General features: G+C 61.1%; 55 protein-coding genes (1 of these 55 only partly in view). 27 read left to right on the top strand and 28 right to left on the bottom strand.

The genetic code is table 11. The features are described 5' to 3' along the window. The 10 genes from AU175_RS20350 to AU175_RS20305 all read right to left on the bottom strand — a co-directional run. A protein-coding gene (locus AU175_RS20350; protein WP_082979308.1) for a hypothetical protein crosses the window boundary here: on the bottom strand, window positions 1-48 show its start. Its footprint begins 282 nt before the window's first position; only the first 48 of its 330 coding nucleotides appear in the window; it begins with the start codon at window positions 46-48; its stop codon lies beyond the left edge, outside the window. Between the two features lie 104 nt (window positions 49-152). Continuing rightward, entirely contained in the window at window positions 153-410 is a 258-nt protein-coding gene (locus tag AU175_RS20345; RefSeq protein WP_066293903.1) for a hypothetical protein, read from the bottom strand. A 176-nt stretch (window positions 411-586) separates the two neighbouring features. Continuing rightward, window positions 587-931: a hypothetical protein gene (locus tag AU175_RS20340; protein WP_066293901.1), complete on the bottom strand. Its 345-nt coding sequence runs from the start codon at window positions 929-931 to the stop codon at window positions 587-589. Between the two features lie 6 nt (window positions 932-937). After that, entirely contained in the window at window positions 938-1,711 is a 774-nt protein-coding gene (locus AU175_RS20335; RefSeq protein ID WP_082979307.1) for an ANTAR domain-containing protein, read from the bottom strand. A gap of 181 nt (window positions 1,712-1,892) precedes the next feature. Then, window positions 1,893-2,294 carry a VOC family protein gene (locus AU175_RS20330; RefSeq protein ID WP_066294570.1) on the bottom strand — a complete coding sequence of 134 codons (402 nt, stop codon included), beginning with the start codon at window positions 2,292-2,294 and terminating at the stop codon, window positions 1,893-1,895. Between the two features lie 10 nt (window positions 2,295-2,304). Further along, on the bottom strand, window positions 2,305-2,790 hold the full coding sequence (locus AU175_RS20325) for a helix-turn-helix transcriptional regulator (protein WP_066293898.1): 486 nt from the start codon (window positions 2,788-2,790) through the stop codon (window positions 2,305-2,307). A 9-nt stretch (window positions 2,791-2,799) separates the two neighbouring features. Then, on the bottom strand, window positions 2,800-3,534 hold the full coding sequence (locus AU175_RS20320) for a GAF and ANTAR domain-containing protein (protein WP_066293896.1): 735 nt from the start codon (window positions 3,532-3,534) through the stop codon (window positions 2,800-2,802). A 52-nt stretch (window positions 3,535-3,586) separates the two neighbouring features. After that, window positions 3,587-4,954, bottom strand: a complete 1,368-nt coding sequence (locus tag AU175_RS20315) for a TrkH family potassium uptake protein (protein ID WP_066294567.1) — start codon at window positions 4,952-4,954, stop codon at window positions 3,587-3,589. A gap of 325 nt (window positions 4,955-5,279) precedes the next feature. Beyond that, a complete protein-coding gene (locus tag AU175_RS20310; RefSeq protein WP_066293894.1) occupies window positions 5,280-5,543 on the bottom strand; it encodes a GlsB/YeaQ/YmgE family stress response membrane protein in 264 nt (87 codons plus the stop codon). A gap of 193 nt (window positions 5,544-5,736) precedes the next feature. Beyond that, window positions 5,737-5,991, bottom strand: coding sequence for a hypothetical protein (locus AU175_RS20305; RefSeq protein WP_082979306.1), 255 nt, complete (start codon window positions 5,989-5,991; stop codon window positions 5,737-5,739). A gap of 161 nt (window positions 5,992-6,152) precedes the next feature. Here AU175_RS20305 and AU175_RS20300 point away from each other — a divergent pair, with 161 nt between their 5' ends. After that, window positions 6,153-6,914 (top strand): hypothetical protein, encoded by a 762-nt coding sequence (locus tag AU175_RS20300; RefSeq protein ID WP_231938670.1) that lies wholly within the window; start codon window positions 6,153-6,155, stop codon window positions 6,912-6,914. A 60-nt stretch (window positions 6,915-6,974) separates the two neighbouring features. On the opposite strand, the gene AU175_RS20295 is transcribed toward AU175_RS20300, so the two are convergent. Beyond that, window positions 6,975-7,568: a hypothetical protein gene (locus tag AU175_RS20295; RefSeq protein ID WP_066293891.1), complete on the bottom strand. Its 594-nt coding sequence runs from the start codon at window positions 7,566-7,568 to the stop codon at window positions 6,975-6,977. A gap of 13 nt (window positions 7,569-7,581) precedes the next feature. Beyond that, window positions 7,582-8,730, bottom strand: a complete 1,149-nt coding sequence (locus AU175_RS20290) for a zinc-dependent alcohol dehydrogenase (protein ID WP_066293889.1) — start codon at window positions 8,728-8,730, stop codon at window positions 7,582-7,584. A gap of 217 nt (window positions 8,731-8,947) precedes the next feature. Between AU175_RS20290 and AU175_RS20285 the strand changes: the two genes are divergently transcribed. Then, window positions 8,948-9,454 carry a DUF2243 domain-containing protein gene (locus tag AU175_RS20285; RefSeq protein WP_231938669.1) on the top strand — a complete coding sequence of 169 codons (507 nt, stop codon included), beginning with the start codon at window positions 8,948-8,950 and terminating at the stop codon, window positions 9,452-9,454. A gap of 132 nt (window positions 9,455-9,586) precedes the next feature. Further along, window positions 9,587-10,321, top strand: a complete 735-nt coding sequence (locus AU175_RS20280; RefSeq protein ID WP_066293877.1) for a GAF and ANTAR domain-containing protein — start codon at window positions 9,587-9,589, stop codon at window positions 10,319-10,321. A 26-nt stretch (window positions 10,322-10,347) separates the two neighbouring features. Here AU175_RS20280 and AU175_RS20275 read toward each other — a convergent pair whose 3' ends face one another. Together AU175_RS20275 and AU175_RS20270 are read right to left on the bottom strand one after the other, a co-directional pair. Continuing rightward, a complete protein-coding gene (locus AU175_RS20275; protein WP_066293871.1) occupies window positions 10,348-10,785 on the bottom strand; it encodes a VOC family protein in 438 nt (145 codons plus the stop codon). Window positions 10,786-10,898: 113 nt separating this feature from the next. After that, window positions 10,899-12,443: an HNH endonuclease signature motif containing protein gene (locus AU175_RS20270; RefSeq protein WP_066293869.1), complete on the bottom strand. Its 1,545-nt coding sequence runs from the start codon at window positions 12,441-12,443 to the stop codon at window positions 10,899-10,901. Between the two features lie 534 nt (window positions 12,444-12,977). On the opposite strand from AU175_RS20270, the gene AU175_RS20265 reads away from it, so the two are divergent. Further along, window positions 12,978-13,742 carry a hypothetical protein gene (locus tag AU175_RS20265; RefSeq protein ID WP_066293865.1) on the top strand — a complete coding sequence of 255 codons (765 nt, stop codon included), beginning with the start codon at window positions 12,978-12,980 and terminating at the stop codon, window positions 13,740-13,742. A 725-nt stretch (window positions 13,743-14,467) separates the two neighbouring features. On the opposite strand, the gene AU175_RS20260 is transcribed toward AU175_RS20265, so the two are convergent. From AU175_RS20260 to AU175_RS20250, 3 genes are all read right to left on the bottom strand, one after another. Then, window positions 14,468-15,574, bottom strand: a complete 1,107-nt coding sequence (locus AU175_RS20260) for a glycoside hydrolase family 26 protein (RefSeq protein WP_231938668.1) — start codon at window positions 15,572-15,574, stop codon at window positions 14,468-14,470. A gap of 35 nt (window positions 15,575-15,609) precedes the next feature. Then, window positions 15,610-15,849 (bottom strand): hypothetical protein, encoded by a 240-nt coding sequence (locus AU175_RS20255; RefSeq protein ID WP_066293859.1) that lies wholly within the window; start codon window positions 15,847-15,849, stop codon window positions 15,610-15,612. Between the two features lie 91 nt (window positions 15,850-15,940). Beyond that, the gene (locus tag AU175_RS20250; RefSeq protein ID WP_066293847.1) at window positions 15,941-17,377 is read right to left on the bottom strand and encodes a glycosyltransferase family 2 protein; all 1,437 of its coding nucleotides are present in this window, start codon (window positions 17,375-17,377) and stop codon (window positions 15,941-15,943) included. Between the two features lie 432 nt (window positions 17,378-17,809). On the opposite strand from AU175_RS20250, the gene paaA reads away from it, so the two are divergent. From paaA to galU, 7 genes are all read left to right on the top strand, one after another. After that, window positions 17,810-18,847, top strand: a complete 1,038-nt coding sequence (gene paaA / locus AU175_RS20245; RefSeq protein ID WP_066293844.1) for a 1,2-phenylacetyl-CoA epoxidase subunit PaaA — start codon at window positions 17,810-17,812, stop codon at window positions 18,845-18,847. After that, window positions 18,844-19,284 (top strand): 1,2-phenylacetyl-CoA epoxidase subunit PaaB, encoded by a 441-nt coding sequence (gene paaB / locus AU175_RS20240; protein ID WP_066293842.1) that lies wholly within the window; start codon window positions 18,844-18,846, stop codon window positions 19,282-19,284. The genes paaA and paaB overlap by 4 nt, the downstream gene beginning before the upstream one ends. After that, on the top strand, window positions 19,281-20,255 hold the full coding sequence (gene paaC, locus AU175_RS20235; RefSeq protein ID WP_066293837.1) for a 1,2-phenylacetyl-CoA epoxidase subunit PaaC: 975 nt from the start codon (window positions 19,281-19,283) through the stop codon (window positions 20,253-20,255). Before paaB ends, paaC begins: the two co-directional genes overlap by 4 nt. Before the next feature lie 11 nt (window positions 20,256-20,266). Then, a complete protein-coding gene (gene paaD, locus AU175_RS20230) occupies window positions 20,267-20,803 on the top strand; it encodes a 1,2-phenylacetyl-CoA epoxidase subunit PaaD (RefSeq protein ID WP_066294563.1) in 537 nt (178 codons plus the stop codon). Window positions 20,804-20,813: 10 nt separating this feature from the next. Next, the gene (gene paaE / locus AU175_RS20225; protein ID WP_066293835.1) at window positions 20,814-22,055 is read left to right on the top strand and encodes a 1,2-phenylacetyl-CoA epoxidase subunit PaaE; all 1,242 of its coding nucleotides are present in this window, start codon (window positions 20,814-20,816) and stop codon (window positions 22,053-22,055) included. Window positions 22,056-22,156: 101 nt separating this feature from the next. After that, complete coding sequence (locus AU175_RS20220; RefSeq protein WP_066293832.1) at window positions 22,157-22,936, top strand: enoyl-CoA hydratase/isomerase family protein; 780 nt, start codon at window positions 22,157-22,159, stop codon at window positions 22,934-22,936. Window positions 22,937-22,975: 39 nt separating this feature from the next. Continuing rightward, window positions 22,976-23,866 (top strand): UTP--glucose-1-phosphate uridylyltransferase GalU, encoded by an 891-nt coding sequence (gene galU / locus AU175_RS20215; RefSeq protein WP_066293830.1) that lies wholly within the window; start codon window positions 22,976-22,978, stop codon window positions 23,864-23,866. Here the strand turns inward: galU and AU175_RS20210 are convergent. From AU175_RS20210 to AU175_RS20190, 5 genes are all read right to left on the bottom strand, one after another. Beyond that, window positions 23,863-24,231 carry a VanZ family protein gene (locus tag AU175_RS20210; protein ID WP_231938667.1) on the bottom strand — a complete coding sequence of 123 codons (369 nt, stop codon included), beginning with the start codon at window positions 24,229-24,231 and terminating at the stop codon, window positions 23,863-23,865. The genes galU and AU175_RS20210 overlap by 4 nt on opposite strands. 380 nt (window positions 24,232-24,611) lie before the next feature. Further along, entirely contained in the window at window positions 24,612-25,202 is a 591-nt protein-coding gene (locus AU175_RS20205; protein ID WP_066293826.1) for an LPXTG cell wall anchor domain-containing protein, read from the bottom strand. Between the two features lie 181 nt (window positions 25,203-25,383). Continuing rightward, on the bottom strand, window positions 25,384-27,081 hold the full coding sequence (locus AU175_RS20200) for a DUF4012 domain-containing protein (RefSeq protein WP_231938666.1): 1,698 nt from the start codon (window positions 27,079-27,081) through the stop codon (window positions 25,384-25,386). A 173-nt stretch (window positions 27,082-27,254) separates the two neighbouring features. Further along, the gene (locus AU175_RS20195; protein WP_066293824.1) at window positions 27,255-28,568 is read right to left on the bottom strand and encodes a UDP-glucose dehydrogenase family protein; all 1,314 of its coding nucleotides are present in this window, start codon (window positions 28,566-28,568) and stop codon (window positions 27,255-27,257) included. 67 nt (window positions 28,569-28,635) lie between these two features. Next, window positions 28,636-30,105 (bottom strand): sugar transferase, encoded by a 1,470-nt coding sequence (locus AU175_RS20190; RefSeq protein WP_066294558.1) that lies wholly within the window; start codon window positions 30,103-30,105, stop codon window positions 28,636-28,638. Between the two features lie 718 nt (window positions 30,106-30,823). Here AU175_RS20190 and AU175_RS21515 point away from each other — a divergent pair. The 6 genes from AU175_RS21515 to AU175_RS20170 all read left to right on the top strand — a co-directional run bounded on the left by AU175_RS21515 (window position 30,824) and on the right by AU175_RS20170 (window position 37,518). Beyond that, window positions 30,824-31,669 (top strand): glycosyltransferase, encoded by an 846-nt coding sequence (locus AU175_RS21515; RefSeq protein ID WP_082979304.1) that lies wholly within the window; start codon window positions 30,824-30,826, stop codon window positions 31,667-31,669. Next, window positions 31,666-32,760 (top strand): glycosyltransferase, encoded by a 1,095-nt coding sequence (locus tag AU175_RS20185; protein ID WP_156642502.1) that lies wholly within the window; start codon window positions 31,666-31,668, stop codon window positions 32,758-32,760. Before AU175_RS21515 ends, AU175_RS20185 begins: the two co-directional genes overlap by 4 nt. Next, on the top strand, window positions 32,757-33,254 hold the full coding sequence (locus AU175_RS22835; protein ID WP_442855357.1) for a serine O-acetyltransferase: 498 nt from the start codon (window positions 32,757-32,759) through the stop codon (window positions 33,252-33,254). The genes AU175_RS20185 and AU175_RS22835 overlap by 4 nt, the downstream gene beginning before the upstream one ends. Continuing rightward, window positions 33,247-34,356 carry a hypothetical protein gene (locus tag AU175_RS21895; RefSeq protein ID WP_156642500.1) on the top strand — a complete coding sequence of 370 codons (1,110 nt, stop codon included), beginning with the start codon at window positions 33,247-33,249 and terminating at the stop codon, window positions 34,354-34,356. Before AU175_RS22835 ends, AU175_RS21895 begins: the two co-directional genes overlap by 8 nt. After that, window positions 34,338-35,621: a hypothetical protein gene (locus AU175_RS20175; RefSeq protein ID WP_231938665.1), complete on the top strand. Its 1,284-nt coding sequence runs from the start codon at window positions 34,338-34,340 to the stop codon at window positions 35,619-35,621. The genes AU175_RS21895 and AU175_RS20175 overlap by 19 nt, the downstream gene beginning before the upstream one ends. 610 nt (window positions 35,622-36,231) lie before the next feature. After that, window positions 36,232-37,518 (top strand): ISL3 family transposase, encoded by a 1,287-nt coding sequence (locus AU175_RS20170; RefSeq protein ID WP_066293816.1) that lies wholly within the window; start codon window positions 36,232-36,234, stop codon window positions 37,516-37,518. A 7-nt stretch (window positions 37,519-37,525) separates the two neighbouring features. On the opposite strand, the gene AU175_RS20165 is transcribed toward AU175_RS20170, so the two are convergent. The 3 genes from AU175_RS20165 to AU175_RS20155 all read right to left on the bottom strand — a co-directional run bounded on the left by AU175_RS20165 (window position 37,526) and on the right by AU175_RS20155 (window position 40,585). Then, window positions 37,526-37,741 (bottom strand): hypothetical protein, encoded by a 216-nt coding sequence (locus tag AU175_RS20165; protein ID WP_066293811.1) that lies wholly within the window; start codon window positions 37,739-37,741, stop codon window positions 37,526-37,528. A gap of 298 nt (window positions 37,742-38,039) precedes the next feature. After that, on the bottom strand, window positions 38,040-38,984 hold the full coding sequence (locus AU175_RS21505; RefSeq protein WP_082979302.1) for an NAD-dependent epimerase/dehydratase family protein: 945 nt from the start codon (window positions 38,982-38,984) through the stop codon (window positions 38,040-38,042). A 59-nt stretch (window positions 38,985-39,043) separates the two neighbouring features. Next, window positions 39,044-40,585 carry a polysaccharide biosynthesis tyrosine autokinase gene (locus AU175_RS20155; protein ID WP_066293805.1) on the bottom strand — a complete coding sequence of 514 codons (1,542 nt, stop codon included), beginning with the start codon at window positions 40,583-40,585 and terminating at the stop codon, window positions 39,044-39,046. 692 nt (window positions 40,586-41,277) lie between these two features. Between AU175_RS20155 and AU175_RS20150 the strand changes: the two genes are divergently transcribed. Then, window positions 41,278-43,467, top strand: a complete 2,190-nt coding sequence (locus AU175_RS20150; protein WP_066293802.1) for an acyltransferase family protein — start codon at window positions 41,278-41,280, stop codon at window positions 43,465-43,467. A 364-nt stretch (window positions 43,468-43,831) separates the two neighbouring features. On the opposite strand, the gene AU175_RS20145 is transcribed toward AU175_RS20150, so the two are convergent. Continuing rightward, complete coding sequence (locus AU175_RS20145) at window positions 43,832-45,208, bottom strand: hypothetical protein (protein WP_156642496.1); 1,377 nt, start codon at window positions 45,206-45,208, stop codon at window positions 43,832-43,834. Between the two features lie 624 nt (window positions 45,209-45,832). On the opposite strand from AU175_RS20145, the gene AU175_RS22075 reads away from it, so the two are divergent. Both AU175_RS22075 and AU175_RS20140 read left to right on the top strand, forming a co-directional pair. Continuing rightward, complete coding sequence (locus AU175_RS22075) at window positions 45,833-46,102, top strand: hypothetical protein (protein WP_197497183.1); 270 nt, start codon at window positions 45,833-45,835, stop codon at window positions 46,100-46,102. 125 nt (window positions 46,103-46,227) lie between these two features. Then, window positions 46,228-46,653 (top strand): hypothetical protein, encoded by a 426-nt coding sequence (locus tag AU175_RS20140; protein WP_156642494.1) that lies wholly within the window; start codon window positions 46,228-46,230, stop codon window positions 46,651-46,653. A gap of 365 nt (window positions 46,654-47,018) precedes the next feature. On the opposite strand, the gene AU175_RS20135 is transcribed toward AU175_RS20140, so the two are convergent. After that, the gene (locus tag AU175_RS20135; protein ID WP_066294552.1) at window positions 47,019-47,483 is read right to left on the bottom strand and encodes an Lrp/AsnC family transcriptional regulator; all 465 of its coding nucleotides are present in this window, start codon (window positions 47,481-47,483) and stop codon (window positions 47,019-47,021) included. 159 nt (window positions 47,484-47,642) lie between these two features. Here AU175_RS20135 and pdhA point away from each other — a divergent pair, with 159 nt between their 5' ends. The 7 genes from pdhA to AU175_RS20095 all read left to right on the top strand — a co-directional run bounded on the left by pdhA (window position 47,643) and on the right by AU175_RS20095 (window position 56,851). Further along, on the top strand, window positions 47,643-48,875 hold the full coding sequence (gene pdhA / locus AU175_RS20130) for a pyruvate dehydrogenase (acetyl-transferring) E1 component subunit alpha (protein ID WP_066293792.1): 1,233 nt from the start codon (window positions 47,643-47,645) through the stop codon (window positions 48,873-48,875). After that, window positions 48,872-49,984 carry an alpha-ketoacid dehydrogenase subunit beta gene (locus AU175_RS20125; RefSeq protein WP_066293790.1) on the top strand — a complete coding sequence of 371 codons (1,113 nt, stop codon included), beginning with the start codon at window positions 48,872-48,874 and terminating at the stop codon, window positions 49,982-49,984. The genes pdhA and AU175_RS20125 overlap by 4 nt, the downstream gene beginning before the upstream one ends. Window positions 49,985-49,986: 2 nt before the next feature. Next, window positions 49,987-51,519: a dihydrolipoamide acetyltransferase family protein gene (locus tag AU175_RS20120; RefSeq protein ID WP_066293788.1), complete on the top strand. Its 1,533-nt coding sequence runs from the start codon at window positions 49,987-49,989 to the stop codon at window positions 51,517-51,519. 476 nt (window positions 51,520-51,995) lie between these two features. Then, the gene (locus AU175_RS20115; protein WP_066293787.1) at window positions 51,996-52,835 is read left to right on the top strand and encodes an SGNH/GDSL hydrolase family protein; all 840 of its coding nucleotides are present in this window, start codon (window positions 51,996-51,998) and stop codon (window positions 52,833-52,835) included. Between the two features lie 474 nt (window positions 52,836-53,309). Further along, window positions 53,310-54,494: a M23 family metallopeptidase gene (locus AU175_RS22580; RefSeq protein ID WP_156642486.1), complete on the top strand. Its 1,185-nt coding sequence runs from the start codon at window positions 53,310-53,312 to the stop codon at window positions 54,492-54,494. Window positions 54,495-54,643: 149 nt separating this feature from the next. Next, a complete protein-coding gene (locus tag AU175_RS20105; protein ID WP_066293781.1) occupies window positions 54,644-55,459 on the top strand; it encodes an MBL fold metallo-hydrolase in 816 nt (271 codons plus the stop codon). A gap of 606 nt (window positions 55,460-56,065) precedes the next feature. After that, complete coding sequence (locus AU175_RS20095; protein WP_066293776.1) at window positions 56,066-56,851, top strand: response regulator transcription factor; 786 nt, start codon at window positions 56,066-56,068, stop codon at window positions 56,849-56,851. Between the two features lie 25 nt (window positions 56,852-56,876). Here AU175_RS20095 and AU175_RS20090 read toward each other — a convergent pair whose 3' ends face one another. Further along, window positions 56,877-57,344, bottom strand: coding sequence for an Hpt domain-containing protein (locus AU175_RS20090; RefSeq protein WP_231938663.1), 468 nt, complete (start codon window positions 57,342-57,344; stop codon window positions 56,877-56,879). Window positions 57,345-57,671 lie beyond the last annotated feature (327 nt).

The raw sequence follows: 57,671 nt of genomic DNA, 5'->3' as shown, positions 1-57,671 counted from the left end.
CTCCACATAGACGTTCGACGGCGGATTCACTGCCGTGATTGAGTGCACTTTCAGGCTCCTGTCTGTCGCGCATCCGGAGCAGAGCAGCGGAGAATCTTCAGCTCGCTCCCGGGGCGCGTGGTTGCCAGGGCCGTGTGGATCGATAGACACCTTCAGGCTGCGGCAGGGTAGCTGGACAGGATGTAATCCGCGGCCGCCGGGCCCACCATCCGCCGTCGGCTGTCATGAACATCGACGCCCAAGCGGTGCATGGCGGCCCTGAATGTCATGTCCGGCTTGGGTTCGAGTCGGTGAAGGATGCACCAACTGACGTACAGGCCGTACAGGCAATCTGCGGACAGCGGACAGTCGGTATCAAACTCAGCAACGGTGGCTTGGTCAAGGAACTGGTTGAAGTGCGAGGTAGCCATGATCGGCTCACTTTCGCTGGGTGCATTACAGCCGCCGTGTGACTACAGCGGTACCTTCAGACGGCGTTGCACGGGGCCGAAAGGGGGAGACATCACCTGGAACGTGATGTCTGCCACTAAGAATCTACGCACTGCAGCCCGACATGTCCAGCGAAGGGCAGCTCAGTGCCGGCCTGTCACCGTTTCTTCAGCCAGCTTCTGATCAATGACAGTTCGACGGCGGCGTCGAGGAGGTAGATCTTGCTGATTCGGCCCTTGCCCGCATAGACCAGGTCGATGGCAGCCAACGTGGCCGCCGTTCCAATTCCCAGGCGCCTCGCAACGGCCATACCCGCCGCGTTGCCGGGGGAGCGGAGCTGCTCCATGCCGATGGTGACCAGCAGGCCGGACACAGTTCGGACCAGCCATTTGTCCTTCTTGGGTCCGCTCACGGCCTCGAAGCTGCGCATATGGATCAGTGGCCAGAGGGCACTGATGACGTAGAAGCTGCCTTGAAGTCTTGATACGTCTTGAGAGTTCACGGGGTTTCAGTCCTCAAAGTGTGTTTCCGGAGCGCCGCCGTATCCTTCCAGGATGGCTTCTGCGATGAGTCGGAGCTTGATGTTCCGGTGGCTGGACGCCTTGGCCAGGATGGCGAAGGCGTCGTCGTAGGAACATCTGTTTTGTCCCATGATCACTCCGCAGGCAATGTCGATGGTGGTGCGGCTGGACAGTGCGGAGCGCAGCTGGTCCGTGAATTCAGACGCCCGCCGCAGCTGTGTTGCCAGGCGCAGGCTCCTCGATGCAAGATCCCGGAAGCCAATGGCCGGGGCCATGAGCTCGTCGGTAAAAACATTGGCTTCAGCGGCGAGGAAGGTCAGGGCGCCTGCGTAGCCATGCTCTACCCTCAGTGGAAGACTGACGGCACTGCCGTAGCCGGCCGCCTGCAGCCGCCGGCGGTACTCAGGCCACCGCGGGTCCCGGGATTCGGGTTTCAGGAGAATGGCCACGCTGCTGTCCAGCGATGCCGACGCCGGGCCGTGCGAATGCTCCTGGTCCCACTTTGTGAGCGACACGGCTTCCTCCAGCGTGCCGGCCGTGACCGGGTTCCGTTTCGGCGCCCGAAGGGTCACCACGCAGTCGATGTCGGCTCCTGCAGCACTGGTCAGTGCTGTTGCGCCGGCCTCGGCGAGCGTCTGGAGCGCGGCGGTCTCTGTTGGTGCCACGAGGTCAAAAAGCAGGTCGGGGCCGTCGCCGAGCCAGTCGGTCAGAACGGCGAGTTCCTCTGAACGGTACTCGGTGTGTGCTTGTCCATGGGTCACGTGATTGCCCCCGTCAGGTGAGAAGGGCCGTCGCTACTGCAGCCATTTTCGAGCCTACGGGCAGGCTGGCCGGAGCACACGAGTAGTTAGTACTCATATTTGATTTACTCCGGCACGCGCCAGAGGCGCGCGGCAATGACCCGGAGTGGGTCACTGCCGTACGCCTCCGGGTGCGGGCGTGTCAGCCCTGGTTGATGCGGATCATGTTGCCGGAGGGGTCGCGGAAGGCGCAGTCGCGCGGGCCCCAGGGCTGGTCGATGGGTTCCTGGAGGACCTCGGCGCCGGACGCGCGGAGGGTTTCAAACGTGGCGTCGAGATCGTCCGTGCTGAACACGAGCATGGGCATCACGCCCTTGGTGAGCAGCTCCTGGATGGCGTCGCCGTCGGCTTGCGAGCGGCCGGCGTGGGGAGGGGAGAGCACAATCTCAAGGTCGGGCTGGGCGGCACTGCCAAGGGTGACCCAGCGCTGGCCGTCCGAGCCGACGTCGTTCCTGACTTCCAGGCCAAGGCCGTCGCGGTAGAAGGCGAGGGACTCATCGAGATCGTTGACGGTAACGTGTGCGTACTTCAATGAAATGTTCATGTTTTCCACGCTATGGCAGCTGGGGCGCGGACGCTTCTTCAATCCTGCTCAGTGTGCCCCCGGGCTGTTCCCGAGCGGTTTCGCGTGCTGCTTTCGGGCCCTTGCGGTCCGGCCGCGTGTGCTGTTTGGCGATGCAGTTGGGCATGGCCTTTACGGCGTCGTGTTCCCGGGACCGGTACTCGCTGGGCGTCATGCCTACGACCTCGGTGAACCGCGAGCTGAAGGAACCCAGCGAGGTACAGCCCACTTCCATGCATGCATCCGTCACACTCGCCCCGGAACGAAGCAAAGCCATTGCGCGTTCGATCCGCCGTGTCATGAGGTAGTTGTAGGGCGTCTCGCCGTAGGCCGCCTTGAACTGGCGGGAGAAGTGCGCGGCGGACATGAGGGCACCGGCAGCCATGGTGGGCACGTCGAGCGGCCGGGCGTAATCGCGGTCGATCCGGTCACGGGCCCGGCGCAGGTGGGCCAGGTTGGCCAGTTCCTGCGGTGTCATGCCGCCAGTTTACGCATCGAAGTGTGTGCTGGGCGCGCCGCCGGAGATCTTGACCACCATTTCCTCGGCGACGTCGCGGAGCTTCTGGTTCCGGTGGCTGGAAACGTTGGTCAGGATGGCCATGGCTTCCTCCTGGGTGCAGCGGTTCTGGCCCATGATGATCCCGCACGCCAGATTGATGGCAGTCCGTTTTTGCATGGCCGCGCTCAGGTCGTCCGCCGTGCCTTGGGCGGTGCCCACCTTCACGGCCAGGCGGACTGCGCTCCCGGCAAGTTCTGCAAAGCTGTCGGCTTCCTTGATGATGGCGTCGGAGAACACATTGGTGGAGGAAGCGAAGAAGTTCAGTGCCGCGGCGGAGTCATCGCCCAGCTGCAGCGGGATTCCCAGGCCGCTGAGGATCCCCTCGTCGTACAGCCGCTTCTGGTATTCGGGCCAGCGCGCATCCGTGCGGACATCGCTGAGCAGGGTAATTACACCCGTTCTGAGGGCCGTGATGCAGGGTCCCTCACCCACCTGCTGCTCGATCTTGTCCAGATGGATGGCCCTGGGGCTGCTGCCGCCCACGGTGGCGGTCCGCTTGGTGCGCTTCAGGGTTACCCCGCACTCCACTGTTTCATTCGCGCTCCGGCTGATGAAGTCCGCGGCGATGACAGCGAGGCCTCCCAGGAACTCGGCGACGGAGTCCGTGCCCACAATCAGGTCCTGGAGGTCGAGGATGAGGTCACGCTCCGGGGTACTGGACATCTCCACAACCTATTCCCATCGGGGGGCGCCCGCAACTGGAGATGGCGGGGAGCTAACCGAGGATAGGCCGTTCTTCCGGAAGGCGGTACAGCCGCGGACGGGAAGAGAGAGCCAGCGCGGACGCCACCGTCACGGTGCCGATCCTGCCCATGAACATCAGCGCAATGAGCACCAATTCGGCCGACGGCGGGAGGCCGGGGGTGATGCCGGTGCTCAGCCCCACCGTGGCGAACGCCGAGATGGATTCGAACACCACCCTCTCAAGGCTGTAGTCCGTCAAGATCAGCAGCAAGAGGGTGCCGCCCACCACCGCGGCCACACCCAGCAGCGCCACGGACAGGGCCTGTCGCTGGGACGAGGCGCTGATGGAGCGGTGGGCGATGGTCACCTCGTCCCGGCCGCGGACCTCGTTCCAGATGGAGAACGCGAGCACCAGGAACGTGGTGATTTTGATGCCGCCCGCTGTGCCGGCGCTGCCGCCGCCGATGAACATCAGGATGTTGGTGACCATCAGGGTCTCCGGTGAAGCCGCGCCGTAGTCGATGCTGTTGAACCCGGCCGTCCGGGGGAACACGCCGCCCGCCAGTGAGCCCAGGAGTTTGCCGGTGAAGGACATCCCGCCCAGGGTCTCGTTCCGGTTCCATTCAAACGCCGCGAAGAGCGCGGTGCCAAGGACCAGGAGCAGCAGCGTGCCGTAGACGGTCAGGCGCAGGTGGACGCTCCATTGCTTGATCTTCAGGTCTCCCCGAAGCAGCTGGATGATCACTGGGAAGCCAAGCCCTCCTCCGATGACCGCCAGGCAGATGGGGACGATGATCCAGGGGTCCCCGGCGAAACCGATGAGGCTGTCGCTGTACAGGGCAAAGCCCGCGTTGTTGAAGGCCGACACCGCGTGGAAGGCGCCGTGCCAGAGTGCGGTGGCGGGGTTCTGGTCGTAGGCGAGCCAGAAACGCCCGGTCAGGAGCACGGCCGTAATGGCTTCAAAACCGAGCATCAGCTTCGCCACCCGCACCAGCACGCTCCGGACGTCGCCCAGGTTCAGGGTGTGCGTCTCGGTCTGGGCCACCAGTTGGCCGCGCAGGCCTATGCTCTTGCGGAGCAGCAGCGCCAGGAGCGTGGCCAGGGTCATGATGCCGAAGCCGCCCACCTGGATCAGCCCCATGATCACGGCCTGCCCGAACAGCGTCCAGTGCGTTGCCGTGTCCACCGTGACCAGCCCGGTGACGCACACGGCCGAGACGGACGTGAACAATGCGTTCATAAAGACTTCCGGGTCCTCAGCGGTCCGGGCCAGCGGCAGCATCAGCAGAGCGGTGCCCACCGCTATGACGGCCAGGAAAGCCAGCGGGACCGACCGCACGGGGTGAAGAAGGGCCCGGCGGACGGCGTTGTCGTTCCCCGGTTCGGGGTGCCGTGGCAGCTGGGGTGGCTTGCCGTTGCCGAAGCCCAACGGCCGGGAACGTGGCAGGCGGCTGGTTGCGGTCAACGGGGTACTTTCTGTACCGCCGGCAGGCGGGGAACGGGCTGGATGACCCCCGGAGCGTAGCACCGGGTCAGGGGCCTCCGGCCGGGATCCCGCGGGATCTTAACGCGTTCTTAACGCCTGCCAGCGGCAGCCCCGGACCACGGAAAAGGACCGGCCCTGGCAGGGCCGGTCCTTGATATTCCGGCGGGGGCAACGCCGCTGTGAGGCACGACGGCGGCACCGCCGTCGTGCGCGTTTGTTCAGTCAGCCAGCCCGGGAGTCAGCGCACGGACTTGCGGCGGCGGCCGGAGATTCCTTCCGCCACGCCCACCAGCAGTACCGATGCGATCACGGCCACGATGAAGCCGAAGAAGTTGAGCTCGAAGATGTCGCCGGTGCCCAGCAGCGACGCAATCACGCCGCCGATCACGGAGCCGGCGAGGCCCAGCAGGAGGGTGGCCAGCAGGGAGAGGTCCTGTTTGCCCGGCTTGATCAGGCGGGCAAGGGCGCCGATAACCAGTCCGGCAACGATAAATCCGATCACGGTGGGGCTCCTTTTTATGGACAACGGGCGGCCGGTGCAGCCAGGCCCGCCGCGGACGGGCCGCGGTGCCACTATTCTATGCACGCCCGCTTACGATGCCGGCTCCCCGAGACCCTGCCGCCGCGTCTGTATCCCTCCCCGGCCGCCGACTAAGCCGCCCCGAAGCACTCGTCTAAACGGCCCCATCCCTACTTCACGCGGACAACGGCTTCTCGCCGTGGGTTCCGTTCGGGTTGCGCTCCACCTTGATGATCTCCAGCACCTCCGGATCCAGCAGCCGCCGCGTGCCGGTCCTCGCGTCCAGGATCCAGAATAGATCCAGTTTAGGTACGACGTCGGTCACCCGGCCCCGGTGGAAAAGCTTGCCGTTGTGCCACGCCTCGATGTGGTCGCCGGCCTGCAGCCGGTCAGTGCTGAGCCGTTCAGGCTTGATCCCCTGAGTTCCCATGTGAGCCGCCTCCAACTCGTTGTATCCCCGTAGGGCCAAGCTTGCCGTGGCGAGGTTGCTGGCGTGTTTCAGCGGGGTGATTTTCCTGTGTCGGTACCCGGCTGCTCGCGACGCGCGGGCTCAGCATCAGCGCCGCCGCTGAAACCTTTGAAAGCCCCACCGTGTTTGCCCGGCATTCCGCGGCCAGCGTCTGGGGCATTCCCACCATTGGCGTGCGCCATGCTGTCCACGCGCTGACCATGAAGAACGACGGCGGCCGGTCCTGTGTCGGCGTTGTCCGCCACTTTGCAGATCCCGCGGGGTTGACTGTTGTACGGCGGGAGGGCCTGCTCGTTACGGACCGTATCCGTACAGTCCTTGATCTTGCCGCCTTCACGCCGTTCGCGGAGGCCGCAGCGCCGCTGGACCATGTATTGAAACCGGACCGGACCCTGCGACTGCCTGCCGTGGCCAAGGAGGAGCTCCTTGCGGGCATCGAATCGCTCTACAGTTGGGCGGCGCAAAGGCGGATCAGCGCCGCCGTTGACTTCGCGGATCCCCTGTCCGGTTCGGCGGGGGAGTCCTACAGCCGCTCGCTGATGCGGATCGCCGGTTTCGAAGCGCCGATCCTGCAGCAAGCCATCCACGACAGGGACGGTCTGGCGGGCTACGCCGACTTCTACTGGAAGCTGGCCAGGGTGGTTGGCGAATTCGATGGCGCCGAGAAATACGTCAAGCCGGAGTTCCTCAAGGGCAAGACGGCATCGCAGGCGGTACTGGAGGAAAGGAAGCGCGAGAACCGGATCCGGGCCGCTGGGTTCAACGTGGTGAGGTGGGACTGGGCGGATCTGGAGCCCGGGAGGCTGGAACGAATGCTGGCAGCGGCGGGCGTGCCCCGCCGTCGTGCGCGTTCTGCTGTTCTCGACGCGCAAAAGAACCTTTGACGCGCAAGTTACCTGACGCGCGTGGAATACCGCCCGCGTCAGGTAATTTGCGCGTCGAATTCATCCGCGACCCCGGGCACGACGCCGCAGCCCCCGTACGGCGGCCACGGCACCAAGGCCGGCGAGCACCCAGGGGCCGCCCACCAGGAGGGGATCGATCCACTGGTGGCTGACGTCGGCCCGCTTCTGGCCGAACCGGGAGCGCAGGCCGTTGCCGGAAAACTCGCTCATCACCCCGGTTTCCGTCACGGGGTTGTCCGGCCGCAGGGTGGCCAGCGAGCGCAGGTGGTGCTCCCACGCGTCCACCCGGTCAGCGGCGATCAGCAACAGCCAGTGCGCGGCCCGCGCCTCACTGTACTTCCGGTAGGCGTACTTCCGGATGGCCCCCGAGGTTCCCTTGAGCGGGGTGGACGTGCCGAAGACGGGGGTCAGGAACGCGTGCTCAATGGACCGCTCCCGGATCCACTCCTCGGGCTGGCGCTCGGGGAAGTCCCAGCGCGCGCCCGTGGGAATTCCCGGCCGCTCCTGCGGGAAGGAGGGGCGGTCCTTCGGGTCCAGGTCCACGCCCCATCCGGGGATGCGGGCCATCAGGGCAGCCGCGGATTCCGGAGGAAGGGGCTTGCCGGCGACGTAGGGTGTTGGGGTCTCAGACATGATGATCTTCCCTTCAGGCCGTGGTGGAAACGATCAGTGGCTTGATGCAGTCATCAAGCTTCGCGGAGAAGATGTGGTATCCCTCGGCGATGTGCTCCAGCGGGATGCGGTGGGTGACGACGTCGCTGGGTTTCAGGTACCCGTTCCGGATGTGCTCGAGCAACCGCGGCCATTGCCGTTTGACCGGGCACTGGTTCATCCGCAGCGTCAGGCCCTTGTTCACGGCGTCGCCGAACTTCACGGCGCTGAAGATCGGCCCGTACGCGCCCACCACGGAGACGGTTCCGCCTTTGCGCACCGAATCAATCGCCCAGTTCAGCGCCACCGGCGAGCCGCCCTGCAGCTTCAGTTTGGCCGCGGTCACGTGCTGGAGGAAGTTTCCGTCCGCCTCGGCCCCCACCGCGTCAATCACGACGTCGGCGCCCAGGTAGTCGGTGGCCTTCTTCAGGTGCACCACAATGTCGTCGTACTCAACAAAGTTGTACGTCTCGGCATGCGCAAAGCTCCTGGCCTTCTCGAGGCGGTATTCCAGGTGGTCAATCACGATCACGCGCCCGGCGCCCATCAGCCAGGCGGACTTGGCGGCGAACAGGCCCACCGGTCCGGCGCCGAACACCACCACCGTGTCACCCTCAACGATGTCGCCAAGCTGGGCACCGAAATAGCCGGTGGGGAGCGCATCGGTGAGCAGGACGGCGTCCTCTTCATCCAACCAGTCCGGAATCCTGGCGGGCCCCACGTCGGCGAACGGGACGCGCACAAACTCAGCCTGGCCGCCGTCGTAACCCCCGCACGTGTGGGAGTAGCCGTAGATCGCGCCCACCGCCGTCGCGTTCGGGTTGACGTTGTGGCAGTTGGAGAAGAGGCCGCGGGAGCAGAAGTAGCAGGAGCCGCAGTACACGTTGAAGGGGACCATCACCCGGTCTCCGGGGATAAGGTCCTGCACGGAGGGGCCCACCTGGTGCACTACTCCGACGAACTCGTGCCCGAACGTCGTGCCCACCCGCGTGTCCGGCATCATGCCGTGGTAAAGGTGCAGGTCAGAGCCGCAGATTGCTCCGGTGGTGACGCGCACAATGGCGTCGTTGGGGTGCTCGATCTTGGGAATGTCTTTTTCTTCGACCCGGATTTTGTACGGGCCGCGGTAAACCATTGCTCGCATGAGTGCCGCCTTGGTTGTTGGCTGCGGTGCGGTTCCGTCACGTGGAGGAACCACCCCGCTGCTTGAGGCGCACCGCGTGCCCTACGCTCCCACCTCGGGCAGGGAAGGTCAAGGGCTCAAACGCAGTGGCCTTTCCGTCCGGCCGAGGTGGTTAGGGCGCACGACGGCGGGTAGGGACTAGGTGAGAGGTGCACCGGAAGAAGGGGGGAAGGGAATAGTGTCACGGGAACCCCGTGGGTCACCGGCCGAGGCTGCCGTCAACCGACCCGCCAGGGCGCCCGCCTTCCTGTTCGGCATGGGGGTGGGCGGCTTTGTGGACGGCATCGTCCTGCACCAGCTGCTGCAGTGGCACCACATGCTCAGCCACACGGAAAGCGGCAACACCAAGACAGTGGCCGGCCTGGAGCTGAATACCCTTGCGGATGGCCTGTTCCACAGCGCCATGTGGGTCCTGGTGGTGGCTGCGGCCGCCCTCACCGTCCGGGCGCGCCAGCAGGGGCGGCTGTCCCCGCACTGGGGTTTCCACAGTGGCCTGGCCCTCAGTGGCTGGGGCGTCTTCAACATTATCGAGGGCCTGGTCAACCACCAGCTGCTGGGAATCCATCACGTGCGGGACGATCTCGGCGGCCCGCTTGCGTGGGATTTGGGGTTCCTGGTGCTCAGTCTGATGCTCGTCGGTGCCGGGTGGATGCTGTACCGGCGAGGCAGGCAGCCTGCTCCGTGAGGCGGTTTCCAACTGGCCGAAAAGCGGGCCTCTGCCCTCTTTGAACAGGGCAGACACGTGGCCTTTGGCAGGCACAAAGCCGGCCTTTGGCACCAGTTGAGAACTGCCTGCTGCTGCCTTAGATTGACAATCATGGACACGCCGGAAGAGCAGGATGACTTCGAGCGGCTGCATGATCTGGTGGCCGGGATGGATGACATCAAGGGTCTCCTGGACGGCATGACAGAGCTCGCGGCAACTGCGCTGAGCAAGGCAGCCGGGGCCAGGATTGAATGCGCGGTAGCTCTTCACCGGCGCAAGCGCCCCGCTACGATCGCCGGAAGCAGTTATCAGGCAACCCTGCTGGACGGCATTGAGCAACGCCTTGGCGACGGCCCTTGCCTCCAGGCGCTGACCACCGGTACGCCGGTGCTGCTGGGCGACGCGTCGAAGGATGCCCGGTGGCCCATGTTCCGGCGCGAGCTGGCGGACAAGGGCTTCTGCAGTGTCCTGGGTGTGCCGATGGATTTAGGCGGCGGAGCCTCGGCAGCCCTGAATTTCTTTGCTTCCGGCGCCGGGGTCTTCACGGAGGAGACTACCAAGGAAGCCGAACGGTTCGCGGACCTCGCCGGCAATGCGCTGCGCCTGGGTTTGCGGATCGCGGCCGCTGAACTGCGGGCCGACGACCTTTCCGCCGCGCTGGACCACAGGACTGCCATCGACATGGCCCGCGGCATCATCATGGCCCAGAACCGCTGTACCGGAGAGGAAGCGTTCGACATTCTGCGCCGGGTCTCCAGTACAAGGAACCAGAAACTGCACGACGTCGCCGCTGAAGTTGTCGCCGGGATTGCGGGAGCCCCTGAAAAAACCTACTTCGAGCCCTGACCCCTTTTCCGTGGCCGATCCGGGTGTCAGTCTTCCTTCAGTTTCTCGGCGAGCATCACGAGGATCCCGCTGGGACCGCGGAGGTACGTGAGTTTGTAGACGTCTTCGTAGGTGGCCACGCCGCGTAAAGGATGGCATCCGTGCTTTGCGGCTATCTCGAGGGCTTGGTCTATGTCGTCGACCGAGAAGGCGACGCGGTGCATGCCGATGTCGTTGGGGCGGTCTGGATTCGTCTCGATTGCTTCGGGATGGATGTATTCGAAGAGCTCAAGCCGACCTTGGCCGTCCGGGGTCTGGAGCATGGCGATCTTGGCGTGGTTGCCGTCCAGTCCGACGGCAGTCTCAGTCCACTCGCCGCTGACCGTGTCACGGCCGACGACCGTGAGCCCGAGGTCGGTGAAAAAGGCGATTGTTGCTTCGAGGTCACGAACCGCGATTCCGACGTTCTCAAGTTTGATGGCCATGCGTTGAAGCTACCAAGGCGGGCCGATGAGCTCCAGTGGCGGGCCGGGACTCGAACCTGTTGCGACGACGGTTGCAGAGCGCCCGGTCCCTTATTGGTTAGTGAGCGCAGGGATCAGGCACCATGCAGCATCCTCTCCAAGCCCTCCTCTCCCAGGGACAGCCCGACGCGGACAAAATCCGGCGGCACGCGGCAATGGCCATTGGGCTCCGGGGGCGGACGCCCACCTGATGTCACCTCCGGAGTCACCTCCGGGGTCAGGCCCGGTTTCAGGTGCGGTTCCAGGTGCGGTTCCAGTTCCCTGGGCCAGTGTGGTGGTTCCCAGTCCTGGTGTTCGCTCTTGTAATGCCTGCCGCTTGGCGATATCCAGCCGGGTGGTTCGTTCTTGGTGGCCGGAGTGGGTCTCCAGGTGCTGGTGTGCCTGAGGCGGTGGTGCGCCGGACATGGCTGTCCCAAATTCGAAACGCCGGTGGTTCCGCCCTTATGCCAGGCGAGGATATGGTCTGCTTCGTTGTCCAGGGACTGGTTGCTGCAGCCCGGGAAAGGGCACTTGCCGTCACGCATGCGCAGCCATGTCCGCATTGCTTTGGTCAGACGGTAGTTGGCGCGGCCGATCTCCAGCGCCGCCCCGTCCCGCGGGTCAACCAGGAGACGGTAGAACGAGTCCGCTCCGTTGGCCACAACGTCCCTGGCCATCGATGCGGGGATGGGGCCGTAACCGTCGAGCATGGCCGGTTCATCGGTGGCGCCGAGCAGGGAAAACACTGGCACAGTCACCAGGACCTCAGCCCGTGGGGTGGGGACTTTTCCCGGATTCCCCGCGTCGCCGTCGTCGTTAATACTGCGGCCGGTGCCGCCGCCGAGGAGTGCGGTGGCGTAGGCGTCAGCCCGCAGTTGGGACAGGTTGCGGGTTTCCTCAGGGCCCTGCAGACGCCGGGCGACGGCGGTGGTGCGGTTCCAGATCGCGCTGGCGGTGGCGGCGGGCAGGTAAGCGGCGAGCCAGGCCATGCCGTCCTTGTCCGGCGTGTATTCGACCCTCCGGTCCAGGACGCCCTTGGCGTGGCGCTTTTCGATGCTTTCCGTGTGGTGGCGTTCGCGCCAGATGCGGGCCTTGTGACGGAACCGGGACGCCGGCATTTCCCCTGCGGGGCAGCCACGGGCAGGGTTCGAGGCCTCCGGGTCCAGGAAGTGCGCTTCCAACGCAGCCGCCCCGGCCGGATCCAGGCAGGCCGTCTCATCCACCATGACCCGGGCGTGCTGCCAGGAGATGGTGCCGGCCTGCAGGGCGGAGAGGGTCAGCGGCAAGTTAGTGGTGAGTTCGTGGGCCTGGTACAGCAGCGCGCCCGCAGCGCGCGGGCCGATAGCCAGGACGCATGCGATCTCCGCTTTGACCGCCATCTCCTGCGGCTGCTGCGGCGCGTCAGGAGGGGCGAGCGATGCCTCCGTGTCCGCGAACTTCACGGCAGCCTTGGCTTTCAGCGCGGCCATCCGTGCCTCTGCCCCGGCAGTCCCGGCGAGGATGGTGAGGCAAGTATCCGCCGCGCCGCCCAACGGATCGGCCCCAGCCGACGAACAGTGGGCCTCATCCACTTCAGCTGCAAGCACAGCCAAGGCGGCATTGATGGTCTCAAATGCCTCCGCCGCTGCTGCGCTTCCCATGTATCAATCATCGTGAGAGGGTCTGACATTTTCCGCGCAGAGACCGGTCCAAGCAGATCCGGAGCACTGGATGACAGTTGGCGGCCGTGTGCGACGGCGGGACTGCCGTTAAGTGCCAACTCGGGAGTTAGTGCCAGGTCGGCGGCCTGGGCTGGGATCCAGTGTCAACGAGCGGTAACGCCGTAGTAACGACCAGCGTGAGCAAATATCCAAAGAGCCCGTCGCATTCCCTGTGAACAACGCCAGTCTTACAATTAGAACATGATGAAAGGTCGCGCGTTGCAAAAAGGAATGACTATAGGATTCAGGTGAAGGCCAGTGAATTCGCGCAACATCGCGGGACGTCGGCAAAGCCGAGAAATTAGTCGCGGATTCCGGACTTCTGCAGCAGGACGACCCTCTTCATTGTCGCGAAGACGTGAGATAAAAACTGCAAGCGGTGCCGATCTCAGTCAGTCGGTTTTACAGTGGTTCGCCATTATCGCACCCCTTACCACCGTTGCCACCGCTTTGGCGTTTTGGTTCGGATGGACTATGACTTCTACCCGTACGGCATATTTTGGTATTGACCAAAGTATCCTCGAGTATTCGACCGTAGATTATCTTCTGCGTAGCGCTGATGCGCTGATTGTTCCAGCGATAATCATTTTGCTAATCACGGTTGCATGTGTAGGAGTTCATGCGGTAACTGCCTTTATTATCCGGCGGGAGGTTGGGCTTGGGTATGTCCAGGTCGGTGCCGTACTTGTGCTTCTGGTCGGGGCATTCGTCACCTCACTGGGAGTCTGGACTATGTTCGCGAATCTTCCATTTGCGACTCCTTTCCTCTTCGAACCTTCAGCGCTCGGCGGTGGAGTCGCCGTCAGTGCCTACGCTTTCTGGGTGCTTCGACGGACGGCCTTAGGTGATCAAAGACTGAGGCGCTTGCCCATGTGGGAGAAGCTTGGCTACGTGTCCGTGGTTCTCCTTGTCGTTGTGGCCCTATTCTGGGCCTGCTCGTCCTACGCCGGGGCTCTTGGCACCGGCAGATCCAGGGATTACGCGCAGGATCTGAATAGGCGTCCATCCGTAACCGTATACAGCGTTCATTCGCTCGCCCTAGGAAGATCCGTTACGGAGGAGAGAATTTCGGCCCTCGATTCGAAGTACGGCTTCAAGTACACGGGGCTCAAATTTGTGACGCTGAGCTCCGGCAAGTACTTCCTGCTTCCCGCGGACTGGTCGCGGAGTGCTGGTGTCGCAATCGTTCTGGATGAGAGCGCCGAATACAGGGTTGAGTTCGAGCCAGGCAGGGGATAAACAGTGCAACAGAAAGTGATATCCATAGGGATCAGTTGCCTCGTCGCTATTGCCGCGCTCTGCGCATGCGGTGGGGAGTCCCCAACAGATAGCGGCAGTCTCGGTAACGCCGAGCCGGTGGCAGTTGATAACCGAGTAAAGATCGGCGGGAATAACTGGATATTCGAACCCGGAGAAAGCGAAGAAATTGTCAAGGTCGGCGCGATTGAATCTTTCGAAGTGGTCAATGAGACAGATGAAGACATTGCCCCCGAGGTTGGATTCGGCAACGTCTTATTCAGGGAAATACACAATGGGTGCTCGAATATTGTTCTCAAACCTGGTGAATCTTGCGTAGTCCGCGGTGAGTGGGTGCGAGGAGGCGCCCGGAAAGCCACTTTGGACGTAGCGGTTACCAGGCAGAATGTGCCGAATGCTGCCAAGGAAGGAATTTCAGTCCCGCTTGGGGCAGGCTCCGCTTCTGACGTACCCGCCGGGAGAACCATTTCGCCCACATCGGCTTCTGCCTCCACAGCCTCACCATCGCCGTCGGAAACTTCAACGACGGCCACGCCCACGCCCACGCCCACGAGTTCAACGACGGGGACGTCCACGGGTTCGAGTTCGCCTACTCAGACGCCGACTGTAGCTCCAACTCTGGGCGGCTCATCGCGGCGCTGACCGGGCGGTCTCCGAGGCAGTGGTGTCGACAGCAAGTCCAGCCGGAATTATCAGCAGTCTGCCTGTTACCCTCCCAGCGGCGCCATAACGAACCGGGAAGGGACCGCCGCTTGGAACGCCGCCAGGGTGGCCGGATCGGCGGTGGCCCTCCAGTCGATGACCTGGTTGGTCGGTTCCGTCTCCTCTTTGGCGTACTCGAACCATACGGCCAGTTTCATCAGGGGGAACCGCGTTGAGAGACCGGGGTCGAACAGCTGCTTCCACCAGGCAGATTTGATGTCCAGGGCTGCCGCGCCGTCTCTCCGGGCGGTGTTGTAGAACGCTGCGGTCTCGGAAATGGCGAATGGCTTGGAGTGCCCTGCAGCGTAGGCGGCGTAGAAGTCCGGGACGGCGGTTTCATCCACGAAGCCGTTTTTGTATGTTCCGGTAATTTTGGCGGCCAGCTTGCCCGGGGCGGGAATCTCGTTTTCCGCCCAGGGGTAGGCGTCGCCGAAGTGATAGAGCGTGAGTCCCACCCAGTCCACGGCGTCGTCCCCTGGCCAGTAGGGGCTGTAGGGGTCATCGTCCATGGACAGCCTGCCATCACCGTTAGTGTCCAGGGCAGCGAATGCCGCTGTTCCGGGCTTCGCCTCGTGAACCCCGCCAGAGTACGGGTAGCCTCCGCCTTCGTTCGGCGACCACAACATGGTTGATCCGGGGACAGCCTGGACGACTGCCGCCACCTCGCGGAACTTTTCGATATAAGGCGCAGGCTGCTGACCCCATGGATACCAGGATCCGTTCATTTCATGAGCGAAGCGCACCATGACGGGAACACCCTTTCGGCTCCACGCCGTCAGGTCCTGGGAGAAGTCCGCAAGCACTTCAGGCGTGATGGACGCGAGGCCGTTCCGGGGCTCCAGCGTCAACATCATGGCCGAACGAGCGGCAGCCAGCGCCAATATCTCCTCGCCCACTGCCTTTTCCTCCTCCGGGGTCAGCGGGAAGTTGACATAGCGTCCATGCAACGCGGGTGTCGCTCCCAGTCGGGATGCATAACCTTCCACGGAATCGTGCTGCCAGTCCAGCTGGACGCCAAAGTGGGCATGCCCGGGCTCGGGAACGGGCAATGCGACGCGAGGTTCGGTGATGGCGAAGGCCAGGGAAACGCTTGCGATCGCAAGCGCAACCATGCAAAGGACCATCTTCCGGGCTGCGCCTTCCCTGTTCATGGGGCTCCGAGTACCCTTTTCTCGGTCTTCAGGATGATGAACACCACGATCAGCGCCAATTCGGCGGTGATTGCGGTCGCGAAGATGACGTCCAGCAGGAGCTGATATAGCACTACGTGCAGGGCCGCCGCCAGGGGTACAGCGATGAAGACGGAGGCCATGACCGCTGCGGTGAACAGCAGGGCTATGCACAGCAGGCGGGTCCGGAGGCTGGCCCTGCCTCCCGCCGTCGGCATGGGAAGTTCCTCGCTGGCGACCCCTGCCGCGGTTGGAGCCGTTTGTGCCGGTCAGACCTCTCCGACGGAGACTGTTGTGCTTGGTTCCATGTCAATCACCGTTCCTGATGCTCGCGAGATCTGCCTGCTTAGTCTTGGGGGTCGGGATCCACTCCACGCCACGTTTTCCGGACATCCAGCCGGCAACGGCCACGAGTGCCGCGGAACTTTCGCAGATTCCTGAAATAGGGGCTACGGCTACCGCGCGGGCGATTTCCGATGTGCGGGACCATCTGTCCAGCCCGGCGTCGGCCACATTGTGCCAGGCACCAACGAACACCGAACCCAGCCACATCGAGCCGATCACGGCCAGCCAGAGGCTGGCTGCTCCGGGGATCAGCGGAGGTTCATCGAGGATCAGCGCCGCCAGGGCACGGCCCACAAAGATCGGGACCACCAGCAGTGAGAGTGTCCCGACGACGGCGCCGAGGGCGAAGGTGGCGATGCGGAACCGTGTACCCCACAACAGTCCTGTCCTGGTCCAAAGCGGAAGGGCACGGAAGCGCGGGCTCCGCGCCGCGGCGGTGATCCCCTGCAGAACGCCGAAGATCCAGCGGTACCGCTGTTTGAAGGCGCTGTGCACCGAAAAGGGAGGCTGTTCCAGCATGAGGCAGCCGTGCCAGTCGAAAATGCCGCGGCCATACTTGGTGAAAGCGTTCATTCCGAACACATAGTCCTCGGCAATGAACGGCCGGCCGTCCAGGGAGCCGATGTCCCAGCCCAGTTCGTTCTCCAGCGCTTCATCCACCACCAAGTTGGAGCCGTGGAGGTGGAGCGGAACGCCTGATTCCATCACGTGGCGGCACTCATAGCAGCCCATGGGGCGGTTTGCTTCCATCGACCGGCAGAGCACGGACGCGCGCAGGTATTCCAGGGGGTAGTAGATAGGGCCTTCGAGGACCTTCTTCTTCGTGGTGGAGAGGACCTTCACCAGCTTACGGAGCTCGTCCGGGACCATGACGCTCTCCTCGTCGTAGTGGACGATAAAGGTGCGGCCCGGTTTCCTGTTCCACAGACCCCGCCGGTTTTCCACGGCATAGTGCAGGCCCCGGGCCTTGAGGCCGGTTCCGGCAGGGGTTTCGTAGTTGACAGGGATCACCAGGGTGTGGACGGCGATCGGTGCGTCCTGGAAGACGCTCCGCACAGTCTCCGCCTGATCGGCGGATTCAGTCACAACTTCCACCGAGAGGAAGCAGCTGTAGAACGCCGGGTCCTCACGGCCAAGCTCGACGACGTTGCGAATCCCGCGCAGGATGACGCCGGTACTGCCGTCTGAGCCGCGCGTGGTGATCTGGATCTTGACGAACGGTACATCCAGCCCGCGCAGTTCGGTGGTGGTCACAGCCTCCCGCCGCCGGAAGCGTCCCGAGAAGAAGATGAAGCTCAACCAGTATCCGGCCATGCGGACGCCGATAACGGAGACCGCCATGAACAGGAACGGACCCAGCGTCATCAGCGCGGAATCAATCATGTCCGGCACAGCGATCACGGCACCGTGTCGGGGTTGGGGTGCATCCGGCCAGCCAACTCAGGCAGGGCGCACTGGAATATCGCTTCTTCACGCATTTTGAGACCTTTGCGATAGGCGGTGTTCAGTTGAACCACCAGTCCACAGGATGGGGGAGCGCGCGTCGCGAGTACCTGATACCCGTTAATTGCCGGTTGGCCGTTTTCGGTGTCTCCTGCTTGTACTCAGGATCGGGTGGGCCACCACTCGGTCTTGTCTCCTTGCGCCAGCCGCAGGCAGTGAGAGAGCGTCCGGGGAAAAGCTGCAGGACGTGAGAGAGCGTCCGGGGAAAAGCCGCAGGAGGTGAGAGAGCGTCCTGGTGGCTGCTTGACGCCCTCCGAGCCTTCCGCATATCCTGAACGAACGGTCGGTAAATAATTAGCCCCCAATGAAGGCCTTTGCATAGGAGCAACCATGGCAGCGCAGAATCTGCAGTCAGTGCCCGCTGAGCTATCCCGCGGGGAGAGCCAGGAACAGAGCCAGGAAGCAGCCCAGCGCGAGGCGGACGGCCAGGCCAACTTTGACCGCGTCATGGCCGAGGATTCGCGGATCGAGCCGAGGGACTGGATGCCGGACGCTTACCGCAAGACCCTCCTGCGCCAGATCTCCCAGCACGCGCACTCCGAGATCATCGGCATGCAGCCGGAAGCCAACTGGATTTCCCGCGCCCCCAGCCTGAAGCGCAAGGCCATCCTGATGGCCAAGGTCCAGGACGAGGCCGGCCACGGGCTCTACCTCTACTCGGCGGCGGAGACGCTTGGCCAAAACAGGGACAAGATGACGGCCGACCTCATCGCCGGCAAGGCCCGCTACTCCTCGATCTTCAACTACCCTGCCCTGACCTGGGCGGACATGGGTGCCATCGGCTGGCTGGTGGACGGCGCCGCCATCTGCAACCAGGTGCCGCTGTGCCGCGCCTCCTACGGACCCTACGGCCGCGCCATGGTCCGCATCTGCAAGGAGGAGTCCTTCCACCAGCGCCAGGGCTTCGAGATCCTGCTGGAACTCTCCCACGGCACTCCGGAGCAGAAGCAGATGGCGCAGGACGCCGTGAACCGCTGGTACGCCCCGGCGCTGATGATGTTCGGTCCGCCGGACGACGATTCGCCCAACTCCCGCCAGTCCATGGCCTGGAACATCAAGCGCTTCAGCAACGATGAACTCCGCAGCCGCTTCGTGGGAATGATGGTGGAACAGGTCCGCGTGCTGGGCCTCACCCTCCCGGACAGTGAGATCCGCTTCAACGAGGAGACCAGGAAGTGGGAGCACGGCCCGCTGGACTGGAACGAGTTCAAGGAAGTCCTCGCCGGCCGCGGTCCCTGCAACGCCCAGCGGCTTGAGCGCCGGAGGGAAGCGCACGACGACGGCGCCTGGGTCCGCGAGGCAGCGGCCGCCTATGCAGCAAAACGGCAGGCAAAACAGTCAATGACGACGAAGGAATACGCAGCATGAGCCCCCACGGCAACCCGGAAGTCCCGGCCAGCTCGGCCACCGAAATCAACCGCGAGGCGCCCAAGGCGAGCCCCGTCGTCGAGCCCGCAGACATCAAGTCCAGCCCGGTGGTCGGGCCTGGCGAGACCCGGGTTTCCACAAGCTCAAACACGCCCGGCAACGCCTGGGGCCTGTGGGAGGTCTTTGTCCGGTCCAGCCGCGGCCTGAGCCATGTCCACGCCGGGTCCCTGCACGCGCCGGACGCCGCCATGGCCCTGCGCAATGCCCGCGACCTTTACACCCGCCGGAACGAGGGCGTGTCCATCTGGGTGGTCCCGGCCGACGCCATTGCCGCCAGCGATCCGGACTCCAAGGGGTCGTTCTTCGAGTCCCCGCAGGGCAAGGACTACCGGCACGCCACGTATTACACCAAGAGCGAAGGGGTGAAGCACCTGTGAGCAGCCCCGAGACCAAAGCAACGGAAACCAAAGCAACGGAAACCAGCGCAGAAGCAGCAACCGGCCACGGCGACATCTCCACCGGCGTCCCCAATGCAGCCCCCACGGGAAGCGGCGACAGCAACGCCAGCGCCACCCGCATCACCCCGGGCAACGCCCTCCGCCCGGAGGACATCGCCCTTGAGGTCCGCACCGGCCTGGTCAAGCCCAGCGGGGACGTCGCGGAATACGCCCTAAGACTGGGCGACGACGCCCTGATCCTGGCGCAGCGCCTTGGCCACTGGATCTCCCGCGCCCCCGAGCTGGAGGAGGACGTGGCCTTGGGCAACATCGCCCTGGACCAGCTGGGCCACGCCCGGAGCTTCCTGACCTACGCCGGCGGCGCCCTCGCGAACGAGGACGGAACAGCCAAGTCCGAGGACGACCTCGCCTACTTCCGCCGCGAGCACGAGTTCCGCTCCGCCCACCTCTTCGAGCAGCCCAACGGCGACTTCGCGGTGACCATCGCCCGGCAGTTCGTGGTGAGCTACTACCAGTTCGAGCTCTACCGCCGGCTCACGGAATCCAGCGACGAAACCCTGGCCGCCATCGCCGCCAAGGCCGTAAAGGAAGTGGACTACCACCGGGACCACAGCGCCCAGTGGATCCTACGCCTGGCCGGCGGCACGGACGAATCCCGCAAGCGGATCATCCACGGCCTCAAGCTGGTCTGGCCCTACGTCGGCGAGCTCTTCGAGGACGACGCCCTGGTGACCCGCCTCGCGGAGGCCGGTGCCGCCGTCGTGCCTTCCTCAATCCGGGAAGACTTTGACCGGCTTATCGGGGAAGTCCTCAAAGAGGCCGGGCTGGAGGTGCCGGACGTTCCGTCGGCACCCGGCGGCGGCCGGAGCGGCAAGCACTCCGAGCACCTGGGCTACATCCTCGCCGAGATGCAGGTCCTGGCCCGCGAGTACCCCGGGGCAAGCTGGTGACCGTCGTGGAAATGTACGTCGCAGGCTCCAAGTCCAGGCCCAGGAGCGCCGAGCAAAAGGCCTGGGACATCGCCGCCACCGTGTGCGACCCCGAGATCCCGGTGCTCACCATCGAGGACCTGGGCATCCTTCGGGACGTGAGAATGGTCGACGACGGCGGGCTGGTTCCCGCGGTCCAGGTCACCATCACGCCCACGTACTCGGGCTGCCCCGCGATGGATGCCATCCGGGATGACCTTGAGGCAGCCTTTCAAAAGGCAGGCTACCCCAGCGTCCACGTGGACATGGTGCTCGCCCCGGCGTGGACCACGGACTGGATGACGGACGCCGGCAAGGCGAAGCTGCAGGAGTACGGCATCGCCCCGCCCACCGGGATGGCAGCCGCTGCCCGGCACGCAGGCCCAATCCGCCTCACCATGGCCGTGAAGTGCCCGCAATGCTCGTCCCTGAACACCAAGGAACTCACCCGCTTCGGGTCCACGTCCTGCAAGGCGCTGTACGTCTGCCAGGACTGCAAGGAACCGTTCGACTACTTCAAAGTCCTGTAAGGAAGCCCCCATGCCTGTTGTCCGCCAGACCGCCGCCGAATCGGCGCAGGCCACCGGCCGCCGTCGTCCGTCCTTCCACACCCTCGCCGTGGCGGAGGTGCGCCGGCTCACCGAGGACGCCATCGAGGTCACCTTCGGAGTTCCGAAGGAGCTCGCCGGCCAGTTCGACTACCTGCCCGGCCAGTACGTGGCCCTGCGCACCACGCTCCAGGACGAGAACGGCGAGCCGCACGAGGTGCGCCGAAGCTACTCCATCTGCGCCGAGCCGCGCAGCTTCCCGGACGGCAGCAGCGAGATCCGCGTCGCCGTGAAGAAGGACCTGGGCGGGCTGTTCTCCACGTGGGCCAACGCGGAGCTGAAGGTCGGGGACACCCTGGACGTCATGAGCCCCATGGGCGCGTTTGTGTCCAAGCACGGCCGGGACGGCAAAGCCGTGGACCAGAATGTCATGAACTCCATGAACCACCCGGAGGACCTGGCGGGGGAAGCTGCCTCGATTGGGGGAGGCACCTTCGTGGCCATCGCGGCGGGGTCCGGCATCACCCCGGTGATCGCCATTGCCCGCACGCTGCTGGCCGCCCACCCGGAGACCCGCTTTGACCTGATCTACGCCAACAAGGCCGCCATGGACGTGATGTTCCTGGAGGAGCTCGCGGACCTGAAGGACAAGTACCCGCAGCGGCTGGCCATCCACCACGTGCTGTCCCGCGAGCAGCGCATCGCGCCGCTGCTCAGCGGCCGGATCGACGCCGAGAAGCTCCAGCAGCTGCTGGGCACGGCCATCCACGCGGACGATGTGGACGAGTGGTTCCTGTGCGGGCCGTTCGAGCTGGTGCAGCTGTGCCGGGACACCCTGGCCGAGCGCGGCGTGAAGCCGGAGCATATCCGGTTCGAGCTGTTCACGTCGGGCAAGCCGGACCGCCCGGAAGGCCACGCCGGCCGTCCCGTGGTGGTGGACGAGTCCAAGGAGACGTACAAGATCACGTTCAAGCTGGACGGCCTGCAGGGCGAGGTGGCCAGCCCCACGCACGCCCGCGAGTCCATCCTGAACGCCGCGCTGCGGGTCCGTCCGGATGTGCCGTTCGCGTGCGCCGGGGGAGTGTGCGGCACGTGCCGCGCCAAGGTGGTCACCGGCAGCGTGGCCATGGACGAGAACTACGCGCTGGAGCAGGATGAACTGGACAAGGGGTACGTACTGACCTGCCAGAGCCACCCCACCAGCAAGGAAGTCAGCGTCGACTTCGACGTCTAGTTTCTACTAACAATTGAGTCCGGGTACACGCCCGCAGGGTTCCCTGGCCGAGCTTGCGAGGTTAGGGTGCGGGTGGGGACACGGACGAACCAAGGAGCCCCATGATTTCCCTCTCCATCAGCAACGGCGTGGCCGAGGTAGTGCTGGACGCACCGCACAAGCTGAACTCGCTGGACGAGCAGGCGCTGAAAGAGCTGGCACAGGCGTACGACGACGCCGCTGCCGCCGCCTCACGCGGTGAGGTGCGGGCGCTGCTCCTCAGGGGAGAGGGCCGGGCCTTCTGTGCCGGCCGGGACATCTCAGGGGTTTCGCCGGAGAGCGACGACGCTGCCGCGTACCTGGGCGGGCTGGTGCAGCCGCTGCTGAAAAAGATGAGTGAGTTCCCGGCGCCGACCTTCGCGGCCGCCCACGGCGCGTGCCTGGGCGTTGGGCTGGGCCTGCTGCTGGCCACGGACGTGGTGTACGTTGCGGAGAACGCCAAGTTCGGCTCGCCGTTCGCCAAGCTGGGGGCCACGCTGGATTCCGGCGGGCACTGGTACTTCACCGAGCGCCTGGGTATGCACCGGACGCTGGACCTGATCTACACGGCGGAACTGATGAGCGGCGCGGACGCCGTGGCGCAGGGGATGTTCAGCCGGGCCATGCCGGCGGATGAACTTTTGGACAACACCCGGGCTATTGTGTCGAAGGTGGCCACCGGGGCAACCGGAGCCTTCAACGCGAGCAAGGACCTGGTGGCGCACATCCGGGACCAGCGGCTGGGCCTGTGGGAGGCCATGGAAGAAGAAAATTCGGAGCAGGCACGACTGTGTAAAACCGATGATTATGCCGAAGGATTCAGGGCTTTCCAGGAGAAGCGTGAGCCAAGGTTTACTGGTTAGCAATTGCTATCTCGGGGTACTGATTTGTATGGTTCACGTATGACTATGGGGAAATCTGTGACCAAAGCCGTCATTCCTGCTGCCGGATTGGGAACGCGTTTCCTACCCGCCACCAAGGCAATGCCGAAGGAAATGCTCCCGGTGGTCGACAGGCCGGCCATCCAGTACGTGGTGGAGGAGGCGGTCAATGCTGGCCTCCACGACCTCCTGATGATCACGGGCCGCAACAAGCGGGCCTTGGAGGACCATTTCGACCGCGAACCAGGCCTGGAGGCCGCACTGGAGAAGAAGGGCGACAAAGAGCGCCTTGAGTCCATCCGGTACGCTTCCCAGCTGGGCCCCATCCACTACGTACGCCAGGGCGAAGCCAAGGGCCTGGGGCATGCCGTACTGTGCGCCAGCCAGCATGTGGGCAACGAGCCGTTCGCTGTGTTGCTGGGCGACGACCTGATCGACGAGGCCGAGTGCCTGCTCACCACCATGATGGAGGTGCAGCAGAAGACCGGTGGCTCCGTGATCGCCCTGATCGAGGTGGACCCCATCCAGATCAGCGCCTATGGCTGCGCGGATATCTCCCCGGTTGAGGGTGAGGACTTTGTCCGGGTCAACAGCCTGGTGGAGAAGCCGGCCGCGGGCGAGGCACCGTCCAACCTGGCCGTCATTGGCCGGTACGTGCTGCACCCGTCCGTGTTTGGCGTGCTGGAGAAGACCGAGCCGGGCCGCGGGGGAGAGATCCAGCTGACGGATGCCCTGCAGACCCTGGCTGCAGGCGAGGGCGAAGGCTCGGGCGTCTACGGCGTGGTCTTCAAGGGCCGTCGCTACGACACCGGAGACAAGCTCAGCTACCTCAAGGCCGTGATCACTTTGGCGTCAGAGCGTGTGGAGTTCGGCGAGGACCTGAAGACCTGGATGAAGGGCTTCGTCAGCTAGCTGCTGCTGTTCTTGCTCTCGACGGGCCCGCCGCTGACCAAGCGGCGGGCCCGTAGTCGTTTAAGGACTGCTGAGGCCAGGAGCGCGCCAATTACAGCTCCTCCCGTGTTTGTGACAAGGTCCAGTGGGCTGGCGAAGCGGTTGTCAAGAAACAGCAGTTGCCCCAGTTCCATGCAGCCGGACACGATGAGGCCAAAGGCGCCGACCTGCCACCAGCGTTTGGCAGGAAATGCCATGGATGCTACGGCGCCTACGGGGACAAATAACGCAACATTCGCAGACGCTTCCACAAATTTGTAGTTGAACCACTTCGGAATTCCGTGGGAGTGAAGGAATTTCAATAGCCTTGCCAGGTCGCTCTGCACGGGCCGATCTATGGGGCTCGGCCAGAATGCCACGAACGCAAGCGGGACAAGCATTGCTACGAGGACCCAGCGCCACGGGCGGGGGTCTGCAAAGAAATTCAAGAGGGCCTCAGGACGTTCTCAGAATGGCTAAATACGCCGCGCCTAGAGCGGCGACAGCGAGAAGGCCTAGGAGGACGTAGGGGAGGGCCTGAGGGCCCGGCAGGGGTATGGAGAAGTCGAACTGCCACCGTGTTCTGCGCCAATGTCTCCCCATAGCTCTAATAAATACCACGGACGTGGCCGGTTCATGTGGTGTTCTTTGCTTAAATGCAGAGGGCGGGTGGTTCCCGGTTTCCCGGAGAACCACCCACCCTCTTTGGTGCTTGTGGGTGTTGCGGTTACGCAGCGGCCTCGGTCTTGGCGCGGCGGCGAACAACAACTACGGAAGCTGCACCGGCGGCAAGTGCGCCAGCACCGACGATGGTCCAGAGAACCAGGCCGGAGTCAGCACCGGTGTTGGCCAGCCCGCCACCGGTGGTGGCGAGCGGAGCGCCGCCGGTGTTTGCCAGTGACGCAGCAACCGTCACAGTGACGGGGCCGACAGTGACGCCGGAGGTGTTACCCGTAGCCGTGATGGAGTAGGTTCCCGCTTCGCTGATGGCCAGCGGGTAAGCGAAGGCGCCCTGAGCGTCTGCTGTGGCGCTGAAAGTCTGCGGCGCCAGGAAAACAGGGATCTTTCCAACGACTGAGGTGCCACCGAAGGTAGCGCCGGAAGCTGCGGGCGGGTTGCCCGGAGTTACGGTGATGGTGATGGTTTCAAAAGGCTGCATGCCCTGGCCGCGGAAGACGAAACTTTCGCCCGGGCCAACGGTGCCGTCAGAAACGGCGGCCTGCGGCGGAAGGGGCGGGTAGGTGCCTGCGACTGCAGGGGCCGAGCCGATAAGTGCGATGGATCCAGCCAGTGCGAGTGCTGCGAGTGTCTTTTTCATGTGTGTCCCCCCGGAGACGTTTAAGTTTTAGATGTACCCGAATTGAGGAGGTTTCCTCACCGCACGAGACCTGTACGGAAATGCCGGATAGATATCCCAGAAAGACGTTACCATTTTGCGCGTGGTGTGAGCAACGTCAATCCAGTCGGTTTACATAGTGTTAACGCCGTGTCCACACGGCCTAGCCACATTGCGCATTTTGTGTGGGCAGGATCACATCCTTTACATCCTGCACCGTGGGCGTGACAACCAGGTTAGGTTCCGTATGCTGGACTATTTTGCCGAAAGTAAACTCCACGCTGCGGCTTTCTCCAGGTGCGAGTCGCACTGCTAAGACTCCAACAGGCCTGTTGCTGTGTATGTAGGGAGCGAACTCCGTCCTCTGCCCGTCCAGCTTCGCAATCTCAACATGGGCTTGGACCGGTCCGTAGGCGACAATATTAGTCTGAACGGACCCCGGCGGCACCCCGAAATTTCCGTCGCCCGTGACATAAGCGGGCAAAGAAGTTGCGGCACTGCTGGGCGCGGTATTCGAGCTCGTGATTCGAACGGTGGTCTGCTCGTAGCCGTCTTTCGGACATTCCTTAAAAAGCTGAACCGTGCGTTTGACGTAGTAGTCCATCTTGGCACCGGTGCCGTCATTGAAGTAGACACCGAATTCCGCGGGTGAAACACTCGGGCCCGCTATTGATCCACTCACCGGATATCTGACTAGGACCGATTGTTCGGCACTGTTTGCGGACCAAACAAGGACTCTGCCCTCTTTGGTACCTCGAGTAATGCCCTCGAGGAGTCCCTTCGCGTCTCCCTTGCCCCCGGACAATGCCGAGAAAGCTTCTTGGGCAACGCCCGCAAAATACAGGTCTTGTAACTCCGGTTTTTCAATCTCTCTGTAGACGTCTGACAGCAGAGTCTTGACAAGATTTCCGCCATCAAGCTGAGTTGGCAGTGATTCCCCGGCCAGTTGAACCAGATCTGGGTTTGTGATCGTGATGGGCCCAGTGGCTTTCAGAATGTATGCCAATGTGATTGGGTCGATCGATATCACGCCATCTACACGCTGACCGGTCCTTCGCTCCCACATCTGTTGGGCAGTCGATGCTGCCGTCGGGAAATCGGGCGTCAGATTGACATCCTGCATGAACTTTCCCAAGCGGGGCGAATAGATGAATTGCTGTTGTGCGTCCACCGGAACAGGTGGAGAAATCACCCCCATGTCGGTTGCACTGCTTTGGGCGCCTAAAGTGAGCTTGCCCTTATCCAAGTTGAGTACGGCGATTGCACCTGGGATTCCACCGGATGCCCGGGATTCGGCATTGTTCTGAATCATGAGTAGGTAGGAGCGATTTTCAAGGGCCCCTAACATCGCGGGAAGCAACTGTGATGCGTTTGCGGATGCATCAAGGGCATCAGTGACATCGTGGAGTTTATTCCTGGCTTCAACCAAGGGCTCTGCGACTTGTGGTAGCAGCTTCGTACTGTCAATTTCCTCCAGCCGTGCCGCGGAAGTGCGAACAGCGTGTGCTGCAGATGTGACGCTGGGGGACGCTGCCTCGAGCGGACCGAAATCTATTCCAGTGGCGTTCGGGGCTAATGTTTCCCAATTCAGGGAGCCAAAGACCCCGACGAGTGGTGCTAATGCAAGATTGGCAACGTCGTCGGCTGAACGTGCAACCTCTGCTACGGCACTGAAGTTTGGACCGATTCCAGGAATGGCCGAAGCCAAGACCCAAATAGGATCTGTAGCCGCTTCTTCGGCGGAGGCGGTGTGAGAGCGGATTTGCTCAACAGTTGCTGTAGCGCTGGCGGGGTCGTTCCTAGCTACGTCTTCCTTGAGTCCGTCGACAAGCTTCGATGCAGCGCTAAGTTCTTGATTCACCTTGGACGCTTTCACGCCAAGCCATGCCACAGCGGCGCAAGACAGGAGTACTGCCGCCCCCACACAAGCCAACAGACTGATTAGGCGCCGTCGCGCTTTCACTTTTCTGCGCCTCGGAATGGGAGGCTTCTGTGATGGGTCGCTTTCATGCGAGTGTTGGGCATCCGACATCGTCAGGGGCGTCCTAGGCCTCGATAGGTCCATCCAGCTGATCGCCACTTGCCTGCATCGAGAACATTCCGCCCGTCAAGGATAAATGGTGAATTTACAGAAGCAGCCAGCGAGTAAGGGTCGAGATCGCGATACTCCTGCCATTCTGTGAGAAGGAGCAAGGCATCAGCTTTGTGCACTGCCGCCTCAGTGTTGGATTCGTAGTGAAGCTCCGGAAATCTCCGCGCGGCATTGTTAAGTGCCTTTGGATCAGTTACCGTCACCACGGCCCCTTGCAACTGAAGCTGTGCAGCGATGCTGAGGGACGGCGAATCCCGGACATCGTCGCTCTCGGGTTTGAAGGCAGCCCCTAGCACTGTCAGTCTCTTGCCCAAGAGCATTCCGCCGCAGAGCTCTCGGGTCAACTCCACGACACGCGTCCGACGCCGCATGTTGATTGCGTCAACTTCCCGCAGGAATGTCAGGGCCTGATCCGCTCCCAGCTCCCCAGCACGCGCCATAAAGGCGCGAATATCCTTTGGAAGGCACCCTCCTCCGAACCCAATGCCTGCGTGCAGAAACTTTCGGCCGATTCGGTCGTCGAGCCCTATGGCGTCAGCGAGCCTGGTTACATCTGCCCCCGTAGCCTCGCACACTTCGGCCATGGCGTTTATGAAGGAAATCTTCGTGGCAAGGAAGGAATTGGCGGCCGCCTTTACGAGCTCGGCAGTGGGATGATCTGTCACAAGTCGTGGAGTACCAGCGCTCAGGGAACCTGCGTAGACCTCGTCCAAGATCGCAACGGCCGGATGCTCCTCCGAACCGTCAATAACGCCGTAGACAAGCCGATCAGGGCTGAGGGTATCGCTAACCGCGTGTCCCTCTCGAAGAAATTCCGGATTCCACACCAAATGGGCGGCAGGTTCCTGGGTGGCAAGCTGCTCAGCGAGACGTCCCGCTGTTCCCACAGGCACTGTGGACTTGCCTACAATGATGTCTCCAGGCGTCACATACGGCAGCAGGCCTAGCACAGCCGCGTCGACGTAGGTCATGTCGGCAGCATTTTCCCCTTTTTTCTGCGGTGTTCCAACGCAAATAAAATGTACTTCGCTATTAGCAGCGAAAGACATATCCGTTGTGAATGACAGGCGACCGGTTTCTTGGACGTCCTTCAACAGGGCCTCAAGCCCTGGTTCATAAAATGGGGCGGTCGCGTTCGAGAGATCCTTGATCTTGCGGTCGTCCACATCGATTCCGACAACCTCATGACCAAGCTTTGCCATGCAGGCTGCATGAACAGCACCCAGATATCCACACCCGATTACAGAAATACGCATCGATAAAACCTTCCCCAGAAAGATGGAAAAACAAGATGTCACTCGATTAAGTCATCGAGATCAGCGGCTAAACTGCACCAGTACTGGCGAAAACAGCCTTGAATGTCTTAAACAAAATTACGAGGTCACCCATAAGCGACCAATTTTCGACGTAGTAGAGGTCCAGTCGGATGCTCTCCTCCCAAGTGAGGTTGGACCGTCCGCTCACCTGCCATAGTCCGCTCATGCCAGGGCTTACGTACAAGCGGCGATGGGCTATGTCGTCATAGAGTGCAACTTCGCCGGCCCGTTGCGGCCGCGGTCCGACCAAGCTCATGCTGCCGCCCAAGACGTTAAGAAGTTGAGGCAGTTCATCGAGTGAAAACTTCCTTAGAATCTGCCCCAACGGAGTTATTCGAGGGTCGTTCTCCACTTTGAACAAGGGAGAATTCGCTGATCCTTGCGCTTCAAGCAACTTTTGGAGCTCCGTATCGGCGTTTACCCTCATAGATCGGAACTTCAGCATGTTGAACGTGGAGCCACGCAGTCCTATTCGTTCCTGTCTGTAGAACACGGGTCCGGGGTCCGTCAGCTTCACTAGCATGGCCAATATTGCAAATGCCGGGGAGAGTAGGACGAGTAGAAGACTGGAAACGGCAATGTCGAAAGCACGCTTGGCGACTTTTTTTCCGCCAGTTAATTTGGGCGTTGAAACATGTATGAGCGGCAGCCCGGCAACCGGCTGAGTGTGGATACGAGGCCCTGCGACATCAGTGAGGGCTGGCGCAAGTATCATACCGATATCACGCGCCGCTAGTTCCCACCCGAGTCGACGAAGATCCTTAGGGTGCATATTTACACCTGCAGAAACCGCGACGGCGTCTACATTGCTTTCCAAAATGACGACAAGAATTGACTCGAAGTCGGCCTCAGTCCCGGTCACGGGTACCGACAGTCCGGAAATGACATCTGGGCTCAGCGAGGCCCCAGGCAGGTGTGCTGCCACGGGTAAGTATCCCGCTGCCGGTGCGCTCTGAAGAGACTTGGTAAGGTGCGCCGCGGAGTGAGGGCCTCCAATAATCAGGACGCGGGAACTGCTTCGGCCGTGTTTCCGCTCCAGACTCAGGTGCTGACGCACAAGCCAACGCCCCGCCAAGAGGCCGGCTACACCTGCGGGGAAGGCAAGTCCGACGAACCCTCTTGCTGTGTCGATGCGAAGGGCATAAGAAATTATCGCCACAAAGCCAAAGAGCCACGCAGACGCTGCCAGGACGCGCTTGTACTCTTCGGACCCGGATCCCAGGATCTTTGCCTCTCTGGAACCCCATACCGTGAGAATTAGCCACCAACTGACTGCCAAAGCTGCGGCTAGGACAAGATAGTCGACATCGCGTACATTTCCGTTGCTTAGGTCTGCGAAGCCAAATCTCACACCAAAGGCTCCCGCTACGGCCCAGATAACGACTAAAGCATCAACAACCTTGAGCCGTCTTGTGTACTTCCGGCGCCACCTAGAATCGTCGGCCTTTGCCGTTACCTCCAGCGGTTTGACTGTCATCTTGTCATTCCCCAATACCAATTTCTCCCACCCTGAAATACCGCCCAAGCAACTTCTTCATTAGTTCCATCCGACACTTCTTAGAATCACGCCGGAAGGGGTAAATCCTGCGACAGGTACTTAGCAGCGGCCGACCGTGCGAGCACTTTATGACTTCGGATACACGCCACAATCCGCCACCCGTGGTCTGGCAACTCGCAGGGTCGGGTCACCGTCCAAGGAGGGAAGACCGAAATACCACTAAAGACACCAAAGTAGCAAGATGGACTCGGTGTTCACTCAACTTGCCCCCAATGTTGCGAAAGATCCCCACCAACTTGAAGTGGATAGGCCGTATAGGCTCGGCGGTTATCTTACAGCCAATTCTACTTCGGCCATACGTTGCGGCTTCGAGCTTCAAACACTGGCTGTCACAGTCGATGGATTCTGCTTACACGACGACGGTGGGTCACTCGGGGGAAGGCGCGAGAGCGGTTTGGCCGCGAAAACCTTAAGGATCGCTCGGGCGGAAGCCTCACACTAGAGCCACCGAGTGCTTAGTCTTCGATGCCGGAGCCTGAGATGTGTGCGTCTTCCTGGCAATGGGTAGACTATAGCGTGCAGCAAGAACGGTCGCTGGGGGCCTGATCGAAAGCCGTTGCATTCGCCATGACGCGACCCCACCCGAGTTCTGAAGCATTGCGTCAACACTGAATTTTGGAAGTAAGGGGCATGTGCCATGGGCATTCAAAAAAGCGTCGCTTTACGCTGGTCAGTCATTACAGTCTCGTACAACAGCGCGTCTGTACTTGCAGACCACTGGGCTGCTGACGTTCCCGACGATGTCGAATGGATCGTCGTGGACAACTGCTCCACCGACTCAAGCGTAGACACAGCTCAAAGCTTGGGAGCCAAGGTGATAAAGCTCCCACGAAATGCAGGCTTCTCGACCGCCAACAATGTAGGCCTCACCTCTGCTGCCGGGAAATACGTCGCATTTGTTAATCCCGACGTACGAGTTGACTGGCAGAGCCTGACGAAGCTAGAAGAGCTAATCGATAAAACCGGCGGGATTGTGTCGCCACAGCTGCTCAATCCCGACGGGTCGACTCAACCAAACGGCCGTGGCGCTCCAAGTCTTCTGAGCAAGGTTAGGAACCGTCTTGGTAGAGGGGCTGTTGATGGTTATCAAGTGATAGCAGACAAAGGGCAATTGAAGTATGTCGCGTGGCTGATTGGAGCCGTTGTTGCGGCGCGATCAGAGACTTTCGTCCGCATAGGAGCTTGGGACGAAAGCTACTTCCTCTATTACGAGGATAAGGATCTTTCACTTCGTGCTTGGCGAAACCAGGTGCCCGTTCTGCTAGCCGGCGACGTCAACTGGAGCCACTCGTGGGCCCGCGCCACAAAGCATTTCGCATGGGCGCCATGGAAGCGAGAATTTGCCTCTGCTTTCTGTTTCTACCGCAGAGAGCCAAAGCTGTTGTTTACAACATCACCCAGCAAACGTAATCGCCTTGGGTTCTCGTTGAGCGGTACCGAGTTCGATGGTAGTCGGACCTTAGCTAAGGACTTGGTAAAGTGAAAGTAGTATTTGCTCTTCGTGCTGATGCATTAACGAAGCCCGGAGGAGACAGCAAGAAAGTCGATAGATACAGACAAGGCCTGACAGAACTGGGCTGGGATTCAGAAGTTGTTACTTCTGCTCGCGATCTGGCAAAGACACCTTCCGACTTGGTGCATTTGATGAACTTGGATACTCCTCGGGAGAACCTTCATTACGCCAAGATAGCTAGTCGTTCGAAGCGTCCGTTCGTAATCTCGACCATTCGTCATCCCTTTGATGGAATGAAATCTATGTATTCCTACGGTGACGATAAGTTTTATAAACAGCTGAGGCGGGTAGGGGTCCAGGCAGAAGTCGGCATTGGCTTCCGGGAACAGGTTAAGCTCCTGAAGCAAAATAATATAATGGCCGCCTCTATTCCCGGCCGCTACAGGGCATTGCAACAAAGGTTAGTTCGCGACGCTGCCACCGTGTTCCCTATGGCTTCGGGGGAGTCAGAGGCTCTATCACGAGATTTCAATGGCCAAACGCCTGCCAAGATTATTCGTAATGGGTTCTCTTTCTCGCCTGTGGAAACCGGCACTGCCACTAAGGAATTTGACATCATCAGCGTCGGCCGCGTTGAGCCGCGCAAAAACTCCCTTGCCTTGGCTAAAGCAGCATCAAGTACTGGCTTAAAGACTGCCTTCGTGGGCTCCCTAAACGACAATCACCGGGCGTATGCCAATGAGTTCTTAGCAACAGTTGCTGCCAACGAAAATTTGACCTACCTCGGATCCAAGGGCCATCAGGAAATCATGGCAATCCTGCAACTATCACATGCGTATATTAATCCGGCTTGGTTTGAAGTTGTTTCGCAGGCGGATGTTGAAGCGGCCTGCATGGGCCTGCGAATAGCGTCCACTCAACACAGCTACCTGGAAGATGCTCTGGGCTCGGATGTCATTCGATTTGATCCACAAGAGTTACTCCGGGCTGACGCTGGTGATCGGCTTCGACGCATATATGACTCGGCCACAGTAGTTTCGCGTGTCGCCAGCCGTGACTGGAAAGAGTGTTCCATTGAGTTGGACAAAGCGTACCGACAAGTCGTGAGTTCCGTCTGGTGAGTGCAGTTTCCGCGGTTGTCGCAAATTGGAAATTGGATTCGCGTTTCCATTACCAGAACTCCGGCCGAAGTGTGCCTAGCGGGTTGAAATTCATCGTCACTCTTGTCAACCCTTCGCTCGTCGCGGTTAGTCTATTCAGGATCAGTGCCAATTCAAGCGGTGTATTGCACGTTTTTTGCCGATGGCTCACATTGTCGTTGTTTTCAAGTGATGTTTCGACTGGAGTAACCTTTGAAGGCGCGGTTGAATGTCCGCACCCCACAGGCATTGTCCTCGGGCGTAGCGTGAGAATTGGCGCCGATGCGCGCATTTTTCAGAATGTGACTCTAGGATCGTCTCGCAACGGCGATTACCCGGTTATTGGGCGGAATGTTACTATTTATAGTGGTGCAGTGGTGGCTGGCAACCTCACGATTGGGGATGACGCTGTCGTTGGGGCTAATTGTGTTGTGACGAAATCAGTTTCTACTTCTGAAGTCGTTCGATTTGGCTAAATTTGTTCGGGCCGCGCAAGCGATGACCTTCGCTGGCGTAACGTTCCTGGGCGTATACCTGGTGCTGTTCTTGCCGGCTATTATGGGCGCAAGCAATGGACTAATCCTGTTTATAGCTGCCCTCACGGTCGGTGTCCAAGCGGCGCAGTCCAGCGTAATCCAAGTCGGCCGTCAACCTAATCTGGATCTTGCAAAGAATGCCACATTCATGGCCGCATCTGCGGTCGCACTCTCGGTTTTGTCCGTGGTGGTTTCTGCAGACCCCCTACTCGATGCAGTCATCGCTACGATTTCAGGCGCAATATTAGGCATCACCCTAGGGCGTTCCGGGCTCATTGTGCTGGGGGGCAAGGGAGGAACGGCATATCAGTATTTTCAAGCTGTGAGGTCTCTTGGTCTAGTTGCGGCAGCTGTAGCGAGTGTTGGCGCTGAGAAGCTCATTCCTGAGGCCGCTCCTGTCGTGGCTACGACGGCCATTGCTGCGTTATCATTCTTCAGTCCTCGAGTGGGTAGGCGCCGATTAGGGTATTCGAGGCCTGAATTCCTCACAGGTCACGCGGCTTGGTCTGTGCTACTTGGCCTATTGGCCTCTTTGTTTTATCGGAACGATGTTAACTGGGTCCGCACTGCGGTTGCTGGTGCTCCTGAGTTCCTACTGTGGCATTATTCATTGATTGCTTATGGTGCCGTGCAAGGAGCCGTGGGCTTTCTGGTGGTTCAATTAATTTTCTCTCGTCGACAAGAATGGCGTGCACGCGTTCTTCGCTTGGCTGCTCAACTGGGGATACAGTTTTTATTTTTATGGGCCGCATTGGTCGTGGTTGCAGCGATAGCCGCTCCCCAATTGCACATTATCTTTTCTGTGGCGCTGTGCGCACTCTTGGCTGCCATCGTGGGCTTTATGTCGGGCCTAGCACATGTGGTGGAACTGAACTGGGTTCCCTATATAGCAGGCGTGTTGGGCGCTTCTTTGCTGTCTTTGTCACTTATGCTGCAAATTGACGCACGCCTGGCGATCGTTCTCGAGAATGCAGTAATTGGGACGATCATTATTGTTTTTATCCTAGTATTCCGGAGACGTACGTGCAATTCCTACAAGTAGTCCTAGTTTGTGTGATTGTGGCCGGTGCACTACAAGTCGGCCTGTGGATCCGAAACGCTAAGTACATTGCCGCGATCTTCGGGAGTGTCTACATAGTTGTTTATCTCGTAGACGTTCTAAATATATCTATGAGTGAAAGCACGTACATAGCTGCCTCTGTGGGACGACGAAGCGCTTCTGAAGGTGCCGTCTCGACTGCAATAGTGGCCGTTATAGTGACCTGGATTCTCTTTTCGCTAAGTGTCCAAGCAATTATCCGTCGCCAAGACCAGCGTGGGGCGCCAGTGACGGTAGTGCGAACGCATCGGTTCAGCCTGATGGTGTTCGTTCTTCTCTCGATAATATTCGGCGGTGCCGTCCTTTCAAAGATACTTACGGTGGGAATTGCTGAAACTCTGCAACTTAGGCAAGCAGTTTTTTCGGACAACTTTCTTGTGCTTCTAGGTTATTTCATCCTGCCAGTCCTAGTTTCTCTGGGGCTATGCCATGCCGTGCAGACCAAGGGCATGAAAGCCTTGCTGATGTGGATCCTAGTTTTAGGACTACTTGGTGTGACTGCTTTGACTGGGAGCCGCTCTGGGTTATTTTTGGGTGCGGTACTTCCGGTCTTGGCGCTGTACGCGAAGAAGATTGCGGCCTCAACGCAGTCTGTTGGAAGGGACATGCAGCGACTGCTCCTAACAGTTGCCTTGATTGCGGTTCCTGTCCTAGGCGGAGGTTTCTACTTGGCCAACACGCGGGGACTGGTCGAGAGCGGCTCTGTCTTGAACGGTACCGATATCAGTCAAGCAGATGTCCTAGTAGATCTAATCTCTGCTGAAGCAGGTGGAGTCGGCGGGGGATCGAGTTACTTGGCATCACTGACTTCTGCACTTCCCAGAAGCCTATGGCCGGACAAGCCCCTTCCCGGTAACGTTTTAAGTAGCATCCTGTTGACTCCTGACCGTTATTACACCACGGGTGCAGAGACCACGGCGGGCTTGCTCGGCGAGGCTTACATAAACGCAGGACACTTTGCCCCAGCAGTCGCGGCCTTTTTGATGCTCGCGTTTTTGCTTGTTTGCTCAAAGTTCCTAGATTCGGCAAATGATATTACCTGGATGTTGGGAGTCATTCTTCTGGTTCGGGGATTGAATCTTCTCAGGGGGGATATGACGAATGTGATAGTTCCCGCCACGGCTGCGATCTTAGTGTGGGTTATGCTACACCGGAAGAATCGCGAAAATTTTCTAGAAGGATCTCCCCCTATGACCGTGCGATCTTGAAGATGTGACCATAGCCTGGCCGTGCCGCTCGATCCGCTGCCGGGAAGAACTGGTCAAATGGCTTAGGCCTTCGTGAATAACGGCTTTTCGTGTCCATGATGAAGCAATTCGCAGCCTTGAAAGTCGCAGGGCTTCAAATCGGGCTGCGCGGCTTGTTCGACTAAGGCCGGCAGGCGCTCTTTTGAGGTGCCGCGTCGACAATGGATTCGGTGGTGAGCAGCTTCGGAACTGCCTTTTGAGAGCCAGGCGGCTTGCGGCCTCCCAGTGGCGTCGTCGGTCGCGGATACGGCGGTGAGCCTGGTCCGGGCCCCTGCGGAGTCAGTTGGCGATTCTCCTAGAATGGCCGCTCTTCACGGTTTCGTCGGGAATTGGATCCCTGGAATGAGCGTCATGCCGCCGTCCGGACGGCACTTCTCAAGAGAATATCCGATTTGTAATTGGCGGCGTTTCGGTACCCGCGGGCGGTTCGCTCGATGTTCTTGATCGCCGTGTTGTTGGCTCTCCGTGGTTCGTGGTGAAACGGATTCCGTGTCTTGAAAGCTGAAGGGCTCGTAGCCCTGCTGTGATGGATGTTCTCTACGCATTCATCAAGAGTCAGGAGCTACGAGCCTTGATCGAGCCTACTTCCCCGCGCCCCGATGCTGCCACCGCCATTTTCAACCTGCCCGACTACCGCGTCACCGACACTGAGATCCGCTCATTCGGACAGCGGCGGGTCAGCGTCGAAGCCACTGTCGAGTCCGGCTGCCCCGCCTGTGGTGTGATCAGCACCCGCGTGCATTCCCGCCGCCCACAACGTCTGCGCGACATCCCTGTCGCCGGCCCGGTCGAAGTGATCTGGGCCAAACGGAGATTCTTCTGCGATGAGTACCTTTGCCCGCGGCGGACATTCACGGAGGAAACAAATCAGGTCCCGCGCCGCGCCCGATCCACTCGCCGGCTCCGCGATGCCCTGGTGGCCGCCGTGATCGGTTCCGGACGGGCAGCCGCGGAGGCGGCCTCCTCGTTCGGTGTCTCGTGGTGGCTGGTCCAGCAGGCTCTGGATTCCGCGGCACTGACACTGCCTGACGTCGATGCCCTGGCACCGCGGATGCTCGGCATCGATGAACACCGCTACCGTTCCGTGCGGTTCTTCCGCGACCCAGCCACCAAAGCCTGGAAACGCTACGAACCCTGGATGACCATCGTCGATCTGGACACCGGACAGGTGCTCGGGATCGTGGACGGTCGCGACAGCGAAGGCGTCGGCGACTGGCTGTTCGCCCGGCCCCTTCAATGGCGCCTGGGCATGCAGGTCGTCGCGATCGACCCGTCAGCGGCGTTCCGCAAGGCCCTGCGAATGTGGCTCCCGCGCACCGCGGTCACGGTCGACGCGTTCCACCTGGTCAAGCTCGGAAACGACATGCTCACCGAAGTCCGGCAACGACTCACCCAGCAGGTCCATGGCCGCCGGGGACGCTCCATCGACCCGGTCTGGGCCAACCGGCGCCTGCTCCTGCGGGCCGGCGACACACTCTCAGACCGGGCACGGAACAGGCTCAACACCGTGTTCGCCACCGACGACGCCACCGGAAAACTGCAGGCAGCCTGGCTGGTCAAAGAACAGCTCCGGACACTGCTCGCCACCGGATCCCTCGCCGACGCGGCCGCCGCGAAAGACCGCATGCAGACCCTAGTAGGACAAGCCTCCCAGCCCGAAACCCACCGGCTCTGGCGCAGCATCTGCCGATGGTGGAAAGAAATCGAAGTTCTCATTGTCATCGGCGCGACCACGGCGAAAGTTGAAGCAAACAACACAGCGATCAAGCACATAAAAAGGACAGGCCGGGGATTCACCGACCCACGCAACTACAAAACGCGTATCCTGTTGCGTAGTGCCGCCAGAACTGCGGCATGAACATTCATCACGGCAGAAATTTCGCCACGAACCGTGAAGAGCCGTCTACGAGCAGGATCCGCAGCCGGCTCGTCGAGCGGGCGCGGCGCGGCAGCTGGGGCGTGGATTCAAAGAACGACAGCCGGTCGCACGCTACTTCTTCGAAGTACCAGCGGTATTTGGACCGGAGCAGGTTGAAAAGGATGGTGGCAGCGTCGGCGGCGACCCCGGTAGGCTCGTTCAAAGGCTCGTGCTCCTGTTCCAGGTTGAATGCTAGACACACTCATCCCAGCAGGGCCACGGGCCCCTTTGTCTTCAACGACACGAACTCAATTCCCCATCAACCACGAAGAGCCCGAAAAGCCGCGTTGCCTGACGTCATGTCCCACGCACCTCGGTTGCTGGCAGCAGTTGCGATCTTGTTGGATCACATGAGTAGAACTTTCGCCCTCACGCCGATCCTTCATGCACGCCAAATGATCCTGGGGTGGTGACTCCGGCGATACCGGGGTCACCACCAGGATCACTGATTCCCGTGGAAGTTAGCTAAGTAGAGTTCTTACCCAGTCAAGCTGGGCTGCAATGCCTTTTTCGATTGAGATGGTGGGCGACCATGCGAGGTCCTGAGTTATGCGTTCCGTTGAACCGCCTGTGCGCCAAACGTCCCCTGCAACTGCTTCAGTGCGGTTCACGCGAAGGGGGGATTCTACGAGGCCTTCTATGATCTCAAGAACGTCAATCATCGAAACGTTACTGCCGCCAGCCACATTGTAAACTGTGCCAGGTTCAGTGTCGCTCAGAGCGGCCTTTATGTTTGCTTCTACGACATCAGCGATGAATGTAAAATCACGTATTTGGCCACCAGACCCATAAAGGGGAATTTCTTCTCCCAATTCGGCCGCTTTCAAAAATCGTGTAAATGCCATGTCGGGGCGTTGTCCCGGACCGTAAACAGTAAAATAGCGGAGGGAAGTTGTGGGAACCCCAAAATTACTTGCATAAAGTGAGCAGAGGTGCTCTGCGGCAAGCTTCGTAACCCCATAAGGGCTTACGGGCTGAGGACGGTCAAGTTCTGTCGTGGGATAACGCTCGGCATTCCCGTAGACCGAGGAAGAAGAAGCATAGACTAGGCGTTTGAGTGTCTTGGATCCTTTGGCTGCTTCCAAAAGTTTTTGTGTTGCCTGTACGTTTTCGCGGGTATATATTTCGAAATCGGTACCCCAAGACTTTCGGACTCCAGGCTGACCTGCTTCGTGAAATATAAGCTCGACGTCCTGAACCACCGTAGTCAGGTCGACTTCATTAAGGTCCCGCTCGACAAATTCGAAACCACTGACTTCGTTTCGTTTTACATTAGCGGCCTTGAGGTCTCGGTCGTAATAGTCAGTGAAGGAATCAATGCCTACGACTTCGTGACCATCCGCAAGCAGCCTTTTGACTATGGAACTGCCGATGAATCCAGCAGCGCCCGTTACTAGTGCCTTCATTCTAATCCTTGTGTTAGTTGTTCCCCCGCGAATAAGCGAAGCTTCGTATTGAAAGAAGTCTAAAGCTGGGAATTTGTATCGATGCGATTTGCCGGATAAGTACTTGGCGTCGACGCTCTAGTGCCATAAATCGCGCGCTCGAATTCCCCTGCGGAATCGTCGCCGCTGTCGGATGATGCAGCGCGCATCCGTTTTTCAAGCTGGGGGGGTACGGCCGCTGTGCGAAGGCTGTTTTGAGAAACCTCGTCCTTCGAATTATGACTGTAATAGCTGTACGAGTAGGAGTCGGGACCTTTGGTCGGAAGACGATTCAAAATGATGCCGAGTAGATTGGATCCGACCATCTTTAGGGCGTTAAGCGACTTCTCGAGGTCCTGGTGCTTCAGCTTGTGAGACCCGACGACTACGACAACGCCACCGACGTGCTGCGACAAAACGGCTGCGTCTGTAACGGGCAAAAGCGGTGGCGCATCGATAATGATGCTGTCGAAGCTCGCTTCCAACCGTTCTATCAAGCTCGCCATCTCATTGGACCCAAGAAGTTCACTGGGATTCGGAGGTATCTGGCCAGAAGTCAGGACGTACATATTGTCGTCGCCCCAGGGCTGAAGCAGATCGTTCACGTCTGCAACCCCGACAAGAGCAGTTGTGAGGCCCGCGTTACGATCGAGGCCCAAGTATTCGTTCACCATGGGTCGGCGGAGGTCCGCATCGACGAGGCACACTGCTTGGCCAGCTTGTGCCAAGGCAATTGCGAGGTTCGTAGCTGATGTGCTCTTACCTTCACCAGGTAATGAAGAGGTGACAAGGACTGTTTTCGCCCGGCCTGAAATGTCTGCGAACTGGAGATTTGTCCTGAGTTGGCGAAAGGATTCAGCACGTGGACTCTGCGAAGCAGCCTGGGTAAGCAAAGGCTTCTTTACTGCTTCTGGGTCGAATGTGATTCCGCCCAGTAGTGGCGCATCGGTTATGCGTCGCAGGTCGGCCTCTCCCCGAATCCGGTTGTCCATTGTAGAACGAAGAACGCTTACAGCCATACCTGCCGCAAGTCCAAGGACAAGGCCCAGTAAAAGATATAGACGCGTGTTAGGCGCAGAAGGCGCCTCAGGAGCAACGGCTGGAGTAATGACTGACAAAGCTACAGGACTTGTGCCGCCGTTCTTGGGTTTTTCAAGAGCATCAATGGCATCAACCAGACTGTTGGCAACAGCTTGCGCGATAGCTGCTGCTTGTACTGGCGACTGATCGTCGACCGAAATGTTGATCAGGACAGTGTTTAGGTCAGTGGTCGCTTTTACCCGCGTTGCGAGGTCTTGGGCCGTTGTATTCAGGCCGAGGGCATCAATTGCCGGTTGCAGGACCACCGGAGATCCGACGGTCTTAACGTAGGACTGAACTCTCGCTTGGCTGAAAGTGTTACCCTGCTGAAGCTCTTGAACAGAGCCGCTACTTTGGATAGCTACAAACAATTGTGTTTCAGCGGTATAGGTCGGCTTCGAAAGGACTGCAGCGCCGCCTCCGATAAGAAGCCCAATCAGCGTGGCGGCTGCGATAGCTATCCAATGGCGGCGCAGGATGCGCAGGTACTCACGTAAGTCCAAACCGGGGTCCCCCTGTGTCGATTACTGGGGGCAGCCACGAGGATGCCACCAGAACGGCAATATTCGTGCGGTCCCGCCAATTGTACCCGTGTATGGCAGTGAACTTTCGGTCGATGCTTAATGAATTCGCTTGGAACAACGGCCGGTCTGTGAAGTTCTGCGTCCTGCCTTCAAAACCGACACGACTGGGCCGCACAGTGTGGGGATCGTCCTGTCGGTGACTTCACGATGGGTGGCGAGCGTGAATAACAAGCGGACTTATGTCAGACGGTTCCATCTTAGAAGTTGGGGCAGCGCGTTCAAAGAGAGGCGTTCCCGCGGCCCCACGAGCGTTTGGTGAAACCGTCCAAGGTATGTAGACCTCACTGCTGTAGGAAGTTCACAGTGCTCGGATACGGGATTCCAGGTCGGATGAAGCCGATTGAGGATACCGCGACGGCGTAGGCTCACTTGGATCACGGCGATTGGTCAAGAACCTAATCTACGGCCGCTGGCCGTGAGTTTGCATCCACATGTGATGGAGGTGTAGCGACTTTTGACGAAGGCTTGTGTTATCGGTGATGCTGGCGCGTTCCGAAAGCCATGGCGGTTGAGAGGAATGGTGCCTCCTAAGTGGGTTGTGTGACGCCAGCTGTTCCGGGACAAAAGCTGATGCCCGCTAGCATGGGGTACAGGTCTCTAACGGGGGAAAAATGACGAAAACTTTGCTGCGCAATCGCCGTGCCCGAACGCCGAAGCCGGAACAGCTGAAAAAGCATTCGGCGCGCCTTGACATTCAAGGGCTCCGGGCCGTTGCTGTCTTAGCTGTTATTGCCGACCATCTCTTCCACTGGCCTTCCGGCGGATTCGTAGGCGTGGATGTGTTCTTCGTGATATCGGGCTTCCTTATCACAGGGCTTCTACTGCGGGAGCACCGCAGAACAGGTCGAATATCCTTCCAGGATTTCTATCGCCGAAGGGCGCGACGAATCCTCCCTTTGGCAACTCTGGTGCTACTTGTCACGGTTGCGGCGTCCTACATGGTATTCAACATCGGACGGACAAAAGTCATAGCTGAGGACGCATTATGGTCCCTGCTTTTCGGCGCTAACTGGCATTTCGCCATAATCGGGACCGATTACATGAACGTGGGAGCGGCCATTTCTCCCGTTCAGCACTTTTGGTCACTGGCGGTTGAAGAACAGTTCTACGTCGTTTGGCCATGGCTCATAGTGGTGGTCCTTGGATTCGCTGCAACTCGTCGGAGCTGGGATAGGGCGAAATCCATGCTGATCGTTGGGCTTGCGATGTTCGCGGTCACTGCGCTCTCCTTCGTATTCGCAGTATGGGAGACGAGTGCGTCGCCCACAGTCTCCTACTTCTCTACATTTTCTCGTGCATGGGAGCTTGGGTTCGGCGCACTGTTAGCCCTGGTGGCTGGAGCTCTAGCCAGGATCCCCACGCTCGTACGCCCTCTGCTGGCATACATGGGACTGGGGGGCATCGCCTATTCGCTCTTTTGGATAAACCCGTCGACACCTTTCCCTGGACCATGGGCAATCCTTCCTGTTTTTGCAACCGGTCTTGTCATTGCGGCGGGCTGCGGGGGCGAGCGCAAATATATTGGACTCATCACTAACCCGATCGCCAGTTACGTGGGAGACATCTCATATTCGCTTTACCTTTGGCACTTTCCCATCATTGTCATTGGCGCGGCCCTCCTACCCGCTGGGACCTTATTCAACGTCCTGGCTCTGATTGCTGTATTCATTGTCTCTTCAGTCTCCTATCACCTCCTCGAAGACCCCATTAGACGGTCGACTTGGCTGGAACCAAGGAGCGTGAAGCGGACCAAAGAGCCAATTAAGGTAAGTCCTCTGCCGTATCTGGCTCTTTTGTTGATGGTGACCGTGGCGGTCGTGGGCGGGGCATTGTGGAACGACGCCGCTATGCGCCAGCCCATCCCGGCTGCCGAGCGCGTTCCGGTTAAGCCCCTGGCCTTGTCCGGTAGCGGCGAAGCGTCCGCCATAGACACGCAAACGGCAAAGGTGGCCGCTGCTGCTGCCGTCAGGGACTGGCCCTCCCTAAATCCCAAGCCCGAGAACTTGGGGCCTGACGCTAAGGTGCCTGAATGGGTAAGGGACGGTTGCCTCGCTCTGGAGCGAGGGTCGCAACCGGACCCCATGGAAAACGCCGCTAGATGCTCGTATGGCTCTCCTGAGTCAGCGAAGACGGCAGTCATCATGGGCGACTCCATGGCAATCAGTTACGCCCCCGGAATTCGTGCCGCTTTGGAGCCGCTCGGCTACAGGGTGCTCGTGTACACCATGCAGCAGTGCCCCGCGGTCGCTGTAACCATGGCAAACGACGACGGCTCGGCACATCCGCAGTGCGATCCGTTTAGGTCCTGGGCGGTAGATCAAGTCGCAGCCCTTAAACCCGACGTCGTCTTCATGACGAGCTCAGTTGGCGCCAGTGGTACCCTCGCTAGCGGAGCCAAGGGCCGGCAAGCAATCGAAGAATGGAAAGCCGGTGCGCTCAAGACCTTTACGGAGCTTGGCCGCGGAGCGAAAAGTGTGGTTGTCCTTGATCCACCACCAGGGGGCAAGAACCTTCAGGAGTGCATGACTCTAGTTAGTAAACCCGCGGACTGTGTTAGCGCAACCGATGAACGGTATGCAGACATACTTAGGGCAACGAGCGAAGCCGCATTCGCTTCTGCGGCCACCCCGGCCATTCAGATCGTAAGCACCAAGTCGTGGTTCTGCACCGCGCACAACGTGTGCCCGTCATTCATCGGTTCTACACCTGTCTATGCCGATACAGGCCATTTGACAGAAGGCATGTCGACAGCCTTGGGTCCGGTGATTGTGGAGGCCCTTCAGTTGGGGCCCACAAGTTGACAGAAGGATCTGATCTCCTCTCCGGGGGGACAAGGGCCCCGATTGAGGAGTATCTCGCCACCTTCTCCGGCCAACCCATTGCCGTCGCGGCGGTGTCGCCTGTCCCGTTCAGGCTAAAGTACTCAGCCAGAAACTAGGCGGGCCCGTCGTCGTCGTTGCCGCGATAATGGAGACGCACCCGTGGGAGGTGCAGGCCGCGGTGGTGTTGCTGACAGGGTAGTTCCAGATTGCAATCGTCAAATGGACGCGTTGCCTAAAGTTTGCTGTTGTTCTTCTCGGGCCGATCGAAGCGCCTGGTTCTCCTCGGTGAGAGCGGCTATTTGCTGGTACAGATCACCTATGAGGGCGAGTATTGCTGTGGGATTCATCCGATCAGTCCTAGTGTCATGAGCTTCGAGCGGAGGTCATTGACGAGAGCCTGCGTACTCGCCGCATCGGTTGCTGCGTTAGGGGTGCCACTGGGGCGGGCGATTGGCGTTGTGCCATAAAACGCCAGCTTCTGTATTGTCGTCGCCCCGATCATCGTGCCCGCTGTGGTTCCGAACGACAGTGCCTTGCCATCGCCCACTGTGACCGAGCTTGAGCCGAGAGTGAGCATGGTTCCGCCTGCGGTTTGCATCTCAATCGAGGTGCCAGCGGCGACGGTGGGTGTGCCATTCTGCCCGAATACGGCTTGCCCGCTGGAGTTGATGCTCGCGACGAGACTCTTCGTGATGCCGTCCGGCTTATAGCCACGGATCTGAGCGCCGTTGTTCAGGTCTACGTTCCCACCGAAACGTGCAGCGGCTGCGGTTGGGACAGAACCATGGGGGCTATGGACGTACAGTCCCTGCACCGTGTAATCGCGGATTTCAATGCCCGTTTCGAGCATTGAGGATTCGCCCTCTGCCATCCACCCGGAAGCGTACCCGCCCACTTGGACGCCCTTGCGCCAGCCAGGCGCGTCGACCCCGCCAGCGCGGGACTTGCCGACGACAGCAACACCAATGTCGTTCGGGTAGGTTTCGGCCAAGTCGTGGCCTGCGCCACTGGCAGCCGGGCCGCTGCCACGCTTCGTGACAGCGGCGAAGCCCACCGAAGGGCCTTCCACGGGCCTACCGTTGTAGTAGTTGTTCAGGAACAGGGTCACTCCGGTAAGCAGTTGCGGCTGCACACCGCCCAACGGGCTATGTGCGCCCAGGTCGGCAACCCACACCTTGCCGTTGGCTGGCTTGATACTGGACCCCATTCGGACCACGCCGAAGAACGCTCCGTGCTCGTTCCCGTTATCCGCTGTGCCAATCACATCAACTATGGAAGCAACGCCCAGGTTTGAACCGCGGGCGTTGACGCTAGCGGAGCCATGCTGGATTCGGGCACGGACGGCCTGCGTAACTATTGTTGTTGGCGTTGCTGTAGCTTCGGTGTTCCGATTCTCCAGGGTTGCGTCGAAAGCCCGGTGCGTGCTCACACCAACCGGCAGTGCCAACGCCTGCCGGATCACCTGCTGTCGCCCACTGAAAAGGTTCTCTCCGGACTTTGTGGGGAAAAACTTGCTTCCCTCAGTCACGATCGTGGCAGAAAAATCAGGAAGTTGAGCAGGAAGGATCTTCGCGTTGGCATCCAGGCTTGCCACGCCCGAAGGGGAGCCTTTTTCCGCGACGGGGACATATGTGTTCGGTGCGGGCTTGTCGCCAGGAGCAGCATGTGCGCTGTTGGCAGCAACAACTGACATTGCGGACGCGCCAGTAATTGCAGTCACGAAGGTTCCCAAGCGGAGAAGCCCGCGGCGCTTTACACCGGTATTGCTCTGCGATGGGGCCTGATCACTTTTCACAATTTCGCTAGCCATATCCAGAAGCTATTTGCCGGAAGGCATATAAACCACAGTGGAGGTTACGCGACTTAACGCCAAGTGGGTACTCGGCTGGGATACCTACTACTTAGGACTCCGCAGACGCGCAAGAATTGAGGCGTGGCGTAGCCTCACCATAAGTACTGCTATGAACAAATTCGGACAGCTATCGTTCGACACTGCCCGCCCCGATATCGCGGACACTACACGTCCCGGAATCTCAAGCCCCATGAGTCGAATGGAGGCCATGCGGAACTGTGGCCTTCCGCCGAGTCCGTCCCACTTCAGCACCTCGGTTTCGCGGTCTCTCGTCAAACAGCAGAAGCGCTGCCCGCTGGGCGGCCTTCGCGACGTCATCTATGCATCACCCGCAAATGCGTGGACGCTAGGCTTCCTGTGCCAAGTATCGAAAGGAATACAACTGTACCGCGGTATCGCCAGATCCATCACGGCGTTGGCTCAGTAACTGCAGCGTGCTGGCGGCTCCACGTGATTGCCGGCAACCAGGTCCCGAACGTCTCAGACTCACTAATGGCCGCCGAATACTTGGAGATCCGCAAGCTCATCTCCGGTTATTACTCGCTTGCATTGAATCACTGCGGCACTGGCTTGCCTCTCGGCTATCGGCCGCCAACTCATCGCCGCGTACCACGCCGTTGTGTGCGTGACGGCGACCTGGTCACGCTGGTCATGGTCAAGCCGAACACGCGTCGTGCCTCCAGGGAGATCGATGCCGCGATCATGGCGAGTATCAGTAGTCCCTCACACCGTTTGACGGTTGCTCCGGCTTTTCGGACTTGATCCCACGACAATGTGGATGAGGCCGCATGTTCGCGTTCGGGGCCGGACAATTGCCCAACGGAGTAGCTTCGGTCGAAACTAGCCTGTCCAAGAGCAGAGTCTTCATCATTCGCTACCATGTCTGCATGAGAGCATCCGAGGCATACCGACGATACAACGATGAGACCGACCGGCTGATTGGGATGCTGCTGCAGAAAGAACGGGAGCTTGCGGAGAGGGTCGCAGCCGAACCGGGCGGTGCCGCGGCCATCAAAGACCGCTCCGTGCTAGTACACAGCAACGAAGATTTACGGTCCGCCGCTGCGGCCGTTCTTGCGGCCCGCAAAGCTCTGGGCGAGCATTCCCAACAGTCCACGCACTTCGTACGCAACTACAAGATCCTCGACCTGGAAAGCGGAGAGGAACTCGATAGCTTCACGGTCGATCACGAACTCGCGCCGTGGAATGCTTCAAAGCGAATGAAAGAAAAGCAGATCAGCCGGTACGATTTGCAGGAGCAGTTGCCTGACGGGACTTGGGTGCCCTACTTCCCGCCAAGCGCTGAGCCGTAGGCAGGACGTAGATATAAGCAGCTGCGACACTGGTGGCCCTTGCCTTGGTCATGCAGGGCAAAGACGGGTCCGGTAGTACTTCAGGTGGACCGCTGACGTACCGCTATGTAGACGCCCCCGAGAGGTGCTGTGGGAGCAGCAATCGACTTCAAGCACTTCCGGCACGTACAAGAGAGCGCTATTGGCTTCGTGGGCGGTGTCAGACCCGTCGGCCGTAAGCGTCATTTGGTGCCCTTTGGAGTGCTGGGCCAGATACGACTCCAGAGGTGTTGGGGGTGGGCTCGTAGGCTGTGCCAACAACGAGATCGACGCGGGCGATACTGGAGGCAGCAGTATGCCGCATGATCGAAAACCCGGTGCCAGACCTACCGCGTATCCACATCCTCAAACACCAGAAAAGTCTGCGTATCCAGCACTCCCGGCATGGACTGCAGCTGGTCAAAGATTACCCGCCTCAGGTCTATGTTGTCCACGGCGCGGACCAGCAGGATCACATCGAAGTCGCCGCCCACCAGCGCGATATGGTGAACCTCCGGGATCGCACGAAGCTGCTCCCGAAGTTCCCGCCATGAATGCTGGCTCACCTTCAAGGTCACGTAGGCAGATGACCGCAGCCCGGCCTTGATGGGATCAACCAGCGCCGTGAACTTCGTCAGAACACCGTCTCCAGTAAGCCTGGCGATCCGTGTGTAGGCGTGCGCCCGGGAGATATGGACGTTTTCCGCCACCTGGGTGACAGACATGCGGCCGTCCCTGGTCAGTTCCGAGATGATCTTGCGGTCAATCTCGTCCAGGGGTGCAGGTTCCGTATTCGTATCCGATGCTGCCATTCTGTCCACTGCCCCTGCCGTATCCTGCATCACAATTGCAATTCGTCTTCCAGAGTAGGCCCAAGGGCCGTACTTCTCCAGAATTTTGAAAGAGGCTGGATACGAAACCTCTCACGGGACGATACTGGGGATGAATAGTGGCTACAGAAGGACGGACCAATGACGATCTCCGCAGACCACACTGCACCGGACCAGGCCAGCAAGGCGCCTGTTGAGGACGCCCTCTCCGAAGCCGCAAAAAAGTTCGGCATCACGGCTGAGGACTACATGCTCCCGGCCCGCCACCAGATCCAAATGGTGGACCCGGACGGCCGGCTCAAACCAGAAGGCGAGCAGGGCACAGAACCCGGCCACGAGTACCCTTTGCCCGGCGATGACGAACTGATGGCCGCCTACGAGCAGCTCGTCGTCGGACGCCGGGTCAACGACCAGAACTCGGCGCTCGTCCGGCAGGGACGCATGGCCGTGTACCCCTCCAGTCACGGCCAGGAAGCCTGCCAGGTGGCGGCTGCCCTTTGCCTTTCAGAGGGCGACTGGATGTTCCCCACCTACCGCGATGCTGTCGCCGTCATGGCGCGTGGCGTTGATCCGGTTCAGGCGATGACGATCTTCCGTGGCGACTGGCACAGCGGGTTTGACCCCCATGAGCACAAGGTTGGAATCCAGTGCACGCCGCTCACCACGCAGCTGCTTCACGCCGTCGGCGTCGCCCACGCAGCCAAGCTCCGTGGCGAAAGCACTGTGGTGCTGGCCATGTGCGGAGACGGCGCCACCAGCGAAGGCGACTTCCACGAGGCCCTGAACTTCGCGGCGGTCTTCCACCTGCCCGTGATCTTCTTCGTCCAGAACAACAAGTACGCCATCTCGGTGCCGCTGTCACACCAGTCTGTGGCGCCGTCGCTCGCCCACAAAGCGGTGGGCTACGGCATGGCCGGCGAACGCGTGGACGGCAACGACGTTGTGGCGCTCCTCGCGGTCCTGGACCGGGCCGTCAAACTGGCCCGGGAAGGTTCGGGCCCCCTGCTGGTCGAAGCCAACACCTACCGCATGCAGGCACACACCAACGCCGACGACGACACCCGCTACCGGGAGAACAGCGAAGTTGCCGAATGGCGGGCAAAGGATCCGGTCAACCGGATGCGCACCTACCTCACGGACCGCGGCCTGCTGGACGACGACGTCGAGTCGCGGACCCTTGAGAAGGCGGAGGCGGTTGCAACCCAGCTGCGTGACGGCCTCAGCGAGGATGTACCCGTGGACCCGCAGGAACTCTTCCGCCACGTCTTCGCCAAGCCCACGCCCCAGCTGAAGGAACAGTCCGCCATGCTTGCCGACGAACTCGCCCGCGACGCATCATCACAGAATTCAGGATCACAGGAGGCCGGCAAGTGAGCCCCACCGTCACTACCTCGTCCGAAGCAAACGGCAACGTCAGCGCCGCCACCGCCCGGGCAGCTGCCTCGGCCGCCGCCACCGCCGAAGCGGCCGGCCCGCAGCCTGTCACCATGGCCAAGGCCCTCAACACCGCGCTGGCTGATGCCATGCACGCAGATCCTTCTGTTCTGGTGTTCGGTGAGGACGTGGGGATGCTGGGTGGGGTCTTCCGCATCACGGACGGGCTCACTGCCACCTTTGGCGAGCAGCGCTGCTTTGACACGCCGCTTGCCGAGTCCGGCATCGTGGGCATGGCCGTGGGCATGGCCATCAACGGGATGCGCCCGGTGATCGAGATGCAGTTCGACGCCTTCGCCTATCCGGCATTCGAGCAGATCGTCAGCCACGTGGCCAAGATGCACAACCGCACCAAGGGTGCCGTGAAACTGCCGATGGTGATCAGGGTTCCGTACGCCGGCGGCATTGGGGGAGTGGAGCACCACTGCGACTCCTCCGAGTCCTACTACGCCCACACTGCCGGCCTGAAGGTGTTCACGCCCGCCACCGTGGCGGACGCTTACCGGATGCTCCGCGAGGCCATCGACTCCGACGACCCCGTGATGTTTATGGAGCCCAAGAAGCTCTACTGGTCCAAGGACCAGGTGGACCTGGACGAGCTGCGTTCCCAGCACTCAGCCAACGCCAAGGCGGGCAAATCCTCGGAAGGCCGTGCCGCCGTCGCCCGTCCCGGCACCGACGCCACGCTGATCGCCTACGGGCCCTCTGTCCCGACTGCGCTCGCCGCCGCCGAGGCGGCTGCAGCGGAAGGGCGCTCGCTGGAAGTCATTGACGTGCGCACCATCGTCCCGTTCGACGACGAGACGGTCAGCGCTTCGGTCCGCAAGACCGGCCGGGCCGTGGTGATCGCCGAAGCGCACGGCTTTGCCTCCGTGTCCTCCGAAATCGTGGCCCGGGTCCAGGAACGCTGCTTCCACCACCTGGCAGCCCCCATCCGCCGCGTCACCGGATTCGACATCCCCTATCCGGCTCCAAAGCTTGAGAAGTACTACCTGCCCGGCGTGGACCGTATCCTCGACGCCGTCGACGACCTGCAGTGGGAGAACTGACCATGAGTGAAACGAAAGTATTCCTGCTCCCGGACCTGGGTGAAGGCCTGACCGAAGCCGAACTCGTCAACTGGCTCGTGTCGGTGGGAGACGAGATCCGCGTTGACCAGCCCATCGCCGAGGTGGAAACCGCCAAGTCCACCGTTGAGGTGCCTTCCCCCTACGCCGGGACTGTTGCCGAACTGCACGGGCAGCCGGGCGAGACCCTGGACGTGGGGAAGCCGCTGATCTCGGTGACGCCTATTTCGGCAGGCGGGTCTGCTCCGGTGGTTGAGCCTGGTGAACCCGCCGAGCCGGAAACCCAGCCGACTGAAACCGAGCTGGGGGAGCCCGCGGATGAGGCTGAGGAAACCCACCCCGAGGCCGAGGCCTACCGCGAAGAGGAAAAGGCGGGCTCCGGCAATGTGCTGATTGGCTACGGAACACCGGGCGGCCACGGCGTTGCCCGCCGCAGCCGGGCTCGGAGGGGGTCGACGGGTGGGTCTGTCGGCACCCTGCCCCTGGAGGATGGGGCGGACGACGGCGGGCCGTCGGCGGGTGCCGACGTGGACCTTTCGCTCCTGCGCACCCGGGTCCCCGGCAAGCTTGGCGCGGTGATCTCACCGTTGGTCCGTCGCATGGCGCGGGAACACGGCGTCGATCTCGGCGCCCTTCCCGGCTCAGGGGAGGGCGGGCTGATCATGCGCCGCGACGTCGAGGCGGCCATCAGCACTCCTGAGGTTGAGGGGCGGCCGGCGGTGAAGCCGAGCCCCGTGGCTGAGCCGAGCCCGGCCGCTGAGCCAGCAGAACCCCGTCAGTTCGAAACGCAGGGCACTGATGCCCGGACCGGACTGGGCATTTCCTCGCGAACGCCAGTCAGGGGAGTACGCAAAACTGTTGCCGCCAACATGGCACGCAGCCGCTCGGAAATCCCCGAGGCGACGGTCTGGGTGGACGTCGATGCCACCGCACTGGTGGAGCTTCGCGAGGACATCAAGGCGGGCGGTTCCGAAGCGCCGGGCCTGCTCGCGTTCATCTCCCGCTTTGTCACCGCGGGGCTCAAGAAGTACCCGGAGCTGAACACCCGCATCGAAACCGCCCCCGACGGTTCCCAGGAGATCATCGGGTTTGAGGGGATCAACCTGGGCATCGCCGCCCAAACCGACCGGGGCCTCGTGGTGCCGTCGGTCCGCGGGGCTGAAAAGCTGAGCGCCCGCGAACTGGACGCCGAAATCCGCCGGCTCGCCGACGTTGCCCGCCAGGGCAAGGCAACCCCTACTGAACTTGGCAGCGGAACATTCACGCTCAACAACTACGGGGTCTTTGGCGTGGACGGGTCCGCGGCGATCATCAACCACCCGGAGGTGGCCATCCTCGGTGTGGGCCGGATCATCGATAAGCCGTGGGTGGTGAACGGCGAGCTGGCCGTCCGGAAGGTCACCGAGCTGACGCTGACCTTCGACCATCGGGTTTGCGACGGCGGGACCGCCGCCGGGTTCCTGCGGTTCGTGGCGGATGCCATCGAAAATCCACGAGGGCTTCTGGCGGATATCTGACCGCTTCGAAGGTGGACGTACGACGGCGGTTCAGTGCCGTCGTCGTACGAAGCCTGAACGGAGGGCCTGCCTATCCGCTGGCGGAGGGTCAGTAGTCGTGGCTGAGAATCCGAGTATTGGCTACTCGTGCATCGGGCGGAGAAACGGTGTTTACTGATGTCGCCGGCGGGATTCACGGCCTCTACGATCGCCGCCGGCGCCAGCATCGCCGTCACGACGTGCACAGAAAGCGCAGGGGTCCCATGCGAATCAGAGTGCCCACCGGGGAGGAATCAGATCCGACGGACTGCCCCCACCAGTTTGTCGGTCGCTGTGAAGCATGCTCCGCTCCGGCGAGGCAGGGAGAGTCCGCCGAACCGCGAGACCGCAGACGCAGGGAAAGTTAGCCGAGTCCGGGGCGCCTGGGCGGACCCGTGCGGCTGGCAAGACCCTAGACCCGGACGCGGCAGAGCGGCGGGCGAAACTGTGCCGGTAGGATGTGCCGGGTGACAAGAAACGGCGGTGGACTCAACGTAACCAAGCAGGAATGGATCAAGTACGGTGCACTTTTTCTGCTAGCAGTGGTGGCTTTTGGGGTAGCAGGTATTGCCCTTACGAATCCGCGCGGCGCGGGCGAGGTCGTTATCCCTGTGACGGCAAGCTCGCAGGCTGCTACGCCAACTGCCACTGCGACCCCTTCACCCACGCCCACAGCTACAGCAACGGCGCAACGGCTGGGAATCCAGCTTCCCGTTGAGCCTGTCCTCCTGATTCTTGGCGACTCCTATACCGCCGGTGTGGGTGCAGCTCCGGCCGACCAGGGGTGGGCGTACCTCGTTGCCGGCTCGCTCGGATATCCCACCAACATCGAAGGCGAGCCGGGAACCGGCTTCGCGTGGGGCGGCGGTGCGCAGGATGAGTTGGCCCTGGAGTACGAAGTCCGGTTGCAGACCATCGCCGAGGATCCGTCCTTTGTCCCGAACCTTCTCATTCTTCAAGGCGGACAGAACGACTCCCTGATCAGCAACTCCGAGGAAATCAAAAGGGCCACGGCGCAGACCATCGAATCGGCCCGCAGATTCTGGCCAGGCGTCCAGGTGGTTGTTCTGGGGCCTTCTGCCCCGCAGCCGTTCGCCGAGGAGCTGACCGCAGCGAACACCGCAGTCCGTGCCGGCGCCGAAGCCGCCAACGCTCCGTTCATTGACGCCTACGAGGCCGGCTGGTTCACAGACGCCAACAGCCCGGGATTCGATTTTGACGGCGCCCACGTCAACACGGCCGGCCACGCCCACATCGCAGAGAAGTTCCTGGAGTCCTGGGCCACCCTGACTCAATGAGCGGCACGGTCCACGGGGCTTGTGTCGCCCATCTTCCGGAAATGAGGACAGCCGTCCGATAACAACGTCCGCATCGTTGTCGTTCTTGAACCGGGGCTCAGCCGCGCACGTCCGAGTGCCCAAAGCACTGGACAGTGGCAACCAGCGGGCCACCGTCGTCGTCCTTCTGAAAGACAGTGACGTGGTTGGTGGTCTTACCGCACGCGGCGCAAAAAGTCCTGTGTTGTTTGGTCCCCATGAGCTAGATGATACCCAGTATTAAGTTTCCGGACGGTAAACCTCCCTGTTTAGGACGCTGGTCCTCCCTTGGCCCTCCGCAGCTTTCTGTGAAGACTTACGCAGGTTTGCGCGCGCCCCGTGAGGCTTTGCCTAGGTTATCCACAGATCGGCTCCGGCAAGGGTTTCGGGGTGGTCCCATGGTAGAAACGTCCGCCATTCACAAGCATTCAGGCGGCTTCTGTGGGGGAGATCCAATTGGCGAAACATCTGGCGCGGTCTGACGTCCGGCGCACACAGCAGCGCCGGCGCCTTGCCATCCGGCTGGCCATGAGCACCGGAACAGCTGCTCTTGCTGTGATGGCTGTCGGACTCCAGGCCAACGGTGCAGCTACTTCCTTCAGTCTCGTGCCGGCACACATGCCGGAGAGCATCACCTCCGGATCTGGCTCCGGCCACGTCGCTGTTGCCGCCGCGCAGGAGTCCGCTCCGGTGGCCGGCGTCGTCTCTGCGTCGGCTGATGCCCTGCTGTCCTACAGCCGTTCCGTGGTCCTTACCGGAACCAAGGAAGAGACTGGGAAACTCAATGTGGCCTCCGCTGAGCGGCGTCGCCCCGGACCCGGAACCCTGATGGCACCGCTGGCAGCACTGACGCCCAGCTCACGGTACGGGCTCCGAACGAATCCGATCACCGGGTCAGCGGGGGAGTTTCACTGGGGCCTGGACTTCGCTGCAGCCTGCGGAACGCACGTCCACTCGGCCGATGCTGGCGTGGTGCGGGCAGTGGGGTGGCATCACTGGGGCGGCGGCAACAGGGTGGAACTCGACCACGGCAACGGCCTGATCACCACTTACAACCACCTTGAGGGCATCGCCGTCCGCAAGGGCCAGTCCGTGCAGGCCGGTGACATCATTGCCCGGGTCGGAACTACCGGAGCGTCAACAGGATGCCACCTGCATTTCGAAACGATTCTGAACGGCGACCACACCGATCCAGCGAAATGGACCCTCCAGCCGCTGCACCACCCTGAGCCCGTTGCCGGTCTAACGATGACGGACTACCGCACGGCGGGCACAGCGGCTGACGTGCCCGCATGGGCTGTTTCCGCTGCTCAGATCCATCACCATGAAGCCGACGGGCATGAAGTGCGGGAAAGCAAGGCGAACGTCAGGCCTTCTTCTCCTGTCAGTGCCCCCACTGCTGCCCCGGTGCCGTCCCCCACACCAGCAAAGACCGTGGCGCCAGCTCCGGCGGCGGTGCCAGCCCCCGCGCCGGCCCCGACGGCGACACCAGTCCCGACGGCGGCACCAGCCCCGTCGCCCAGCGCCGCGCCGGCTCCCGCCCCCGTCCAGAAGGTAACGCAGGAACCCGTAAAGAAGCCGGAGGCGGAACCAACAGCCGTGCCGCCTGTCGCTGCAACCGCCGCACCGTCCGCTCGCTGAGGGTACCCAGACTACTTCCTGCCGCGAAAACATTCGGTCGCCTGTGCACAGGCGGCAGGCCCGTGCCAACGTCCCCTGAACTCCAAGGACCGGTGGGTAGAATCGTGGCCAAGACGAACGTAACTGCTTGCCGGAGGTATGGAGAAACAATGTCAGAATGGCTCGAAGTCGGCGCGGACAACTATGTGCTGGTCACCGAAGGTTCGCTGCTGAACACCGGCCTGGTTGTTGGATCCGAGCGGGCAATGGTGATCGATACCGGCTGCGGCCCGCGGCAGGGACGCGAGATTTTGGACGCGGTGCGGGAGAAGACCCAGCTGCCACTCGTGGTGGTCAACACCCACGCGCACTACGACCACTTCTTTGGCAACGCCGTGTTTGTTGAGGACGGCGCCACCGAATTCTGGGCCCACGAAAACTGCGCCGCCGAAATAGAGGAACGCGGGGACCTGCAGCGCCGCTTCGTGGGCACGCTGGAACCGGAGATGTCCACGGGTGAAGGCGAGAACGTTGAACTGGTGGTGCCCAACGCCATCGTCAAAGACCAGCCGGTGTTGGTGGACCTTGGCGGGTTGACCGCCACTCTCTTCTACCTGGGCCGCGGCCATACCGACGGTGACCTCCTGGTGGGCACACCCACCACCCTGTACGTGGGGGACCTTGTGGAGAAGGGCGCGCACCCCTCTTTTGAGGACTCCTTCCCCGAGGAATGGGCCGATTCGCTGCGGCACATCTCCGCGCTGCGCCACCGCTATGAATTCCTGATCCCCGGCCACGGCCAGCCCTGCAGCGACCAGTTCGTCAAGACCATGGCCAACACCATGACCACCGCAGTCCGCCAGGCCCAGCGTTCCATCCGCGAGGCGCCGTCCGACGCGACCAAGGCCATCCCGGTCCTTCCGTACGGCCCGGAGCAGTCCCGCTGGTTCATCAAGCGCCTGCAGGAGACCCGCTCCCAGCACTAGCCGCGGCCACCTTTGCCAGCTGCTGAAACGTCCATGCTTTGACGCGCCCTCACGGTCCAGCGTGGAGGGACGTTAACGGAGTACGGGATACGGTAGCCGGTAGATAAAACATTGCATGGCGATTGGGGCGGCATGACTTGGGGAACCATTAGGTCGGGTTGTGACCAAGACGTGAACGCGATGCTAGACATCTTGCTAGATCGTTTGGACGGGGCGCTTGAGGAAGCTGGAATAGGCGCCGCCGATATGCCGATCTTCGTGGTTGAAGCAAGCCTGACGGAGAGGCTCCAGGCCGTCCTCCCGGGAGTCCGGTTCACTCCTGAGGACATCAGAGTCTGGGCCGCGGAGATCTCTCTAGCTGAGCCCTCAGACGGCGCTGCTTTCCGTTGCCGGGGCAAGGGCGTGGCCCAGCATAGGGGGACTTGCAGCCCGCGCGGCCACTGTACGGTACGTTCGATGCCGGGCCAACACTCAATGTTCAGCGACGGGCTCCTAAACGCGATTTCATGAAATTCCTCCGCGTTCCTTGTAGCTTGGAACTGTGGCTCGGAATGCCGCGTCGGCCTTGGCCGGCATGGATTCATCAGACTGAACTTTGGGGGGGCCATGGGGGACCTTGGCGTGGCTGTAGTGATTGAAGACGACCTGGACGTGCGCAACTTGCTTGAGGGGGTGCTCCTTCAGGCTGGTTATGTTGTCCATGCGGCGGCCGACGGGAGGGAAGGCGTCGAGGTGGTCCGGGTCAGGAAGCCCGATGTCGTGACCTTGGACGTGGGTCTGCCTGATATTGATGGTTTCGAGGTTCTGCGCCGGATCCGCGAGTTCAGCAACGCCTACGTCGTGGTGCTCACGGGCAGGAACAATGAGCCTGACATGCTGACCGCGCTCCAGGCGGGGGCCGATGACTACATCACTAAACCATTCCGGCCGCGGGAATTGCGGGCACGGCTCGCGGCGATGATGCGTCGGCCACGGGCGCAGAGCCCGGATGAAAATCCGGCCGGATCCTCGCCGGAAGTTTCGTTTCGACCGGCCGGGAACGGCGAATCTGTCCTGCGGCACAACGGGCTGGCCCTGGACTACGGGAAGCGGACAGCTGCTGTGGACGGGACGGCTCTGGAACTGACAAAAAGTGAATTCGATCTCCTCTATGAACTGCTCCGCGCTCCCGGAAGCGTCCTGTCGCGAGCCGAGCTCGTCCGCGCTCTTCGAGGTGAGTACTACCCCAAGGACGCCTATATCAGTGACTCTGATGAACGCGCTGTTGAAGTGCATATCGGCAATCTCCGCCGTAAGCTCCGCGACAATCCGGAATCGCCTCGCTGGCTACAGACCGTCCGCGGGGCCGGCTACCGGCTGGCCAGCCCACGAAGGCCGACTGAATCTGCCTAACCGTGTCTCAGAGCCGGAACCACGCCTAACATCCGTGCCGGAGGTACCGGTTCTCCAGTTCGTTCACTGTGGCCCGGCCGTGGGCTGAAACCAGGGCAAGGACGGACGCTCCCTGGTGCAGATCGCCTTCCCTGACAGCAGCCTCCAGCAACTGGGCAAGACACGCCAGCCGTAACCCGCCGACCATGGCAGAAGAGACTTTCAGGCTGATAGCTGCTTCAATGGCGGCGGCCTGGTCTTCACGCTCGAATGAGTCAATGAGACGACGCTCCCGTTGCCCCCAAAGCACTGAATAGTCCATCGCAAAGTTTCGTGCCATATCCGGCCGCCCCAGCTGTTCTTCCAGGTCTTCCAGGACTGTCCTGTCGACCAGGGGCAGTGCCCCATCGTCCGGCAACGGTGTCACCGTTCCATCCATTGGGGAGTGTTGCGCCGGGCTGACGGATTTTGCACCACCGTCGGCCTCGAGGGAGGCGGCTGCTGATATGACCATGTTTTGAGGTTACGGCCCCTTGAGGACGTGAGGACCCGAATTCGGGTGATCCTGCGCAAACCTTGGCCCTGCCTTGAGCGCCTAAGGAATCAGGTGTGCCCCACGGTCGAACCCTGGTGGATGTGCCAAGCCCCGGCGTCCAGCCGACCCCTTTCCGCAGTTTCCACAGCGCCGTGCTGCTGTTTCCCCTGATTGTTCGCAGCTTCCAGAGGCTTCCCGCAGGTTAATCCAAGGAACGGATTTATTGGGCCTTAGGGCTGTTAGCTTCGGTGTGTCGACGAAATACAGATGGCAGTCCAGTCTGGTTCGCTGGCAGCGGCATCCAGT

Source organism: Arthrobacter sp. B6, from assembly GCF_001663775.1.
Lineage (GTDB): Bacteria > Actinomycetota > Actinomycetes > Actinomycetales > Micrococcaceae > Arthrobacter.
Note: the sequence above shows the minus strand (reverse complement) of the source record. Positions and strands in the feature narration are given on the sequence as shown.

Coding starts and splice junctions, on each gene's coding strand:
- AU175_RS20345 (WP_066293903.1), bottom strand. CDS start 410: ATGGCTACCTCGCACTTCAACCAGTTCCTTGACCAAGCCACCGTTGCT.
- AU175_RS20330 (WP_066294570.1), bottom strand. CDS start 2,294: ATGAACATTTCATTGAAGTACGCACACGTTACCGTCAACGATCTCGAT.
- AU175_RS20325 (WP_066293898.1), bottom strand. CDS start 2,790: ATGACACCGCAGGAACTGGCCAACCTGGCCCACCTGCGCCGGGCCCGT.
- AU175_RS20320 (WP_066293896.1), bottom strand. CDS start 3,534: ATGTCCAGTACCCCGGAGCGTGACCTCATCCTCGACCTCCAGGACCTG.
- AU175_RS20305 (WP_082979306.1), bottom strand. CDS start 5,991: ATGGGAACTCAGGGGATCAAGCCTGAACGGCTCAGCACTGACCGGCTG.
- AU175_RS20295 (WP_066293891.1), bottom strand. CDS start 7,568: ATGTCTGAGACCCCAACACCCTACGTCGCCGGCAAGCCCCTTCCTCCG.
- AU175_RS20290 (WP_066293889.1), bottom strand. CDS start 8,730: ATGCGAGCAATGGTTTACCGCGGCCCGTACAAAATCCGGGTCGAAGAA.
- AU175_RS20280 (WP_066293877.1), top strand. CDS start 9,587: ATGGACACGCCGGAAGAGCAGGATGACTTCGAGCGGCTGCATGATCTG.
- AU175_RS20275 (WP_066293871.1), bottom strand. CDS start 10,785: ATGGCCATCAAACTTGAGAACGTCGGAATCGCGGTTCGTGACCTCGAA.
- AU175_RS20270 (WP_066293869.1), bottom strand. CDS start 12,443: ATGGGAAGCGCAGCAGCGGCGGAGGCATTTGAGACCATCAATGCCGCC.
- AU175_RS20265 (WP_066293865.1), top strand. CDS start 12,978: ATGACTTCTACCCGTACGGCATATTTTGGTATTGACCAAAGTATCCTC.
- AU175_RS20260 (WP_231938668.1), bottom strand. CDS start 15,574: ATGGTTGCGCTTGCGATCGCAAGCGTTTCCCTGGCCTTCGCCATCACC.
- AU175_RS20255 (WP_066293859.1), bottom strand. CDS start 15,849: ATGCCGACGGCGGGAGGCAGGGCCAGCCTCCGGACCCGCCTGCTGTGC.
- paaA (WP_066293844.1), top strand. CDS start 17,810: ATGGCAGCGCAGAATCTGCAGTCAGTGCCCGCTGAGCTATCCCGCGGG.
- paaB (WP_066293842.1), top strand. CDS start 18,844: ATGAGCCCCCACGGCAACCCGGAAGTCCCGGCCAGCTCGGCCACCGAA.
- paaD (WP_066294563.1), top strand. CDS start 20,267: ATGTACGTCGCAGGCTCCAAGTCCAGGCCCAGGAGCGCCGAGCAAAAG.
- paaE (WP_066293835.1), top strand. CDS start 20,814: ATGCCTGTTGTCCGCCAGACCGCCGCCGAATCGGCGCAGGCCACCGGC.
- AU175_RS20220 (WP_066293832.1), top strand. CDS start 22,157: ATGATTTCCCTCTCCATCAGCAACGGCGTGGCCGAGGTAGTGCTGGAC.
- galU (WP_066293830.1), top strand. CDS start 22,976: ATGACTATGGGGAAATCTGTGACCAAAGCCGTCATTCCTGCTGCCGGA.
- AU175_RS20205 (WP_066293826.1), bottom strand. CDS start 25,202: ATGAAAAAGACACTCGCAGCACTCGCACTGGCTGGATCCATCGCACTT.
- AU175_RS20195 (WP_066293824.1), bottom strand. CDS start 28,568: ATGCGTATTTCTGTAATCGGGTGTGGATATCTGGGTGCTGTTCATGCA.
- AU175_RS20190 (WP_066294558.1), bottom strand. CDS start 30,105: ATGACAGTCAAACCGCTGGAGGTAACGGCAAAGGCCGACGATTCTAGG.
- AU175_RS21515 (WP_082979304.1), top strand. CDS start 30,824: ATGGGCATTCAAAAAAGCGTCGCTTTACGCTGGTCAGTCATTACAGTC.
- AU175_RS21505 (WP_082979302.1), bottom strand. CDS start 38,984: ATGAAGGCACTAGTAACGGGCGCTGCTGGATTCATCGGCAGTTCCATA.
- AU175_RS20150 (WP_066293802.1), top strand. CDS start 41,278: ATGACGAAAACTTTGCTGCGCAATCGCCGTGCCCGAACGCCGAAGCCG.
- AU175_RS22075 (WP_197497183.1), top strand. CDS start 45,833: ATGGCCGCCGAATACTTGGAGATCCGCAAGCTCATCTCCGGTTATTAC.
- AU175_RS20140 (WP_156642494.1), top strand. CDS start 46,228: ATGAGAGCATCCGAGGCATACCGACGATACAACGATGAGACCGACCGG.
- AU175_RS20135 (WP_066294552.1), bottom strand. CDS start 47,483: ATGGCAGCATCGGATACGAATACGGAACCTGCACCCCTGGACGAGATT.
- pdhA (WP_066293792.1), top strand. CDS start 47,643: ATGACGATCTCCGCAGACCACACTGCACCGGACCAGGCCAGCAAGGCG.
- AU175_RS20120 (WP_066293788.1), top strand. CDS start 49,987: ATGAGTGAAACGAAAGTATTCCTGCTCCCGGACCTGGGTGAAGGCCTG.
- AU175_RS20115 (WP_066293787.1), top strand. CDS start 51,996: ATGTGCCGGGTGACAAGAAACGGCGGTGGACTCAACGTAACCAAGCAG.
- AU175_RS20105 (WP_066293781.1), top strand. CDS start 54,644: ATGTCAGAATGGCTCGAAGTCGGCGCGGACAACTATGTGCTGGTCACC.
- AU175_RS20095 (WP_066293776.1), top strand. CDS start 56,066: ATGGGGGACCTTGGCGTGGCTGTAGTGATTGAAGACGACCTGGACGTG.
- AU175_RS20090 (WP_231938663.1), bottom strand. CDS start 57,344: ATGGTCATATCAGCAGCCGCCTCCCTCGAGGCCGACGGTGGTGCAAAA.